Source organism: Brachybacterium sp. GCM10030252 (genome assembly GCF_042666535.1).
In the GTDB taxonomy this organism is placed as follows: domain Bacteria; phylum Actinomycetota; class Actinomycetes; order Actinomycetales; family Dermabacteraceae; genus Brachybacterium.
Genome location: NZ_JBHTDM010000004.1, coordinates 450,740 through 508,410, shown reverse-complemented (window position 1 = coordinate 508,410; position 57,671 = coordinate 450,740). Strand labels below are relative to the sequence as shown.

Here is a 57,671-nt window from a genome sequence, read left to right as displayed (position 1 = left end):
CGCGGTGTTCTTCTCCAACGGCCCGGGCGACCCCGCCGCCGCCGAGGACCAGGTCGAGCTGCTGCGCGGCGTCCTGGACGCCGATCTCCCGTTCTTCGGGATCTGCTTCGGCAACCAGCTGCTGGGCCGGGCGCTGGGCTTCGACACCTACAAGCTGAAGTTCGGCCACCGCGGCATCAACCAGCCCGTGCTGGATCGCGAGACCGGCAAGGTCGAGATCACCGCCCACAACCACGGCTTCGCCGTGGACGTCCCCCTGGAGGGCGAGCACGTCGCCCCGTACGGAGGCGGCCGCTACGGCCGCGTCGTGGTCTCCCACGTCGGCCTCAACGACGACGTCGTCGAGGGGCTGCGCTGCCTCGACCGTCCAGTCTCCTCCGTCCAGTACCACCCCGAGGCGGCGGGCGGCCCGCACGACGCCTCCTACCTCTTCGATCGCCTCGCCGAGGTGGTCGCCCAGCACCGGGACGGCCGCCCCGTCCAGCCGGTCCGGTCCGCTGAGGCCGCCGACAACGCACACAAGGAGTCCTGATGCCCCGTCGCTCCGACATCTCCTCCGTCCTCGTGATCGGCTCCGGGCCGATCGTGATCGGGCAGGCCGCCGAGTTCGACTACTCCGGCACCCAGGCGTGCCGGGTGCTGCGCGAGGAGGGCCTGCGAGTCATCCTCGTCAACTCCAACCCGGCGACGATCATGACCGACCCCGGCATCGCCGACGCCACCTACGTCGAGCCCATCGATCCGGACATCATCCGCTCCATCATCGCCGCTGAGCGACCCGACGCGATCCTGCCCACCCTCGGCGGGCAGACCGCGCTGAACGCCGCCATGTCCCTCGCCCAGAACGGTGTCCTCGAGGAGTTCGGCGTCGAGATGATCGGCGCGAGCCTGGACGCGATCAACAAGGCCGAGGACCGCAGCCAGTTCAAGGAGGTCGTCGAGCGGGTCGGCGGCGAATCCGCGCGGTCGCGGATCTGCCACACGATGGACGAGTGCGTGGCCGCCGCCGAGGAGCTCGGGTACCCGATGGTGGTGCGTCCCAGCTTCACCATGGGCGGCCTCGGCTCCGGCATGGCCTACGACGAGCAGGACCTGCGGCGCATGGCCGGTGACGGCCTGCACTACTCGCCGACCACCGAGGTGCTCCTGGAGGAGTCGATCCTGGGCTGGAAGGAGTTCGAGCTCGAACTCATGCGCGACCACCACGACAACTGCGTGGTCGTCTGCTCCATCGAGAACGTCGACCCGGTCGGCGTGCACACGGGCGACTCCGTGACCGTGGCCCCCGCGCTGACCCTCACCGACGTGGAGCTGCAGAAGCTGCGCGACCTCGGCATCGGCATCATCCGCGAGGTCGGCGTCGACACCGGCGGCTGCAACGTGCAGTTCGCGACCCATCCCGAGACCGGCCGCATCGTCGTGATCGAGATGAACCCGCGCGTCTCGCGCTCCTCGGCCCTCGCCTCCAAGGCCACCGGGTTCCCGATCGCGAAGATCGCCGCGCGCCTGGCCATCGGCTACACCCTGGACGAGATCCGCAACGACATCACCGGCACCACCCCGGCGAGCTTCGAGCCCGCCCTGGACTACGTGGTCGTCAAGGTCCCGCGGTTCGCGTTCGAGAAGTTCCCCGCCGCCGACCCGACGCTGACCACCACCATGAAGAGCGTCGGTGAAGCCATGGCGCTGGGGCGCAACTTCACCGAGGCCCTGGGCAAGGCGCAGCGATCCCTCGACGTCAAGGGCGCCTCACCGAGCTACGCGGGAGAGCCGCCGTCGATCTCTGAGGTGGCCGAGCTGATCGAGACCACGCGCACCCCGACCGACACCCGCCTGGTGGCGATCTCGCGGATCCTGTGGGCCGCCGCCGAGGGGGTGGTGGACCCGGTCGAGACCGTGGATGCCCTGGTCGAGGCCACCTCCATCGACCGGTGGTTCCTGGACCAGATGCTGCTGGTCGCCGAGATCGCGGCCGAGCTGCGCGGCTCCCCGGTGCTGGACGCCGAGCTGCTGCGCCTGGCCAAGCGCCACGGGCTCTCCGACGACCAGATCGGCCGGCTGCGCGGTCAGCACGGAGACGTGGTCAAGGGCGTGCGCGAAGCCCTCGGGATCAACCCCGTGTTCAAGACGGTCGACACCTGCGCCGCGGAGTTCGCCTCGCGCACCCCGTACCACTACTCGAGCTACGACCAGGAGACGGAGGTCGAACCCCGCGAACGGCCCGCCGTGCTCATCCTCGGCTCCGGGCCCAACCGCATCGGCCAGGGCATCGAGTTCGACTACTCCTGCGTGCACGCCGCGATCGCCCTCGGGGACCGGGACCTGCCCGGCGGCGGGTACGAGACGGTGATGATCAACTGCAATCCCGAGACCGTCTCGACGGACTACGACATCGCCGACCGTCTCTACTTCGAGCCGCTCACCTTCGAGGACGTCGTCGAGGTGTACGAGGCGGAGAAGGCCGCCGGCCCCGTCGCCGGCGTCATCGTCCAGCTCGGCGGGCAGACCCCGCTGTCCCTGGCCCGCCGTCTCGAGGAGGCCGGGCTGCCCATCATCGGCACCAGCCCCTCGGCGATCGACCTCGCCGAGGACCGCGGCCACTTCGGCGCCGTCCTCTCCGACGCCGGCCTGCCCGCCCCGCCGTACGGCACGGCCTGGGCTCTCAGCGATGCCAGCGAGGTCGCCGCGGCCATCGGGTATCCCGTCCTCGTCCGCCCGAGCTACGTGCTCGGCGGGCGCGGCATGGAGATCGTCTACGACCAGCAGGGCCTGGTCGACTACGTCAGCCGGAACCTGCCCGACGGCGGCCGCGCCGAGGCCCCGATCCTCATCGACAGCTTCCTGGACACCGCCATCGAGATCGACGTCGACGCCCTGTACGACGGGGAGGAGCTCTACGTCGGCGGCATCATGGAGCACATCGAGGAGGCCGGCATCCACTCCGGCGACTCCGCGTGCACCCTGCCGCCGATCACCCTCGGCGACGAGATGCTCGAGCGCATCCGCGAGTCCACCCGCGGGATCGCGGCGGGCGTGGGCGTGCGCGGGCTGCTCAACGTCCAGTACGCCCTCTCCCAGGGCATCCTGTACGTCCTGGAGGCCAACCCGCGCGCCTCCCGGACCGTGCCCTTCGTCGCCAAGGCCACCGGGGTGCCACTGGCCCAGGCCGCGGCCCTGGTCATGGCCGGGACCTCCATCGCGGACCTGCGCCGCGGCGGAGTGCTGCCCGCCCAGGGCGACGGCACCGAGCTGCCCGACGACGCCCCGATCGCGGTCAAGGAGGCGGTGCTGCCGTTCAAGCGCTTCCGCACCCGCGAGGGCCACGCCGTGGACTCGGTGCTCGGCCCCGAGATGCGCTCCACGGGCGAGGTGATGGGCCTGGACGCGACCTTCCCGCTCGCGTTCGCCAAGGCGCAGCTGGCGATCTCGGGCCAGGGCCTGCCGACGGCCGGCTCTGTGTTCGTCTCGGTCGCCGACCGCGACAAGCGCTCCCTGGCCCTGCCGGTGGCGCGCCTGGCCGCGCTCGGCTTCGACATCCTCACCACGGCCGGCACCGGCCGCGTCCTGCGCCGGTCCGGGATCCCCTGCACGGTGCTGCGCAAGGCCTCGGAGGCCGGGAACGAGGCCAGCGTCATCGAGCTCATCGAGGCCGGCGACGTCGCCCTGGTGCTGAACACCCCCTCGGGATCCAACGCGCGGGTGGACGGTTACGCGATCCGTGCGGCCGCGACCAGCATGGACGTGCCGATGATCACCACCTTGCAGGAGTTCCAGGCCGCGGTGCAGGCCATCGAGGCCCGCCCGGTCGAGCCCTTCGAGGTCGGCAGCCTGCAGGCGCACACCCAGCACCTGCTCGACGGCCGCGCCGCGCGGGCGCTGGCATGAGGGCCTCTCCGCCGACGTTCGGTGCGCGCCTCCAGCAGGCCGTCGCCGAGCGCGGACGGATCGTCGCGGGCATCGACCCCCATGCGGGCCTGCTCGAGGCCTGGGGCCTGCCGGATTCCCCTGTCGGCCTGGCGGAGTTCTCCAGGACGGTGCTGGAGGCCGTCGACGGCCGGGTCGCGGCGGTCAAGCCGCAGTCCGCCTTCTTCGAGCGGCACGGATCCGCCGGCGTCGCGGTGCTCGAGGATCTGCTGGCCGACGCCCGCAGCAGGGGCCTGCTGAGCATCCTCGACGTCAAGCGGGGCGACATCGGGTCGACCATGACGGCCTACGCCCAGGCGCACCTGCTGCCCGGGGCTCCCCTGGAGGCCGATGCGATCACGGTGAGCCCCTACCTCGGGACGGGATCCCTGGACCCCGCCGCGGACCTGGCCGCCGAGCACGGCAAGGGACTGTTCCTGCTCGCCCTGACCTCGAATCCGGACGGGCCGCAGGTCCAGCACGCGATCACCGAGGCGGACACGCCGGTCGCGGCGGTCATCGCGCGACACGCCGAGGCGATCGGCGGCGGCACGACGGGGGAGTGGGGCAGTGCCGGCCTGGTCGTCGGCGCGACCGTCGCCGACGCGTACCGGCGACTGGGACTGGACCGCCTCGCCCCGTCGGCGCCTCTGCTCGCTCCGGGGTTCGGCGCTCAGGGCGCCGGACCTGCACAGATGTCCGAGGTGTTCGGAGAAAACGCAGGTCACGTGCTGGTCTCGCTCTCCCGCGGCCTGCTCGCGGCGGGGCCCGCGAGGGATGATCTCCGCCGGCGCGCGGACGATCTGAGCGCCCAGTTCGCCTGAGTCGTACCGGGTCGCCCAGGACCGTGCGGCGAGGCCTCGGGACCGCCGCCGGGACCGTTCCGAATCGTGTCGCGGAGGGCCCGATCTGCACCGGACCTGGGATTGTGCGTGTCAGAAGTGCGCTCCGCCACGATTTTGGGGTTACGCTCTTCCCACACGCGAGGTCCTCCCGGATCCCGCCCGTCACCAGCAAGAGAACAAGAGGTAAGAACAGTGGCTCTCCCTCCCCTCACCCCTGAGCAGCGGGCCGATGCCCTGAAGAAGGCCGCCGAGGCTCGTCGTGAGCGCGCGGCCATCAAGGCGCGGCTCAAGGACAGCGCCGGCCGCCGCGGCGAGGAGATCAAGAAGGTCCTCTCCGAGTCCGAGAGCAACGAGGTCGTCGGGCGCCTGCGTGTCGCCGCTCTGCTCGAGGCCCTTCCCGGCGTGGGCAAGGTCAAGGCGCAGCAGATCATGGAGGAGATCGGCATCTCCCCGTCCCGCAAGATCCGCGGCCTCGGCTCCCATCAGGCGGAGAAGCTCGTCGCGCACTTCTCCGAGTGACGCAGTCCGACGGGGCCGGCACCGGCTCGGTGCCGGCCCCCGTGACTGTCCTGGCCGGCCCCACCGCCGTGGGCAAGGGCACGGTCTCCGCGGCGATCCGCGAGCGGTACCCGCAGATCTGGCTTTCCGTCTCGGCCACCACGCGCCCGCCGCGCCCCGGTGAGATCGACGGCGTCCACTACCACTTCGTGGACGAGGACGAGTTCACGCGGCTGGTCGAGGCCGGCCAGATGCTCGAGTGGGCCCGCGTCCACGGTCGTCACCGCTACGGCACCCCGCGAGGCCCGGTCGACGCCGCCGTGGCGGCCGGGCACCCCGTGCTGCTGGAGATCGACCTCGCCGGTGCCCGGCAGATCCGCCGCACCGTGCCCGAGGCACGCTTCGTGTTCCTGGCGCCACCGGACTGGGACAGCCTCGTCCAGCGGCTCGTGGGCCGCGGCACCGAGAGCGCCGAGGAGCGCGAGCGTCGCCTGGAGACCGCCAGGGACGAACTCGCCGCCGAGAGCGAGTTCGACGTCACGATCATCAACGACGACGTCTCCCGCGCCACCGCGGAGCTCGCCGCCCTGCTGGGCGTGCACGAGCCCGACTGACCGCCGGGGTGCGCGAGGTCACCCGGCCCGCGCGCCGGACCCCTCGCCCGCACCGGGGTCCAGGGCGTATCCTGGACCGTCGCACGCCGAAACTCACGAAGGGACATCCGTGGCCGGAACAGTCGCTCAGCCCGAAGGCATCACGAACCCGCCGATCGATCGTCTCCTCGAGACCGTCGACTCCAAGTACGCCCTGGTCCTGTACTCCTCGCAGCGCGCCCGCCAGATCAACGCCTACTACTCGCAGCTCTCCGAGGGTCTGCTCGAGTTCGTCGGCCCGCTGGTCGACGTCGACAACCAGGAGAAGCCGCTGTCGATCGCGCTGCGCGAGATCGACGAGGGTCTGCTGACGGTCCGCGAGGTCGACGAGGAGGAGTACGCCGCCGCCAACGAGCCCGATCCGAATGCCCCGGCTCCGCTCAAGCTCGGCGACGACGCCCCCGAGATCCCGCCGACCGACCTCACCTTCTGAGACCGCCCCACCGCCGGGAGATCCGATGAGCAGCGTGGTGCGCACCCTCGAGGGTGCTCGCGTGCTCGTGGGCGTCGGCGGCGGGATCGCCGCGTACAAGACCGCGCACCTGGTGCGCGGTCTTGTTGCTGCCGGGGCCGACGTCCGCGTGCTGCCCACCGCCTCCTCGCTCGAGTTCGTCGGAGCCGCCACCTGGGAGGCCCTGAGCCACCACCCGGTGCGCACCTCCGTCTTCGAGGACGTCGACGAGGTCGCCCACGTCCGCGTCGGCCAGGACGCTGATCTGGTGGTGATCGCTCCCGCCACCGCCGACCTCCTGGCACGGCTGCGGATCGGTCGCGCCGATGACCTCCTGACCGCATCACTGCTGGTCACTCGTGCCCCGGTGCTGGTCGCTCCCGCAATGCACACCGAGATGTGGGAGCACCCCTCGACCCGCGAGAACGTGCGGGTGCTCCGTGAGCGGGGAGTCAGTGTGCTCGAGCCCGCGGTGGGCCGTCTCACGGGACCGGATTCCGGTCCCGGCCGCCTTCCCGAACCCGACGCACTGCTGGAGGCCGCCCACGCGGCGATCGCCGCTCCGCGGGATGCGCACGGGGCTGTGCGCCGCGACCTCGCCGGTCGCCAGCTCCTGATCAGTGCCGGCGGCACCCGTGAGCCGCTGGACCCGGTGCGTTTCCTCGCCAACCACTCCTCGGGCCGGCAGGGGTGGGCACTGGCCCACGCCGCCCTGGTCCGCGGCGCGACCGTGCGCCTGGCCGCCGCCAACGTCGAGCTCGAGACGCCCCCCGGGGCACGGCGCCTCGACGCCGGCAGCGCCGCGGAGCTCGCCGCAGTGATCGCCGAGCACAGCAGCGAGGTCGATGCGCTGATCATGGCGGCCGCCGTCGCCGACTTCACCGCCGCCGACCGCTCCGAGTCGAAGATCAAGAAGGACGACGGCGACGAGGACTCCGTGCCCGCCCTCGCCCTCCGCCGCACCGAGGACATCCTGCGCACCAGCGTGCAGCGACGCGGGCAGGAAGCCCGCCCCGTCATCATCGGCTTCGCCGCGGAGACCGGGGGAGAGGGGCGCAGCTCCCTCGAGCTCGCCCGCGAGAAAGCGCGCCGCAAGGGAGCCGACCTGCTCGTGTTCAACGACGTCAGCGGTGACGTCTTCGGCGGCGCGGACAACGCGGTACGGATCCTCGACGGCCGGGGCGAGGAGATCGCGGAGAGCGCGGGCAGCAAGATCGCCGTCGCCCACGCGGTCCTCGACGAGCTGGCCGGTCGGTTCGCCGACGTATCCTGGACCCCATGACCTCCAGCGAGCTGCGCACCTTCACCTCCGAATCGGTCACCGAAGGTCATCCCGACAAGATCTGCGACCAGATCTCCGACGCCATCCTCGATGATCTGCTGTCCCAGGACGCGAGCGCCCGCGTCGCCGTCGAGACGATGGTGACCACCGGCCTCGTCCACGTCGCCGGAGAGGTCCGCACCACCGGCTACAGCGACGTCGCCACCATCGTGCGCAACGTGATCCGGGACATCGGCTACGACTCCTCCATCAAGGGGTTCGACGCGGACTCGTGCGGCATCGAGGTCTCCATCGGCGCGCAGTCCCCGGATATCGCCGCCGGCGTCGACAACTCCGTCGAGAGCCGGGACGGCGCAGGGACCGGCGGCGCCTTCGCACGGCTCGGCGCCGGTGACCAGGGCCTCATGTTCGGCTACGCCTGCAACGACACCCCCGAGCTGATGCCGCTGCCGATCCACGCCGCCCACCGCCTGGTGCGCCATCTCTCCGTCGCCCGCCGCGATGAGGTCCTGCCCTACCTCCGTCCCGACGGCAAGACCCAGGTCTCCATCGGGTACGACGAGCAGGGCGTGGCCCGCAGCGTCGAGGCGATCGTGGTCTCGACCCAGCACAGCGAGGAGGTCGACCTGGAGGGCCAGCTGGCCCCGGCGATCTCGCGCGTGGTGATCGCGCCCGTGCTGGAGGATCTCGCGGGACTGGGGCTGGACGTCTCCGACGTCGCCGTCCACATCAATCCCTCCGGGCGCTTCGTCCTGGGCGGGCCCAAGGGCGATGCCGGGCTGACCGGTCGCAAGATCATCGTGGACACCTACGGCGGCATGGCCCGCCACGGTGGTGGCGCCTTCTCCGGGAAGGACCCCTCGAAGGTGGACCGCTCCGGTGCCTACGCGATGCGCTGGGTGGCCAAGAACATCGTCGCCGCCGGGCTCGCCGATCGCTGCGAGGTCCAGGTGGCCTACGCCATCGGCGTCGCCGAACCCGTCGGCCTGTACGTCGAGACCTTCGGCACCGGCCACGCCCCTGCCCACCAGATCGCGGCGGCGGTCCGCAAGGTCTTCGACCTGCGGCCGGCCGCCCTCATCGACGCCCTCGACCTGCTGCGCCCGATCTACGCACTGACCTCGGTCCACGGCCATTTCGGCCGCGAGCTGCCGGAGTTCACCTGGGAACGCACCGATCGAGCCGAGGAGCTGGAGAACGCCCTGTGACCACGCCTGACCCGACCTCTGCCGCGGGCCTCGACCCGGAGCTCGCCGCCCGCCTCAAGCACGACGAGCGCGGACTGCTCACCGCCGTGGTCCAGGACGCCGCCGACCAGCGCGTACTGATGGTCGGCTGGATGGACGACGAGGCCCTGCACCGCACCCTGACCAGCGGGCGGGCCACCTACTGGTCGCGCTCCCGCGGGGAGTACTGGCGCAAGGGTGACACCAGCGGGCACGTGCAATGGGTCCGCGCCGTGGCACTGGACTGCGACGGCGACACGCTGCTGGTCCAGGTCGACCAGGTCGGCGCGGCCTGCCACCGCGGCACCGAGACCTGCTTCGACGGCGGGGACCTGGGCGCCCTCTCCCTCTCGCCCGCGGAGCGGCACGCATGAACCCGGAGCACCCGACCGCGCCGGATGCCGCTGCCGCCGACCCCTCCGAGGCGTACCCGGAGCTGGTCGCGGGGCGCGAGGGCGACGCCCTCGGCGTGATCCACCCCGACCGCGAGACCTTCCGCGCCCTGGCCGCCCGCCAGCGGGTGGTCCCCGTGAGCATGCGGCTGCTGGCCGACGAGGACACCCCGGTCTCGCTGTACCGCCGTCTGACGGCGGACGGCGACGGCCGCGGCACCTTCCTCCTGGAGTCCGCGGGGGAGGGCGAGGCCTCACGCTGGTCGATCATCGGCACCCGCGCCCGCGCCGTGCTGACCGAGCGCGAGGGCAGCGCCCGCTGGATCGGCGACGTCCCGGCCGGTGTGCCCACCACCGGCAGCCCCGTGGAGGCGCTGCGCGCCGTCACCAGCGCCTTCCGCGCCGCCCGCCAGCCGCACCTGCCTCCCTTCTCCGGCGGCATGGTCGGCTATCTCGCCTACGACGCGGTGCGTCACTGGGAGAAGCTCGAGGTCTCCCCGCCCGACGAGGTGGGCCTGCCGGATCTCTCGATGCTCCTCGCCCAGGACGTGGTCGTCCACGACGACCACGACTCCACGGTGGTGCTGGTCGCCAACGCGCTGAACCTCGACGCCACGGCCGACGGAGTCGATGCCGCCTACGATGACGCGCTCGCGCGCCTGGAGGCGATGCGGGAGCGCCTGCGCACCCCGGTGAGCACCGGTGCGATGGTCTACGAGACCGTTCGCGACCTCGAGCCGAAGGCGCGCACCGCGCAGCTCGAGTACGAGCGGGCCGTGCAGGACGCCGTCCGCGACATCATCGACGGCGAGATCTTCCAGGTGGTGCCCTCGCAGCGCTTCTCCCTGCCGGTGGCGGCGGACCCGCTGGACGTGTACCGGGTGCTGCGGCGGATGAACCCCAGCCCCTACATGTATCTCCTGCGCACCGTCGATGCGAGCGGCGAGCCCATCGACGTGGTGGGCGCGAGTCCCGAGTCGCTGGTCACCGTGCGCGGCAGGACCGCCACCACGCACCCCATCGCCGGCTCCCGCCCGCGCGGCGCGGGCCCGGAGGAGGACGAGCGCCTCGCCCAGGAGCTGCTGGCCGATGCCAAGGAGCGCTCCGAGCACCTCATGCTCGTCGACCTCGCCCGCAACGATCTCCAGAAGTTCTGCGATCCCGGCACCGTGGTGGTGCGCGACTTCATGCACATCCAGCGCTTCTCCCACATCCAGCACATCGTCTCCACCGTCACCGGGCGCATCCGTGACGACGCCCTGGCCTACGACGCGCTGCGGGCCACGTTCCCGGCCGGGACCCTCTCCGGGGCCCCGAAGCCGGCGGCCATGCGGATCATCGACCGGCTCGAGCCGGTCCGGCGCGGCGTGTACGGCGGCACCGTCGGGTACATCGACTTCGCCGGGGACATGGACATGGCCATCGCCATCCGCACCGCCGTGCTCAAGGACGGCACCGCGCACGTCCAGGCCGGCGGGGGAGTGGTCGCCGACTCCGACCCCACCATGGAGCACCGCGAGACCCAGTCGAAGGCGGCCGCGGCCCTGCGCGCCGTCGCCTCGGCCGATACGCTGCGGTCCGCATGAGCACCTCCCGCCCCGCGGACCCTCCGGAAGAGCCGACGTCCGACCTGGCCCCGGCCGGGCCCGCGCGATCGCGGCGCACCCCGAGCCGGCGGATGACCGTGCTGGCCGGCCTGTTCGCCTCGGCCCTGCTGGCCGGTGCCACCCGGATGACCTGGGTGCAGGCCTCGGCGCCGGACCTCGCCGGCACCACGCAGGACGTGGCCGTCAAGGGCACCGACGCCGCTCCCGCCGTGCTCGCCGTGGCGATCGTCGCGGTCGCCGCGGCGCTGGCGACCACGCTGTCCTCGACCTGGGTGCGCTTCGTGACCGGCCCCGTGCTGCTCGCCGCGGGACTGGCCGGCGGATATTCGGCGGTCATGGTGAGCGCAGACCCGATCTCGGCCTCCGGCTCCGCGGTCGCCGGCGCCACGGGCGTCCTCGGCTCCCAGGTGCAGGCCCAGGCCACCGCCTGGCCCCTGCTCACGCTCCTGCCCGCCCTGGCCGTGGCCGCGACCGGTCTGATCGTCCTCGTGGCGGGCCGGACCTGGCCCGTCGGCACGCGGTACCGCAGCGCCGCCGTCACCGTCACGGCGGACCCGGCGGAGGACCCTGCCGCGGCCTGGGACGCCCTGACCCGGGGCGAGGATCCCAGTGCGGACGTCGACGCCCGTGCCGAGCCGGGCCCCGAGAGCGAACCGGGCGACGGCGCGCAGCGCCGCGCCTCCGGGCAGCAGCTCGGTGACCGTGATCACCCGGCCTCCGACACCTGAGCGACAGCGCCGGACGCCGCCCCGTCCGTGGCGCCATGACGTGGCACAATAGCCTCGACAGGGCCCCCTACCGGAGAAGGACCATGACCAAGACCTACGCCGTGCCGCCGCACCCGCCCCACAACGAGGGCAAGACCGCGGCCGCCTGGACGCTGACCATGGGCGTGGTCTTCGGCTCGGCCATCGTGGCCGCGGGAATGATCCTGGCCATGATGCTTCTGGTGTGGATCGGCATCGGCGTGATGGCGCTCGCGATCATCGCGGGCATCGTCATGTCGCTCGCCGGTCTCGGCCAGCCCAAGCCGGAACTCGTCCAGAACGACTCGAGATGACCTGGGCGGCGCGGGACCAGCACGGCCACGCCGTGCCGGACGCCCCCGCCGGCGGACTCCGCAGGACCCTGCTGCCCCTGGGGATCGTGGCCAGCGGGCTCCTCGTCGCTCTCACGGTCCAGGCCACCTTCGACCCCTTCCGCACGAACGTGCCCCTGTGCATCGTCCACACCCTGACCGGGCTGGACTGCCCCGGGTGCGGGGCGATCCGTGCCGTCCACGCGCTGCTGGAGGGGAACCTGCTGCTCGCTCTGCGCAGCAATGCGCTGATCATCCTCGCCCTGCCGGCCGTGGCCGCGGGGCTCGCCCTGTGGACCGTACGACGGGCACGGGGCAGGCCGATCGGCATGCTGCCCTCGAACCGCGTGATGATCCTGCTGGGCGCCCTGGTGGCCCTGTTCACCGTGCTGCGGAACATCCCCGCCTTCTGGTTCCTCGCCCCGATCTCCTTCGTCGGCGCCTGAGCACCGACCCCCGTCCCGATCGCACCACCGGCGATCCCGCCCCAGACCGCTGCAGGAGGCACCCGTGACCCCCACCGGCACCGTGCTCGACGACATCATCGCCGGGGTGCGAGAGGACCTCGAGCCCCGACGCGCGGCGACGCCCGCCACCGAGCTCGAGCAGCTCGCCCGTGACGCCGCCCCGGCCCGCGACGCCCGCGCCGCCCTGCGCGGGGACGGCACCACGATGGGCCTCATCGCCGAGGTCAAGCGTGCCAGCCCCTCCAAGGGCGCACTCGCAGAGATCCCCGCTCCTGCCGACCTCGCGGCGATCTACGCCGACAGCGGTGCGAGCGCGATCAGCGTCCTGACCGAGCCCCGCCGCTTCCGCGGCTCCCTGGAGGACCTCGACGCCGTGCGTGCGCGCGTCGACGTTCCCGTACTGCGCAAGGACTTCATCGTCGATCCGTACCAGGTGCTGGAAGCGCGCGCCCATGGCGCCGACCTGATCCTGCTGATCGTGGCGGCGCTGGAGGATTCACTACTGCGCGACCTCGCCGAGCTCACGGCCGAGCTGGGGATGCATGCCCTGATCGAGGCCCACACCGCCGACGAGCTCGACCGTGCCCTCGCCCTGGATGCCGACCTCCTCGGCGTCAACGCCCGCGACCTCAAGACCCTCGACGTGCACCCCGACCGTGCCGGTGACCTGCTGCGCAGGATCCCGGCCGGACCGCTGGCCATCGGGGAATCGGCCGTGGCCTCCGTCCAGGACGTCGAGGCCTATGCCGCGGCCGGAGCAGACGCCGTGCTGGTCGGCGAGGCACTGGTCACCGCCGGTGATCCTGCCGCCGCCGTCACCGCGTTCCGCCAGGTCGCACGTCGCGGTCGCACCGCCCCGGAAGGAGCCCGCGCATGAGCGCCCCGCATCCCCAGCCCGTCCCGCCCGATGGCCAGGTCCGCACCGATATGCAGCGTCCCGCCGGGCAGCTGCGCTCCGAGTCCGGCCCCTACTTCGGGGACTTCGGCGGTCGATTCCTGCCCGAAGCCCTGGTCCCGGCCCTCGACGAGCTCACCGAGACCTACGAGAAGGCCGTCGTGGACCCGGAGTTCGCGGTCGAGCTGCAGCGCCTGGCAGCGGAGTACACCGGCCGGCCCTCGCTGCTGTCCGAGGTGCCGCGCTTCTCCCAGCTCGCCGGCGGCGCCCGGATCCTGCTCAAGCGCGAGGACCTCAACCACACCGGCAGCCACAAGATCAACAACGTCCTCGGCCAGGCACTGCTGACCAAGCGCATGGGCAAGTCCCGGGTCATCGCGGAGACCGGCGCCGGCCAGCACGGCGTCGCCACCGCCACCGCAGCGGCCCTGTTCGGCCTGGACTGCACGATCTACATGGGCGAGGAGGACACCGAGCGGCAGGCGCTGAACGTCGCCAGGATGCGCCTGCTCGGGGCCGACGTGGTCCCGGTCAGCCAAGGCTCCCGCACCCTCAAGGACGCCATCAACGAAGCGTTCCGCGACTGGGTCGCCAACGTCGAGAGCACCCACTACCTCCTGGGCACCGTCGCCGGACCGCACCCCTTCCCGGTGATGGTCCGCGACTTCCATCGCATCATCGGCGAGGAGGCGCGCTCCCAGACCCTCGAGCGGGTGGGCCGCCTGCCCGACGCGGTGGTCGCCTGCGTCGGCGGCGGCTCGAACGCGATGGGCATCTTCCACGCGTTCCTCGACGACGTGGACCCCGTCGTCCGGCTGATCGGCTGCGAGGCCGGAGGAGACGGCATCGACTCGGGTCGGCACTCCTCGACCATCTCCGGAGGGTCCGCCGGGGTGCTCCACGGGGCCCGCAGCTTCGTGATGCAGGACCAGGACGGCCAGACCATCCCCTCGCACTCGGTCTCCGCCGGGCTGGACTACCCCAGCGTGGGCCCCGAGCACGCCTGGCTCGCGGACATCGGCCGTGCCGAGTACCGGGCCATCGACGACGGCCCCGCCATGGACGCCTTCGCCCTGCTGTCCATGACCGAGGGCATCATGCCCGCGATCGAATCCGCCCACGCACTGGCCGGAGCCCTCGAACTGGGCCGGGAGCTGGGGGAGGAGGCCGTCATCCTGGTCAGCCTCTCCGGTCGGGGGGACAAGGACGTCGACACCGCCTCCCGCTGGTTCGGCCTGGTGGGCGAGGACCCCGCCCGCGCCGACCTCGAGAGCCTCCGCGCCCGCGCCCGCACCACCGCCGGAGACGCCACCGGCCCTGCCGGTGCCGAGGGAGGGGTGTCCCGATGAGCGCCACCGAGACCGCCCGCGTGCGCGCGGGCGACGCCCTGGACATCGCCCGCAGCGAGAACCGCTCTGCACTCATCGGCTACCTGCCCGTCGGGTATCCCGACGTCGAGCAGTCCATCGACGCCGCCCGGGTGCTCATCGATCACGGAGCCGACATGATCGAGCTGGGCCTTCCGTACTCGGACCCGGTCATGGACGGACCGGTGATCCAGCAGGCGGCCTCGGCCGCCCTGGCCGGTGGAGTGCGCACCCGTCACGTGCTCGAGGCCGTCGAGGCGCTCTCGGGCCGCGGAGCCGCCATCCTCGTCATGTCCTACTGGAACCCGGTCCTCGCCTACGGGCCCGCCGCCTTCGCGCGCGACCTCGCCGCGGCCGGCGGGGCCGGAGTCATCACCCCCGACCTGATCCCCGATGAGGGCGCCGACTGGATCGCCGCGAGCGAGGAGCACGGCGTGGACCGCGTGTTCCTGGTCGCACCCAGCTCGCCGCCGGACCGCCTCGCCCATGTGGTCTCCCACACAACGGGCTTCGTCTACGCGGCGAGCACGATGGGCGTCACCGGGACCCGCGCGAGCGTGTCGGCGGCCACCGAGGACCTGGTGGCGCGCACCCGCGCGGCCGGCGCCCGCAACGTCTGCGTCGGTCTCGGCGTCTCGAACGGTGAGCAGGCCGCGCAGGTCGGCGCGTACGCTGATGGAGTGATCGTCGGCTCCGCCTTCGTGCGCACGCTGCTGGACAACGCGGGCGACGCCCCTGCGACCCGCACCGCCCTCGCAGCCGTGGCCGACGATCTGCGCGCCGGAGTGGAGCGCGCTCGCACCGCCTCGTAGTACCGGCCCGAAGGACCCGCACGGCACCACCCCGTCGGCGCAGCATCCACAGGGGCCGCCCGGTCCGCTCTCGGGCCGGCCCCAGCGGGGCGGGCCCGATCGCCCGGCGAGTCCGCCGCCCCGTCGTCCCGCACCGCCCAGCCGTCCCGCACCACAGTGAGGAGAGCCCGGACATGATCCCCAGTTCGCCCATCTCCTCGCTCTCCCTCGGCCCGCTCACGGTGCACTTCTACGCGATCTGCATCCTGCTCGGGATGGGGGTGGCCCTGTGGTGGGCCACCAAGCGCTGGGTCGCGCGCGGCGGCGACGGCGACGACCTCTTCGACATCGTGTTCGTCGCGATCATCGCCGGGATCATCGGCGCCCGCATCTGGCACGTGCTGACCTCCCCGGCCCCGTTCTTCGGGGAGGGCGGGAACCCCATCGCCGTGCTCTACATCTGGCAGGGCGGCCTGGCGATCTACGGCGGCGTGGCCGGCGGCGCGATCGCGGCATACTTCATGGCCCGGATGAAGCAGGTCTCGTTCACGGCCCTGGCCGACACCATCGCCCCCACCCTGATGGTCGCGCAGGCCATCGGCCGGTTCGGCAACTGGTTCAACCAGGAGCTCTACGGCCCGCCCCTGGACACCTGGTGGGCGTGGGACGTCACGTGCGTCACCAACGGCACCACGATCCCCGGCTGTGAGCCCGGCACGTACCACCCGACCTTCCTGTACGAGCAGCTGTGGAACCTCGTCGGTGTCGTGGTGCTGCTGGCCCTGGCGCGCCGCTTCGAGCTGGGCGGCGGCCGCGTGTTCTGGGCCTACGCCGGGATCTACTCGACCGGCCGCGCCTGGATCGACGCCATCCGCAGCGAGCCCGTCCTGATGATCGGGCCGCTGCGCATCCACACCCTGGTCGCTATCATCATGGTTCTGGTCGCCCTACTCGCCTTCGTGATCCTCACCGTGCGACAACGCCGGCGCGGCGGCGAGGTCGTCGCGGCCGACGGATCGTTCGTCGTACCCGCCCCCGCCGAGGACGAGGACCCCGACGACGAGGACGAGCCCGACAGATCCGGGACTCCTCCCGCCGCCGACGAAGAATCCTCCCCCCGGGACCCGGAGGGCCCCACGGACACCGGACGCCACAGACGCGCCTGAGGACCGTGGCCCGGACCGGGCACCCGTCGACCACCGGCGAGCCGTCACCGGCCGCCCACCTGGAAGGGCTCGTATGCACCCCCTCGATACCCGCTTCTCCCGCTTCCCCGCCTCGCAGGGCCTCTACCGCCCCGAGAGCGAGGGCGACTCGTGCGGCGTGGCGATGATCGCCACCCTCCGCGGCCGCCCCGGCCACGACATCGTCGAGCACGCCCTGACGGCGCTGCGCAACCTCGAGCACCGCGGAGCCGTCGGTGCCGAGGAGGCCACCGGTGACGGCGCCGGAATCATGGTCCAGCTGCCGGATTCGTTTCTGCGCGAGGTCAGCGGCCTCGAGCTGCCGCCGCTGGGCTCCTACGCCGCCGGCATCGCCTTCGTCCCCCGCGACGAGGAGGGCCGCCGCGAGGCGTTCGAGGCCCTCGAGTCGATCTGCGCCGAGGAGGGCCTGCGAGTCCTCGGCCAGCGCGAGGTGCCCACCACCGACGGCCTCGTCGGGCCCTCCGCCGAGGCCGTCCGCCCCGACTTCGTGCAGGTCTTCGTCGCCGACGCGGCCGGTCAGCGCACCGGTATCGAGCTCGAGCGCGCCGCCTTCGCGGTGCGCCGCCGGGTCGAGCACACCACCCGCGCCTACTTCCCCTCGCTGTCCACGCGCGTGATGGTCTACAAGGGCATGCTCACCCCGGCCCAGCTCGAGCAGTTCTACCCGGACCTGCACGACCCGCGGTTCGAGGCCGAGCTGGCGATCGTCCACTCCCGGTTCTCGACCAACACGTTCCCGGCCTGGCCGCTGGCCCATCCCTTCCGGACCCTGGCCCACAACGGCGAGATCAACACGGTGATCGGCAACCGCAACCGGCTGCGCGCCGCCGAGGGCAGCATGCGCACCGACGTGTTCGGCGAGGACTTCGCGCGGCTGCTGCCGGTCAGCACGCCCGGGGCGTCGGACTCGGCGAGCCTGGACGAGACCCTCGAGCTGCTGAACCTCTCGGGCCGCTCGCTCCCGCACGCGCTGATGATGCTGATCCCCGAGCCGTGGGAGAACGACGACTCGATGGACCCGGACCTGCGGGCCTTCTACGAGTTCCACGCCGCCCTGCAGGAGCCGTGGGACGGCCCGGCCTCGGTCGTCTTCACCGATGGCACGCAGGTCGGTGCGCGCCTGGACCGCAACGGGCTGCGCCCCTTGCGGTACTGGGTCACCGACGACGACCTGGTGATCCTGGGCTCGGAGACCGGGCTGCTGGACGTCCCGCGCTCCTCCCTGGTGCGCACCGGGCGCGTCGCGCCGGGCGAGATCTTCCTGGTGGACGTCGCCGAGGGCGAGATCGTGCCCAGCCAGGAGCTCAAGCACCGCATCGCCACCGAGCACCCGTACGGGACCTGGGTGCGCGAGCAGAAGGTGAATCTGTCCGAGCTGCCCTCCCGCGAGCACATCACCCACACCCGCTCCTCCGTGGTCCGGCGTCAGCAGACGTTCGGGTACACCGAGGAGGAGCTGAGGATCCTGCTCGCCCCGATGGCCGCCAAGGGCGCGGAGCCGCTCGGTGCGATGGGCACCGACACCCCGATCGCGGTGCTCTCGGATCGCCCGAGGCTGCTGTTCGACTACTTCACCCAGATGTTCGCCCAGGTCACCAACCCTCCGCTGGACTCCCTGCGCGAGGAGATCGTGACCTCGCTGGGCGTGGCCATCGGCCAGGCGCGGAACCTGCTCGACGCCACCCCGCAGCACGCTCGCCAGCTGGCGCTGGACTTCCCCATCATCGACAACGACGAGCTCGCCAAGATCGTGGCGGTCGACGCCAACCCGGCGACCGCGGACTTCCGCACCGTGCGCCTGCGCGGCCTGTACCCGGTCGCGGGCGGCACCGAGGCGCTCGAGAAGCGTCTGCAGGAGATCTGTGACGAAGCGGTCGCCGCGATCGACGACGGCGCCACCTTCCTGGTGCTCTCGGACCGTGATGCGAACCAGGTGCTCGCGCCGATCCCCTCGCTGCTGCTGACCAGCGCCGTCCAGCACCATCTGGTGCGCACGGGCCGCCGTACCGCCGCGGCCCTGCTGGTCGAGGCCGGCGACGTCCGCGAGGTCCACCACGCCGCCCTGCTGATCGGCTACGGCGCCAGCGCCATCAACCCCTACCTCGCGATGGAGAGCGTCGAGGAGCTCGTCGAGCGCGGCGTGGTCAGCGACGTCGCCCCCGAGCAGGCGGTGCGCAACCTCATCGTCGCCCTCGGCAAGGGCGTCCTGAAGATCATGTCGAAGATGGGCATCGCCACGGTGGCCTCGTACCGCGGCGCGCAGATCTTCGAGGCCGTCGGCCTCTCCCAGGACCTGGTGGACACCTACTTCCCGGGCACCATCTCCCGCATCGGCGGCATCGACCTCGACGTCATCGCCCAGGAGAACGCGGCCCGCCACGCCCTGGCCTACCCGGTCGACGGCGTCCACCAGGCTCACCGGAGCCTGCCCGTCGGCGGCGAGTACCAGTGGCGCCGCGAGGGCGAGCCGCACCTGTTCACGCCCGAGGCCGTCTTCCGCCTGCAGCACTCGGCGCGCACCCGTCAGTACGACGAGTTCCGTCGCTACACGGACGAGGTCGACGACCAGCACGAACGTCTGATGACCATCCGCGGGCTGCTGAAGCTGCGCACGGAGGACCAGTCGCCGGTGCCGATCGAGGAGGTCGAGCCGGTCGAGTCGATCACCCGCCGCTTCATGACCGGCGCGATGAGCTACGGGTCCATCTCGCAGGAGGCCCACGAGACGCTGGCCATCGCGATGAACCGCCTGGGCGGCATGTCCAACAGCGGTGAGGGCGGCGAGGACACGGAGCGTCTGCACGATCCTGAGCGGCGCAGCGCGATCAAGCAGATCGCCTCCGGCCGCTTCGGCGTGACCAGCCAGTACCTGACGTTCGCGCGGGACATCCAGATCAAGATCGCCCAGGGTGCGAAGCCCGGCGAGGGCGGCCAGCTGCCCCCGGAGAAGGTCTACCCGTGGATCGCACGGACCCGCCACTCCACCCCCGGCATCGGCCTGATCTCCCCGCCGCCGCACCACGACATCTACTCGATCGAGGATCTCGCCCAGCTGATCCACGACGCCAAGTCGGCGAACCCCGCCGCCCGCGTCCACGTCAAGCTGGTCTCCCGCTTCGGGGTCGGCACGGTCGCGACCGGCGTGTCCAAGGCGCACGCCGACGTGGTGCTGATCTCCGGCCACGACGGCGGCACGGGGGCCAGCCCGCTGAACTCGCTCAAGCACGCCGGCACCCCCTGGGAGCTGGGCCTGGCCGAGACGCAGCAGACCCTGCTGCTGAACGGCCTGCGCGACCGCATCACGGTGCAGGTCGACGGGCAGATGAAGACCGGACGCGACGTGATCATCGCCGCCCTGCTGGGCGCCGAGGAGTACGGCTTCGCGTCCGCTCCGCTGGTCGTCTCCGGCTGCGTGATGATGCGCGTGTGCCACCTGGACACCTGCCCGGTGGGCGTGGCCACCCAGAACCCCGAGCTGCGTGCGCGCTACACCGGCCAGGCCGAGCACGTGGTGACGTTCTTCCAGTTCGTCGCCGAGCAGGTCCGCGAGCACCTCGCCGCACTGGGTCTGCGCTCTCTGGACGAGGCGATCGGTCGCACCGACCTGCTGGGTCTGCGCGACGACACGATGAGCCGCTCGGTGCTGGGTGCGGCCAAGCGCGAGGGTCTCGATCTCGAGGCGATCCTCGCCGCCCCCGTCATCCACGAGGGCGACTTCCCCCGGCGCCGGCGCGACCAGGACCACCAGCTGGAACGGGCGGCGGACCACCCCTGGATCGAACAGGCCGCCGAGGTCATCGAGGGACGGCTGGCCTCGGTGCACATCACCGACACCATCAGCAACGTCCAGCGCAGCACGGGCACGCTCCTGGGCCACGAAGTCACCCGGCGCACCGGGGGCGAGGGTCTGGCCGAGGACTCCGTCGTGCTCGATCTCGAGGGCACCGGCGGGCAGTCCTTCGGCGCCTTCCTCCCGGCCGGCATCTCCCTCCAGCTGCGGGGCGACGCCAACGACTACGTCGGCAAGGGGCTCTCCGGCGGTGTGATCGCCATCGGCCACGGCGCCGGCTCCGCCCCCTCACTGACCTCCGCCCCGATCGCGGGCAACACCTGCGCCTACGGGGCCACCAGCGGCAGACTGCTGCTGGCCGGCTCCGCAGGGGAGCGGTTCGGCGTGCGCAATTCCGGGGCCACCCTGGTCGTCGAGGGCATCGGCGACCACGGCGCGGAGTACATGACCGGTGGCGCCGTGGTGATCCTGGGCCCGACGGGACGCAACCTGGGCGCCGGCATGAGCGGGGGCACGCTGTTCGTCCTCGATCTCGATACGGCCTCCCTGAACCCCAAGGACGCCGCCACCTTCGAGATCACGCCCGTGCGCGAGGAGCACCGGGCCTTCGTCCTGGAGGCGGTCTCCGAGCACGCCCGGCGCACCGGCTCCGACCGTGCGGCCGCCCTGCTGGCCGACGAGGACGAGCTGATGAGCCGGCTCACCGAGGTCGCCCCCCGCGCCTTCCTGCGCATCACCTCGATCCGCGAGGACGCGCTGGCCCAAGGGGTCGACCCCGATTCGAACGACGTCTGGAACGAGATCATGGAGAGCACTCATGGCTGATCCCCGAGGATTCCTGCGGTATCGCGACCGCGAGCTGCCCGCCCCTCGGCCGGTCCCGGTGCGGCTCATGGACTGGCGCGAGGTGTACGAGGCCCGCGAGAAGGGCACGCTGAACGTCGTCTCCCGACAGGCCGGGCGCTGCATGAACTGCGGCATCCCCTTCTGCCACCAGGGCTGCCCGCTGGGCAACCTGATCCCGGAGTGGAACGACCTGGTCTACCGCGACGACTGGCACGAGGCGATCGAGCGCCTGCACGCGACCAACAACTTCCCGGAGTTCACCGGCCGCGCCTGCCCGGCGCCGTGCGAGTCCAGCTGTGTGCTGGGCATCAACCAGCCGCCGGTGACCATCAAGAACGTCGAGGTCTCGATCATCGACCGCGCCTTCGAGGAGGGCTGGGTCGAGCCCGTCGAGCCGTCCCGTCAGACCGGCCGCGCCGTGGCCGTCGTCGGATCCGGTCCGGCCGGCCTCGCCGCCGCGCAGCAGCTGACCCGTGCCGGCCACTCGGTGGTCGTCTTCGAGCGCGATGACCGCATCGGCGGCCTGCTGCGCTACGGCATCCCCGAGTTCAAGCTGGAGAAGCGCCACATCGACCGCCGGCTCGAGCAGATGCGCGCTGAGGGCACGCGGTTCCGCACCGGTGTCGACGTCGGCGGCGAGGGCCCCGGCGCCCTCTCCGTCGAGAAGCTGCGCTCCCGGTTCGACGCCGTGGTGCTGGCCACCGGTGCGAGCACGCCGCGGCAGCTGGACGTTCCCGGACGTGACGCCGCGGGCATCCATCCGGCCATGGAGTACCTGACCCAGGCCAACCGCCGGGTGGCCGGCGACGAGCTGGAGGGCCAGATCACCGCCGAGGGCAAGGACGTGGTGATCATCGGCGGCGGCGACACCGGCGCGGACTGCCTCGGCACCGCCCTGCGCCAGGGCGCGAAGTCGGTGACCACCCTCGCCATCGGCACTCAGCCCCCCAGCGAGCGCGACGAGAACCAGCCCTGGCCGACGCACCCGGTGCTGTACGAGGTCTCCACCGCCCACGAGGAGGGCGGTGAGCGTTCGTACCTCGCCTCGACCACCGGCTTCGAGACCGACGAGAACGGGGCTGTCACCGGGCTCCGGGTGGCGCGCACCCAATTCCGCGACGGGAAGCGTCTGCCCACCCCCGGGACCGAGACCGTGCTGCCCGCGACGCTGGTGCTGGTGGCCATGGGCTTCACCGGGCCGCGCACGGACGGGCTGCTGTCCTCGCTCGGCGTGGAGCTCACCTCGCGCGGCAACGTCGCGCACGACGGGCAGTGGGCGACGGACGTCCCCGGCGTGTTCACCGCCGGCGACTGCGCCCGCGGTCAGAGCCTCATCGTGTGGGCGATCGCGGAGGGGCGCTCCTGCGCCGCCGCCGTCGACAGCCACCTGATGGGGGACACCTCTCTCCATGCGCCCGTCGCGCCGGGAGAGAAGCCCGTCACAGTGTGAAAGACTGGGCCCACACGCGATGCTGCGGCCCCTTCGGCGAGCGTCCGTGACGTTCGCCGGCGGGCCGCGGCCCTTATCAGAACTACAGATGGGTTGACATGCGCAAAGCGAAGATCGTCTGCACACTCGGTCCGGCGACCAATACCTACGAGCAGATCCGGACCCTGATCGAGGCGGGGATGAACGTGGCGAGGATGAACCTCAGCCACGGCACCCACGAAGATCACGAGCAGGTCTACGCGAACATCCGCAAGGCGGCCGAGGATCTGGGCCGCAACGTCGCCATCCTGGTCGATCTGCAGGGCCCCAAGATCCGTCTCGGCAAGTTCGAGGACGGCCCGCACCAGCTCGAGGTCGGTGACGAGTTCGTCATCACCACCGAGGACATCGTGGGGACCAAGCAGCGGGTCTCGACCACCTTCAAGGGCCTGCCGGGCGACTGCCGCCCGGGGGATGTCCTCCTGATCGACGACGGCAAGGTCTCCGTCCGTGTCACCGACGTCTCCGAGACCGAGGTCAGCACGGTCGTCGAGGTCCCCGGCCCGGTCTCCGACAGCAAGGGCATCAACCTGCCCGGCGTGGCCGTCTCCGTCCCGGCGATGAGCGAGAAGGACGTCGCGGATCTGCGCTGGGGCCTGGCCCTGGGCGCCGACGTGATCGCCCTGTCCTTCGTGCGCGACGCGCACGACATGGACGAGGTGCTGCGGATCATGCAGGAAGAGGGTCGCCGCGTCCCCGTCGTCGCGAAGATCGAGAAGCCGCAGGCCGTGCGCGCGCTGCGCTCCATCGTCGGTGCCTTCGACGGCATCATGGTCGCCCGCGGCGATCTCGGCGTCGAGCTGCCGCTGGAGCAGGTCCCGCTGGTCCAGAAGCGCGCCATCGAGCTCGCCCGCCGCAACGCCAAGCCGGTGATCGTCGCCACCCAGGTGCTGGAGTCGATGATCACGAGCCCGCGCCCCACCCGCGCCGAGGCCTCCGACTGCGCCAACGCCATCCTCGACGGCGCAGACGCGGTGATGCTCTCGGGCGAGACCAGCGTCGGCGCCTATCCCTTCGAGGCGGTCCGCACGATGGCCCGCATCGTCACCAACACCGAGGAGAACGGCGCAGACCGCATCCTCCCGCTGGGCACCATCCCGCATACCCGCGGCGGAGCGATCACCCGCGCGGCCGCCGAGATCGGTGACCAGCTCTCGGCGCAGTACCTGGTGACCTTCACCGAGTCCGGCGACACCGCGCGGCGCCTGTCCCGCCTGCGTCCCACGATCCCTCTGCTGGCGATGACCCCGTACCCCGAGGTCGCCCGCCAGCTGTCCCTGACCTGGGGCATCGAGGCGCACCTGGTGCCGATGCAGAAGGATTCCGACGCGATGGTCAGCGTCGTCGACGAGCTGCTGCGCGAGCACAAGGGCCTGCAGAAGAACGATCTGGTCATCATCGCGGCCGGGTCGCCTCCCGGGGTCCACGGCTCCACCAACACCCTCCGGGTCCACCGCATCGGCGACCTCGACGGCACCGAGTCCGCTCGTATCGAGGCCGACCGCATCGCCGCCGGGCCGCAGACCTGATCCGGACCCGCTCCGACGAGACGGCGCCCGCCGGCCTGCATGGCCGGCGGGCGCCGTCTCCCGGTGCGGCACGCACGTGAGATGTGCGACGCCGGTACTGCGTGCCGGGTGCGGGACTCGAACCCGCACGCCCTCGCGGACAGCGCATTTTGAGTGCGCCGCGTCTACCATTCCGCCAACCCGGCTCGCCCCCCGTGGAGTAGGGCTGGACTAGGATACCGCTGATGACCACCGGCCTTGGCCGCCCGGGTGCCGACCCGCGGCCGGGCCCTCCCGACACATAGGGCGACATGAACGACGACACCGCTTCCCTTCCCGACGACACCCAGGACCTCCCCGAGCAGGAGGAGGGCCGCTCCCAGCGCACAGCCATCGTGGCCGAGGACGAGAGCCTCATCCGCATGGACATCGTCGAGACCCTCACCGAGGCCGGTTTCGAGGTGGTCGCTGCGGTCGGCGATGGCGAGAGCGCCGTGACCAAGGCTCGTGAGCTGCGGCCCGACGTCGTCATCATGGATGTGAAGATGCCGCAGACCGACGGCGTCAGCGCCGCTGAGCGCATCGGTGAGGACAACCTCGCTCCCGTCGTGATGCTCACGGCGTTCTCGCAGGCCGAGCTCGTCGAGCGCGCCCGCGATGCCGGCGCCATGGCCTACGTCGTCAAGCCCTTCACCCCGGCCGACCTGCTGCCGGCGATCGAGATCGCGATCTCCCGCTTCACTCAGATCACGCAGCTGGAGGCCGAGATCCAGGATCTCGGCGAACGGTTCGAGACCCGCAAGCGCGTGGACCGCGCCAAGGGCCTGCTGCAGACCAACATGGGTCTGTCGGAGCCGGAGGCCTTCCGCTGGATCCAGAAGACCTCGATGGACCGTCGCCTGACCATGCGCGAGGTCGCCGACGCCGTCATCGATCAGCTGGGCGGTCCCGGCAAGGAGTGACATCGATCCGGGGCCGTCGGGCCCGGAGCGGGAGGGGACGCACGGGGGCATGGTGATCTCACGACGCAGGCTGGTGCGACGACTCGGGGCGGGAGTCCTCGGCACCGGCGCACTGGCAGCCTGCACCAACGGTCGCAGAGGCCGGGGCCGCGGCCGTGCCACCACCACCGCCCCCACCGGCGCCGCGCAGGAGGAGCCCGACGTTCCGCTGGTGCTGGGCTCGATCGGCGCCTCCTACGGGCGCGCCGGCGCCTTCGAGAAGACCATCGCCATCGCCGTCCACGAGGCCATGATCGACGTCAACGCGCGATGGAAGGGCCTGTTCGGCCATGAGGTCGAGATGACCGAGCGCCACGTGATGGAGGAGGCCGGTGAGGACCTCACCGACGTGATCACCTCGATGGCCGACTCCGGGGTGACCGCCGTGATCACCTCCATCGACGAGGACGCACTGATCGCGGCGATCCCTGCCTTCGTGGAGGCCGGCATCGCGGTGATCGACGTCTTCACCTCGGGGATGAGCGTGCGCGCGGCCGAGGTGCAGAGCTCCGGCATGCTGGTGCGGCTGGCCCCCAACGACCGCGCGATCGCGGCCCTCTACGCGGAGGAAGCGTGGGCGGGCTCCTCCGACAAGGGCGGGGACCCGGGCACCGTCGCCTACGTCTCCGAGGACACCGCCCAGGGCCAGAGCCTGCTGCACGAGCTGGAGCAGGTCCTCAACCCCGAGGGCGGCAAGATCGTCTCGAAGCACTTCTACCCCTTCGGCAAGATCGGCACGATCGGAAAGATCGTCGAGAAGGTGCTGGAGTCGCCGCCGGCGCTGCTGGTGGTCAACGGCGGACCGGAGGCGGGTCGCCTGCTCTCCGAGCTGTACAAGGCGACGCTGGACGAGGGTCAGCGCCCCACCGTCGAGTTCCCCACGCGACTGTCCCCGGCCGCGACGGTGGACTACGCCGACGAGCAGCTCGCCCCGGAATGCCTGACCAGGGCGACGGGTTTCGAACCCGGCGGCGAGCTCACCGTCGAGCACGTCAACATGATGCTCAACGTGGACCCTGGCCTCCTGGACACCGGGTACGCGTACTCACAGCAGGCCTACGACGCCGTGATCCTCGCCGGACTCGCCGCGCAGAACGCCCTGTCCGTCCAGGGGACCGACATCGCCAGCTCGATCCGGCAGGTGCTCACCGGCACCGAGGAATGCACGGACTACGGCGACTGTCGCAGCACCCTTCGCGTCGCACTGGAGGCCGGGGACCGTGCCACGATCTCGTTCGTCGGCAGGATGGGGGCGCTGGAGCTGGGGGACGGTCCCGATCCGCGCACCGGCGACCTGCGGACCTACTCGTGGACCGAGGCGAACGAGATCGAGACCGGAGAAGCGACCAGCTTCGAGGTCGACGCCTGACCACGGACCCGTCCCGCCCCGGCACCCGGTCAGCGTGACGGCAGCAGCATGGTGGAGACGGTGACGGTGCTCAGCAGTGTGCCGCGCTCGTCGTGCACGTCGACCAGGTAGCTCGCCACCTGCCGACCGGCGTGGCGGATCGTGCAGGTCGCCGTGACGATCCCCTCGCGCGCCGAGCGATGATGCAGCGCCGAGACGGAGGTGCCGACGGCCTGGGCACCGTCGCCGTGGACCTCGCGGGCACGGAGGATCCCTGCGAACGAGGCAACCGACTCCGCGAGGGCGATGGTGGCACCGCCGTGCAGCAGCCCCGCCGGCTGCGTGTTCCCGGCCACGGGCATGGTCATGGTTCCGCCGCGAGCATCGAGGCTGAGCAGCTCCATGCCGCAGCGTTCGATGAGCGTGCCGCGGATCATGGGCTCGACGATCCTGCGCAGGTCCTCGCCGGACAGCGGGGCGGAGACGCCGGCCCGGTCCTGACCGTCGGCCGGACCGTCGCAGCCGGCAGGGTGGTTCTCTGGCGTGTCGGTCATGGACCGAGCCTGCCACAGCGGGACCCGCGCGCGCGTCGGGCCGACGTGGGAGACTGCTCCCCATGAGTGCGAACGACCTCGAAGGCCAGCGTACGAGCGACCTGAGCGACCAGCGCCCGAGCGATCTGAGCGGTCAGCGGCTGCTGCTGATCGATGGACATGCCATGGCGTTCCGGGCGTTCTTCGCGTTGCCCGCCGACGGATTCACCGACGGCCGCGGGCAGGCGACCAACGCCGTGTACGGGTTCGCCCGCATGCTCATCAACGTCGTCGCCTCCGAGCGTCCCAGCCACGTGGTCGTCGCCTTCGACCTGCCCGGCGCGACGTTCCGCGATCGCATGTACGAGCAGTACAAGGCGGGCCGCGACGAGACCCCGCCCGACTTCGCCGGGCAGATCCCGCTGATCATGCAGCTCCTCGATGCCCTCGGGGTGCGCTGGCTGACGGTCGAGGACTACGAGGCCGACGACATCATCGCCACGCTCGCCACCCGCACCGCCGCCGAGGGCGGCGAGGCGCTGATCGTCTCCAGCGACCGTGACGCCCTGCAGCTGGTCGGGGAGAACGTGACCCTGCTGCAGCCGGTCAAGGGCGTCACGGAGCTGCGCCGGATGACGCCCGAGGCGGTCGAGGAGAAGTACGGGATCCCTCCGGCGCGGTACCCGGACCTCGCGGCGCTGGTGGGGGAGGTCGCCGACAATCTGCCGGGTGTGCCCGGCGTGGGCCCCAAGACGGCGGCGAAGTGGATCCTCCAGTACGGCGACCTGCCCGGCATCATCGCCCATGCCGACGAGATCAAGGGCAAGGCCGGGCAGGCGCTGCGCGACCACCTCGAGGACGTCGAGCGCAACCGGCTGATGAACGCCGCTGTCACCGACCTCGACGTGCCTGCGGATCCGGAGCACTACGGGCTCGGACGCGGTGACGCCACGGCGCTGAACGCCGTGTTCGACGAGCTCGCCTTCGGCCCGGGGATCCGCCGTGACGTCCCCGCCGACTTCCTGTCCTCGGCCGAGGAGGTCCCGCAGGAGCCCGAGCGCGAGCTGCCCGAGCTGCAGCGGCCGAGCTCGAGCGAACTGATCTCCCTGCTGGACGGGGCCTTCGCGGATGCTGCGGCGATCGCGACCGACGGGAGCTGGGTGCTGGGCCAGGGTGAGGTGCGCCAGCTCGCCCTCGCCACCGCCAGCACGCTGGCGGTCGTCGATCTCGCAGAGCTCGACGACACCGCCGAGGGGGCGCTCGGCCGGTGGCTGGCCGATCCTGCGGTCGCCAAGACCGCCCACGACACCAAGCTGGTCTCCCACCAGCTGCGCGGCCACGGCCTCGCCGTCGCCGGATGGCGCACGGATCTCGCGATCGCCGAGTTCCTCTGCCGGCCCGATCAGCGGCCGACCGATCTCGCGGGACTGACGATGCGGCACCTGCAGGAGGACCTGCAGGTCGAGTCCGCCGTCGCCCAGCAGGAGCTGGACCTGGGCGCCGAGGAGTCCGGCGGGGACCAGCTGGGGCGTGCGGCCGACGCCGTGCTGCGCCTGGAGCACCTGCTGCGCGCCGAGCTCGACGAACGCGGAGCCGCCTCCCTGCACGATGACCTCGAGCTCCCGCTGGCCGGGGTCATCGGAGAGGTCGAGGCCACCGGCATCGCCGTCTCCGATGACGTCCTGGCAGGCCTCGACGAGGAGCATGAGGCCAAGCAGGTCGCCGTCGCCGAGTCGGCGTACTCGCACATCGGCGGCGACCACATCAACCTGGGTTCGCCCAAGCAGCTGCAGGAGGTCCTCTACGAGCGGCTGGGCCTGCCCAAGGGGCGGCGCACCAAGACCGGGTACAGCACCAACGCGGAGACGCTGCTGGAACTGTTCGAGAAGACCCAGCACCCCTTCCTCGCCGATCTGCTCGCGCATCGGGACGTGACCAAGATGCGCCAGATCATCGACACGCTGCGACGGTTCATCTCCCCGGCCGGGCGCATCCACACCACCTTCCACCAGAACATCGCCGCCACCGGCCGGCTCTCCTCGAACAACCCCAACCTGCAGAACATCCCCACCCGTACCGAGGAGGGCCGCCGGATCCGTTCCGCCTTCCGCGCCTCCGAGGGGTACGCCGCGCTGATGACCGCGGACTACTCGCAGATCGAGATGCGCATCATGGCCCACCTCTCCGAGGACGCCGGCCTGATCGAGGCCTTCCGCTCGGGCGAGGACCTGCACAGCTTCGTCGCCTCCCGTGTGTTCGACGTGGCTCCCGAGGACGTCGACCCGGCGATGCGCTCGAAGACCAAGGCGATCAGCTACGGCCTCGCCTACGGGCTCAGCGCTTTCGGGCTGGCCCGGCAGCTGCGCATCTCCCAGTCCGAGGCGACCGCGCTGCGCGACGGCTACTTCGAGCGGTTCGGCGGGGTCCGGGACTTCCTGCGCCAGAGCGTCGAGACGGCGCGCTCGACCGGGTACACCGAGACCATCCTGGGCCGGCGCCGGTACCTGCCGGACCTCACCTCCGACAACCGTCAGCGCCGCGAGAACGCCGAGCGGGTCGCGCTGAACTCGCCCATCCAGGGCAGCGCCGCGGACATCATCAAGCTCGCCATGCTCCGTGTGGACCAGCTGCTGCGCGAGCGGGAGCTGAGCTCACGGGTCCTGCTCCAGGTGCACGACGAGCTGGTCCTGGACGTCGCCCACGGCGAGGAGGTGGCGCTGCGCGAGCTGGTCGCCGAGGGGATGGGCTCCGCCTTCGAGCTGTCCGTCCCGCTCGAGGTGGGCATCGGCATCGGCGCGAACTGGCTCGAGGCCGCGCACTGACGCTCGGGACCGCCGCTCGGGACGCGGGACAACTCACACCGTCACCGGCGGCGGGGACGCTTCGCGCCCTCGCACAAGGGTGGCGCGGCTGGTAGCCTGTCGAGGGTCTGTGCGTGGACTGTGCCCTTCGAGGCAGGGTCCGTCGCCCTCGCGTGAGGGCGGTGCGCGCGCGGATGCGCCCCGATCGCAGGGGCGCGGCACGTCCATCATCCCTACTCATACCTGTTCCGACGGAGTTCCTACCTACATGACCGAAACCACGACCCCCCAGATCGCCATCAACGACATCGGCGGCGCCGACGATCTCATGGCTGCCATCGATGCCACCATCAAGTACTTCAACGATGGCGACATCGTCGAGGGCACCGTGGTGAAGGTCGATCACGACGAGGTCCTCCTGGACATCGGCTACAAGACCGAGGGCGTCATCCCCTCGCGCGAGCTGTCCATCAAGCACGACGTCGACCCCGGTGAGGTGGTCGAGGTCGGAGACGGCATCGAAGCCCTCGTCCTCCAGAAGGAGGACAAGGAAGGCCGTCTGATCCTGTCGAAGAAGCGCGCCCAGTACGAGCGCGCCTGGGGCACGATCGAACAGATCAAGGAAGACGAGGGCGTGGTCACCGGCCGCGTCATCGAGGTCGTCAAGGGCGGCCTCATCGTGGACATCGGCCTGCGCGGCTTCCTCCCTGCCTCTCTCGTGGAGATGCGCCGCGTGCGCGACCTGCAGCCCTACGTGGGCCAGGAGATCGAGGCGAAGATCATCGAGCTCGACAAGAACCGCAACAACGTGGTCCTCTCCCGTCGCGCCTACCTGGAGGAGACCCAGTCCGCGGTCCGCTCCGACTTCCTGCAGACCCTGGCCAAGGGCCAGGTCCGCGAGGGCGCTGTCTCCTCCATCGTCAACTTCGGCGCCTTCGTCGATCTCGGCGGTGTCGACGGCCTGGTGCACGTCTCCGAGCTGTCCTGGAAGCACATCGACCACCCGTCCGAGGTCGTCGAGGTCGGTCAGAAGGTCAGCGTCGAGGTTCTCGACGTGGACATGGACCGCGAGCGCGTCTCCCTGTCGCTGAAGGCGACCCAGGAGGACCCGTGGCAGCTGTTCGCCCGCACCCACGCCATCGGCGAGGTCGTCCCGGGCAAGGTCACCAAGCTGGTTCCCTTCGGTGCGTTCGTGCGCGTCGAGGACGGCATCGAGGGCCTGGTGCACATCTCCGAGCTGGCCCAGCGCCACGTGGATCTGCCCGAGCAGGTCGTCACCGTCGACCAGGACGTCTTCGTCAAGGTCATCGACATCGACCTGGAGCGCCGCCGCATCTCGCTGTCGCTGAAGCAGGCCAACGAGGGGGTCGACCCCGAGGGCGACGACACCACCTTCGACCCGGCTCTGTACGGCATGGCCGCGGAGTACGACGAGAACGGCGAGTACAAGTACCCCGAGGGCTTCGACCCGGAGACCAACGAGTGGCTCGAGGGCTACGAGGCGCAGCGCGAGGAGTGGGAGGCCCAGTACGCGGCCGCTTACGAGCGCTGGACCGCTCACAAGGCACAGGTCGCCGAGGCGATCAAGGCCGACGAGGAGTCCGAGAACGCTCCGGCGGAGCAGGCCTCCACCTCCAGCCCGTCGCCGGCTCCGGCCGCTCAGCAGCAGCCGTCGTCCTACCAGTCGGCGACCACCGATGAGGGCACGCTCGCCTCGGACGAGGCGCTGGCCGCTCTGCGCGCCAAGCTGACCGGCGGCTGATCCTCCGGGAAGTCCTCACCGCGGCCCGGTCCCCGTCTCGGGGGCCGGGCCGCAGTGCGTCCGGCAGCATCGTCGGAATCAGCGCGTTCGAGCTGAGATGCAGATCCTCGCGCCGGGGTGGGAGACTGCGCTCATGAACACCGCGCTCGAAGATCACCCGATCCACTCCTGGCTGACCGACATGGACGGCGTCCTCGTCCATGAGCAGGCCGCCCTGCCCGGCGCCGCCGACTTCATCGCCGAACTGCAGCGGCTCGCCCGCCCGTTCCTGGTGCTCACGAACAACTCGATCTTCACGCCGCGCGACCTGCGCGCCCGCCTCTCGCGCAGCGGGATCGACATCCCGGAGGAATCGATCTGGACCAGCGCCCTGGCGACCGCGCGCTTCCTCGCCGAGCAGGCTCCCGGCTCCTCCGCCTACGTGATCGGTGAGGCCGGCCTGACCAGCGCGATGCACGAGGAGGGCTTCATCCTCGCCGACGCCGACGTGGAGTTCGTGGTGCTGGGGGAGACCCGGACCTACTCCTTCGAGTCGATCGCACGGGCGATCCGACTGATCAAGCGCGGGGCGAAGTTCATCGCCACCAACCCGGACGTGACCGGGCCCAGTGCCGAGGGTCCGCTGCCGGCCACCGGCGCCGTCGCCGCGATGGTCACCGCCGCCACCCGCATCTCCCCGTACTACATCGGCAAGCCGAACCCGCTGATGATGCGGACGGCCCTGAACCGGCTCGGAGCCCACTCGGAGACCTCGGTGATGATCGGGGACCGGATGGACACCGACGTGAAGTCCGGTCTCGAGGCAGGGATGCGGTCCGTGCTGGTGCTGTCCGGGTCCACCCGCGAGGACGAGATCACGAAGTACCCGTTCCGGCCCACCAGCGTCCTCAGCGGCATCGCGGACGTCGTCCCGCTGGTCGAACGCCTCACGCCGCTGTCGTCCCAGGAGCTGGACGAGGACTGATCCTCGGCCGAGGTCCTGCGCACAGCGCGGACGACCGCTCGTGCGCGCACGGCCACATGAGAGAATCGGGGCCATGTTGCGCTGGCTCACGGCCGGGGAATCCCACGGCCCGTCCCTCATCTCCCTGCTCGACGGCGTCCCTGCCGGCATCGAGCTGACCAGTGACGATCTGCAGGCCGCCCTGGCGCGCCGCCGTCTCGGCCACGGTCGCGGCAGCCGTCAGAAGTTCGAACAGGACGTGCTGACCATCCACGGCGGGCTCCGGCACGGCCGCACGCTCGGCTCTCCCGTGGCGATCGAGATCGCCAACTCCGAATGGCCGAAATGGGAGAAGGTCATGAGCGCCGACCCGGTCCCGCGCGAGGATCTCCTGGTCGACGCCGGCACCGGTGATGAGCGCGAGATCGCCCGGAACCGCCCGCTGAGCCGCCCCCGGCCCGGCCATGCCGACCTCTCCGGCATGCTCAAGTACGGCTTCGACGACGCCCGCCCGGTGCTCGAGCGCGCCAGCGCTCGCGAGACCGCTGCCCGCGTGGTCGCCGGCCGCGTGGCCGCGGCGCTGCTCGAGCAGGCCGCCGGCATCCGGCTGGTCTCCCACACCCTTGCGGTGGGCTCCGTGCGCGTGCCCGAGGACGCCCCGCTGCCGGGCCCGGACGACGCCGGCGCCCTGGACGGCGATCCGCTGCGCTGCTTCCACCCCGAGACCTCCGAGGCCATGGTCGCCGAGGTCGACGCCGCCAAGTCCGACGGTGACACCCTCGGCGGCGTCGTCGAGGTGCTCGCCTACGGTCTTCCCGTCGGCCTCGGCTCCCACACCCAATGGGATCGCAAGCTCGACGGCCGCCTCGCCCAGGCGGTCATGTCGATCCAGGCGATGAAGGGCGTGGAGATCGGGGACGGCTTCGCGACCGCCGCCCGCCGCGGCTCCGTCGCCCATGACGAGATCCTCGCCGACCCGGCCACAGGGGGGAACCCGTCGGCCGTCCCGCGCGCCAGCAACCGCGCCGGAGGGCTCGAGGGCGGCATGACCAACGGCCAGGTGCTGCGTGTGCGCGGCGGCCTGAAGCCCATCTCGACGGTGCCGCGCGCGCTGCGGACCATCGACGTCGCCACCGGTGAGCAGACCAGTGCGAATCATCAGCGCTCCGACGTGTGCGCGGTCGCTCCCGCCGCCGTCATCGCCGAGGCCGTCGTCGCCGTCACGCTTGCCGACGCGCTGCTGGAGAAGACCGGCGGCGACAGCGTCGAGGAGATCCGGGCGCACCTCGCCGGTACCGGGGACCTCCAGTCCCGCATTCTCGGCCACGGCCCGGAAACGGCCTCGTGAGCGGTCCCGCGGTCATCCTGCTGGGCCCCATGGGGGCCGGCAAGACCAGCGTGGGCCGGGAGCTCGCGGCCCGCCTCGACATGCAGTTCGCCGATCTGGACGCCCTGATCGTCGAGGAGGCCGGGCGCTCCATCCCGGAGATCTTCGCCGCCGACGGCGAGGCCGGTTTCCGCGAGCTCGAAGCCGGCGTCCTCGCCCGCGCTCTGGAGACCCACGGCGGAGTGCTGGCTCTGGGCGGCGGAGCGGTCATGACCCCCGCGTCCCGCGACCGTCTGCGCGGCGGCCCGGTGGTGCTGCTCGAGGTCGACGAGGAGACCGTCGCCCGACGCCTGGGCCGCGGGGCCGGCCGGCCCATGCTCACCGGGCAGGATCCGCTGCAGCGCTGGCGGGAGCTCTCGCTCGAGCGCGATCCGGTCTATCGCGAGCTCGCACGATGGAGGGTCGACGCCCGCCGGGGCAGTTCCGCGACCGTCGCGCGCACCATCACCGACATGCTGGGGGAGGACCTGCTGGCCCGCCCCGAGAAGGAGAGACCATGAGCACCACCGTGATCCCCGTGACCACGCCGAGCGGCGGGTACGACGTCCGCGTCGGCCGGGGCATCCTGCCCGAGATCCCCGCGATGATCCCAGATCGGGTGCGGCGCGTGGTCATCGTCCACCAGCCGAGCCTGCGCGAGGTCGCCGAGGAGATCCGGGCATCGATCGCCGAGGCCGGACGCGACGCCTTCGCCGCCGAGGTCCCCGACGGGGAGGAGGCGAAGACGGCGCAGGTGGCCGGCTTCCTGTGGGGTGTGTGCGGGCAGGCGGAGATCGGCCGCGGCGACCTCGTGATCGGCCTGGGCGGGGGAGCGGCCACCGACCTGGCCGGCTTCGTCGCCGCCTCGTGGCTGCGCGGCGTCGACGTGCTGCAGGTCCCGACCACGGTCGCCGCCATGGTCGACGCCGCCGTGGGCGGGAAGACCGGTATCAACACCGCCGAGGGCAAGAACCTCGTCGGCGCCTTCCATCCCCCGATCGCCGTTCTCGCTGACCTCGATGTGCTCGCGGGGCTCGGCCATCACGACACCGCCGCCGGTCTCGCCGAGGTGGTCAAGGCCGGTTTCATCGAGGACGAGCGGATCCTGGAACTCGTCGAGGAGGATCCCGAGGCCGTCCTGGACATCTCCTCGGCAGCGTTCCGCGAGGTCGTCGAGCGCGCCATCAGGGTCAAGGCCCGAGTGGTCTCCGCGGACCTCCGCGAGGCGGGCGAGCGCGAGATCCTCAACTACGGGCACACCCTCGGCCACGCCATCGAGCGCAACGAGCGGTACCAATGGCGTCACGGTGCCGCCGTCTCCGTCGGCATGATGTTCGCCGCCGAGCTGTCCCACCTCGCCGGCAAGCTCTCCGAGGCCGACGTCGATCGTCACCGTAGCGTCCTCACATCACTCGGGCTGCCGGTCACCTACCGCGACCGGCAGTGGCCGAAGCTCGAGGACGCCATGAAGCGCGACAAGAAGACCCGGGCCGGTCTGCTGCGCTTCGTGGTGCTCGATCGGATCGGGCACGTCTCACGGCTCGAGGGACCCGACCCGGCCCTGCTGCTGTCCGCCTACGCGGCGATCACCGCGGACTGAGGCGATCCCGTGACACGTTCAGGCGACTCCGGCTCCCCGGCGGCCGACGGCCCCGCGGCCGGTGGTCCCGCCGCCGATGCCGGTGTCGTGAGGGTGCGCGGGATCGAGCTCGGCCGGGGGCGGCCGGAGATCATCGTCCCGGTCACGGGCGCGGACCAGGGTGCCGTCCTGGACCAGGCGCGCGCTGCCACCGACTCGCCCGGCCGGGTCCTCGAGTGGCGCCTGGACCGATTCCGCCCGGACCTGGATGTCGCCGCGCACCGGGACGCCGCCGTCGCGGCGCTCCCGGCCCTGCGCGAGATCATGGGGCAGGATCGTGCCCTGCTGGTCACGCTGCGCACCTCTGCCGAGGGCGGGAGTCGGGAGATCTCCGACGACGAGCTCGCAGCAACTCTCGAGGCGGTGATGGCGGGCGGCTTCGCCGATCTCGTGGACGTGGAGACTTCCCGATCGCCCGAGACCGGGGCCTCGGTCATCGCCTCGGCGCACGCGCTGGGGCTCGCGGTGGTGGGATCGTTCCACGACTTCGAGCGCACCCCGCCGGAGGACGAGATGGCCGAGATCCTGCGTACCCAGCGCCGGCTCGGTGCCGACCTCCCGAAGATCGCCGTGACCCCCCGCGATGCTCGGGACGTGCTGGCCCTGCTCGCGGCAAGCGTCCAGGTCGCCGACGACGGGCTCGGCCCGCACATCGCGATCAGCATGGGCTCGCTCGGCGCGGTCAGCCGGGTCGCTGCGGAGACGTTCGCCGGCGCCGCCACCTTCGCGGCCGTCGGTGAGGGGTCCGCGCCCGGCCAGCTCGAGGCCGGGGAGGTCGCGCGCATGCTCACGCTGCTGCGTCCCTGAGCGCCTCACCCCACACGGGCGTATGCGCGGACGGGGAAGGACGGGGCGCCGGACACAGGAAGCGGAACCGCGGAGAACAACGCTCCGTCACTGGGCAGAGCATTCAACCGCGTCAGGTTCTCGACGATGAGTACGCCGTGGCCGAGCAGTGTCGAGTGCACCGCGCGCTCGGCCCCCGTGGTGGCGTCGATATTGACCGAATCTATTCCCACGAGTACCGCGCCCGATCGCACCACCTGGTCGGCCGCGGCCGCGGTGAGGTGCGGATGCTCGCTGCGTCCATATTCCTCGGTGCCCCAGTGTCGATCCCAGTCGGTGCGGATCAGCACGGCGTGCCCCGGAGCGTGCTGGGGCAGGAGATCGGCGCCGACTGCCGAGACACCGGTGGCGTCGACCACGAGGGCCGGCACATCTGCCACGCGATCGATGCCGAGATCTGCGATGTCCGTCCCGTTCGGGAACCGGTGCTGCGGAGCGTCGAGGTAGGTGCCCGTGCTAGTCGCCAGTTCGACGGACGCGATGCGGAACTCGGTTCCCGGGGCGTAGTGCGACCGGGAGTCCTCGAACGTGAGGACATCGTGGATCCGGGGCGCAGGAACGCCGGGGTGCATGGTCATACCGGGGGCTATCGGATGCGTCAGGTCGATGAGGGCCATGGAGGATCTCCCGGGTTGTCGGAACGGTCGGTGCGGAGCGTCGTCGAGTCATCGTCCTCGCCGGCCTCAGGAGCCACGGCGTCGTCGAGCTCATCGGCCTCGTCGTCGAAGGCGCGCTCCGCGTACGACGAAGCGTCGGCGTCGTTCGACGTCACGTCCTCGGCGAGATCATCGACGGAGTCATCGACCACTGGGATCGTGCCGGTCTCCATCGCCACCCGGGTGCGTTCGCTGCGCCGGGTGCGTCGCACCAGGGCCTTCAGCTGCGAGGCGGACATGGTCACCTGCCATTCGCTGTGCGCGGGCAGCGTCCACTGCCGCCAGGCCGCGAGCCCGGCGAGCACAGCCCCGATGCCGACGGCACCGAGCACCCATGGGGCCGGCATGCCCAGCGCGAACACCGCCCAGGTCAGCAGGGCCGTGAGGAACGCGCCGGTCGCGTACAGCGGGCCGCCGCCGAAGATCGCCGGGATCCGCCCCACCAGCACATCACGGATCACGCCCCCGCCGACCGCGCTGGCCACGCCCAGCAGGATCGCCGGCAGCACGTCGAGCCCGTACCCGAGCGATTTGGCCGTCCCGGTTGCCGCCCACAGTCCCATCGCCATGATGTCCAGCCCCGTGACCAGGCGCCGCCACAGGGTCCCCTCGGCCGAGATCACGAAGGAGAACAGCGAGCCGCCGAGCGCGCAGGCCAGGTACCAGGGCCCGTCGAAGGCGGCCGGGGTGCCGTAATCCAGGATCAGGTCACGCACGATGCCGCCGCCCAGACCGGCGGCGATGCCGATGATCGCGAACCCCACCGCATCGAAGTTCAGCCGGGAAGCCAGCGCCCCGGCGGCCACGCCCATGACGAAGACCCCCAGCAGGTCCAGGACGCGCAGGAGGTCGTTGGTCACGAGCAGTTCGAGGGGATCCACCCTTGAACCGTAAACCGCGATCCGGCCTGCGGGAACGCTGCCGTGACGGCTCTGACTCCGGCGGCTGCCGGGCGCGCCGCAGGGCAGGCTCCGGGCACGCCGTAGGATCGGGCCATGACCGCTGAGAGCCCGCTGCTGCGCATCGGCCTGACCGGCGGCATCGGCTCCGGGAAGTCGACCGTCGCGGCGATCTGGCGGAACGCCGGGCTCCGAGTGATCGATCTGGACGCCCATTCCAGGGCTGTGCTCGACGTTCCCGGACCGGGAGTCGAGGAAGCCGTCGCCCGCTTCGGCGAGGAGTTCCGCAACGCGGCGGGGACCATGGACCGGGCCGCGCTCGCCAACCTGGTCTTCGCGGACTCCACAGCCCGGGCCGATCTCGAAGCGATCGTGCTCTCTCGCGTCGACGAGGAGGTCGCGCGGGAGGAGGCCGAGGCCGCCGCGGCGGGGGAGGCGCTCGTGATCCACGACAGCCCGCTGCTGCTGGAGAAGCACAGGGACGCTGAGTACGGAGCCGTCGTGGTGGTCCTCGCGCGTCGCGAGGATCGGATCGCCCGCGTGGTCCGCGACCGCGGGCGGGACCGCGCCTACGTCGAGTCGGTGATAGCGGCGCAGGTCACCGACCTCGAGAGGATCCGTCGGGCCGATCGCCTGGTGCTGAACACCGCCGGCCGTGAGGTCCTGGACCGCAGAGCCACGAGAGCACTCTCACGCATCCTCGACGAGCACGTCCCGTCGTCCGTCGGGCCCGCGTCGTAGGCTCGGAGACATGCGTCCTGTCACCGATCTGGTCCGCGCCGAGCATCCCTTCGAGGTCGTCTCCGAGTACAGCCCCTCGGGCGACCAGCCGACGGCGATCGCCGACCTCGCCCGCCGCATCAACGACGGCGAGCAGGATGTCGTGCTGCTGGGCGCGACCGGCACCGGCAAATCGGCCACCACGGCGTGGCTGATCGAGCAGGTCCAGCGACCCACACTGATCATGGCGCACAACAAGACCCTGGCCGCGCAGCTGGCCAGCGAGTTCCGCGAGCTGCTGCCGCACAACGCCGTGGAGTACTTCGTCTCGTACTACGACTACTACCAGCCCGAGGCGTACGTCCCGCAGTCCGACACCTACATCGAGAAGGACTCCTCGATCAACGCCGAGGTCGAGCGGCTGCGCCACAGCGCGACCAACTCCCTGCTGACCCGCCGCGACGTCGTGGTGGTCTCCTCGGTCTCCTGCATCTACGGCCTGGGCACCCCTCAGGAGTACGTCGATCGCATGGTTCAGCTGGCTCGCGGTGACCAGCTCGATCGCGATCAGCTGCTCCAGCGCTTCGTGGACATGCAGTACGACCGCAACGACGTCGCCTTCGAGCGGGGCACCTTCCGGGTGCGCGGTGACACCGTGGAGATCATCCCGATGTACGAGGAGCTCGCGATCCGCATCGAGTTCTTCGGCGACGAGATCGACGCCCTGTACACGCTGCACCCGATGACGGGTGAGGTCATCCGCGAGGAGGACCACATCCACATCTTCCCCGCCTCCCACTACGTCGCCGGTCCCGAGCGGCTCTCTCGCGCCATCGAGTCGATCGAGGTCGAGCTCGCCGAGCAGCTGGAGCACCTCGAGAGCCAGGACAAGCTGCTCGAGGCCCAGCGGCTGCGGATGCGCACCACCCACGATCTCGAGATGCTGCGCCAGATGGGATCGACCAACGGCGTGGAGAACTACTCCCGTCATCTGGATGGTCGCGCGCCGGGCACCGCGCCGAACACGCTGATGGACTACTTCCCCGAGGACTTCCTGCTGGTCATCGACGAGTCCCACGTGACCGTCCCGCAGATCGGGGCGATGTACGAGGGGGACCGCTCCCGCAAGCGCACCCTGGTCGACTTCGGCTTCCGCCTGCCCAGCGCGCTGGACAACCGGCCGCTGACGTTCTCCGAGTTCACCGAGCGCACCGGCCAGACGGTCTACCTCTCCGCGACGCCGGCGGACTACGAGCTCGGCAAGTCGCGCGGGGTGGTCGAGCAGATCATCCGCCCGACGGGTCTGATCGACCCCGAGGTCGTGGTCAAGCCCGTCAAGGGCCAGATCGACGATCTGCGCGAGGAGATCGAGAAGCGCGTCCAGCGTGACGAACGAGTGCTGGTGACCACGCTGACCAAGCGCATGGCCGAGGACCTCACGGACTTCCTGCTGGAGAACGGGGTGCGCGTGCAGTACCTCCACTCCGACGTCGACACCCTGCGCCGGGTCGAACTGCTGCGTTCGCTGCGCGCCGGGGAGTACGACGTGCTGGTCGGCATCAACCTGCTGCGTGAGGGCCTGGACCTGCCGGAGGTCTCCCTGGTCGCGATCCTGGACGCGGACAAGGAAGGCTTCCTGCGCTCCCAGACCTCGCTGATCCAGACCATCGGTCGCGCCGCCCGCAACGTCTCCGGCCAGGTCCACATGTACGCCGATACGGTGACCGACTCGATGAAGGCGGCGATCGACGAGACCAACCGGCGCCGCGAGAAGCAGATCGCCTACAACACCGAGCACGGCATCGACCCGACCCCGCTGCGCAAGCGCATCGCCGATGTCACCGACATGCTGGCCCGCGAGGACATCGACACCGAGACCCTCATGGCCACCGACTATCGCTCGGGCAAGGAGCGGGTCCAGCGTGACAAGGCCCGTTCGAACGCGGTCGATGCCGTCAGCAACCGGACCGTCGACCTCGGGGACGACCCGGTCGGGTCGCTGACCGGCATGATCGACGAGATGACCGCGCAGATGCACCAGGCCGCGGAGAACCTCAACTTCGAGGTCGCCGCCCGACTGCGCGATGAGGTCCAGGAGCTCAAGAAGGAGCTGCGTCAGGTCCAGCGCTCGAGCTGAGCCACGCCGTCAGCGGGGTCTGGGCACGCTGCCGTGGCGGGCCATCACGCGGCCGGTTCCACCACGCTGTGGCAGAGGACCTCGACGCAGTCCGCGAGACTGAACCCGGCGCCCCCTGTGGTCGCAGCGATTCGATCCGGGTCTGCATCGTTCGCAGTGCTCGAAAGGGGGTGGGGCACCTCGCGCACGCTCATCCGATCATGCAGGGCGGGCCAGCGCGCCTGCACGGGGTGACCGGCGTCGTCGAGCACCTGGAACCGCGGCTGGTGCGCAGTGGTCCGGGCAGGGTCGGGGGCGAGCTGCAGACCGCCTTCGTGGACCATCACGTGGTGGCGCCGGCACAGCAGCGCCAGGTCCTCGATGTCCGTGGCGCCGCCCCGCGACCAGGCAGTGGTGTGGTGGGCGTCGAGATGCCGGCTCTGGTGGCAGCCGGGGAACGTGCAGACGGTGTCGCGCAGGCGGAGCGCGCGGCGCTGAGCACGGGAGGCGAGGCGCTGGGACCTGCCCAGATGGAGCACCTCGCCACCGGCGTCGGTGACCATCAGTGCGACCTTCCCGGTGCAGGCCAGCCGCTCCGCGGTACGAGATTCCAGGGGACCCTGGCCCACCACACCGCAGCGCTGGAGCGTTCCCGCGGGAACGCCGGGAGTGGCGGGCAGGGGTGCGGGCGCAGTGTCCCGCCCCGTGTCAACGGCATCCTGGTCGGCGGTCGGCGCGGACTCGCGAGATGGCGTTCCCGCGGGAACGGATCCGGTCAGCGCCTCGGCGCTGACCTGGACGACCACCAGGTGACGGTCCTCCCCGGAACGGTCGTCGGGCTCGGAGTCGAGAAAGCTCCGCGCCACGCTGTGCAGGGCGTCGGCCTTGCGCTGCTCCAGGGTCGGCGTGGTCGTGACCACGGCTATTGCGGCGTCGTCGCTCGGAGGCTCGTCGGATCCGGGATCGAGCGAGGAGGGATCGTGGCCGTCCCGGTCCAGGGCCAGATCCAGGGCGGTGACCACCTCAGCACCCGTCTCGGCGGGCAGCACCGCCCGGATCTCGACCATGCCGTCGTCCCGAGTCTGCCAGCGACCGTGGCGCACGGCATCCTGGCCGAGCCGGCTGCCGTCGACAGCGCGGAACGAGGAGATGGTCCGTGCCAGCTGGGAGGCGGTCATCGCCCGGGCCATGTCCACCAGCACGGCTTCGTCGACACGGTCGGTGACGCGGGTGATCTCGCGGACTTTGGAGAAGGACAGGCGGCCGGCGCGGAACTCCGCGACCGTCAGCGGCGCCTCCGGCAGAGCCCGTGCTACTCGGACGTGCTCGCGGGCGGTGCCCGGGGTCATGGAGCAGGCCCATGCCAGCCAGTGCGCCGTCGACTTCAGCCCCACGTACCAGCTCACCCCGTCCCGGGCATCGAAATCGGCCAGCGACAGCAACATGTCGCAGGTGGCCTCGGCGATGAACGCGGCCTGCTGCTGGATCTGCTCGCCCAGCGCCTCGGCTTCCTGCCGAGCGATGCGGGAGCGGCGCCGGTGCTCGGACGATCTCGACGGCAGCGGGGTGATGGTCATGGCGGTCTCCAACCGGCAGTTGATCTGGCTTCCGAGCCCAGTCCATCAGATGGGTGTGACCGACGACGCAGCAGCCGACGCGGTGTGGACCGCGGAGCGCTGGGGAGGAAGGAGCAGGGGGCGGAGCCTGGAGCGGGGACGGCGGGGCGGGGACGAGGAGCGGAGACGACGGAATCGACGTGACGTCACTTCGTCGGCGAGCGCTCCGTGATGGTCAGATCCAGGGGGAAGTCGATGGGACTGCGGGGGAACAGCAACCGACCGGCGGCATCGGCGGCGCTGCGGATGGCGTCGGCGACCGCGTCGGCCTGGGCGGCCGGAGCGTGCACGATCACCTCGTCGTGGAGGAAGAAGGCCAGGTGCGCGCGCCGCGCGAACACGGGCCCCGACGGCGTCGCCGCGTCGGCCGCGGCCACCGGCTCGAACCGGGCCAGCGCCAGGCGCAGCGCAGCCATCCACGACAGTGCCCATTCGGCGGCGGTTCCCTGGACCACGAAGTTGCGGGTGAAGCGTCCCCGGTCGCGGGCGGAGCGGCGTGCTCGTTCCTGCTCGCCGGGTTCGGCGTCGGGCAGGTAGGCCTGGTTCTGCGCCTGGTTCCATTCGGGCTCGGGGGCGGGGGAGGAGCGACCGAGCCACGTGGAGACCGTGCCGCCGCGCTCGCCCACCTGCGCGGCACCGTCCACGAGTGCCATGGCGCGGGGGAAGTTCTGCCGCAGCCGGGGCACCACCCGCCCGCTGTCACCGGTCGTGCCGCCGTACAGAGCGCCGAGCACACCGATCTTCGCCTCCTGGCGGCTGTCCACGATCCCCGCCTCGACGATCCCCGAGTAGAGGTCCTTGCCGGCGCCCGCCGCGACCATCGCCGGATCGGCGGACATCGCCGCGAGCACGCGCGGCTCCAGCTGTGAGACGTCGGCGCTGACCAGGCGCCAGCCGTCGTCGGCCCGCAGCGCCGGGCGCAGCTGCCGCGGGATCTGCAGAGCCCCGCCGCCGCTGGAGGCCCAGCGGCCGGTCACGACGCCCCCGGGAACGTAGACCGGCCGGTACCGGCCGTCGTGGACCCATTCCTCGAGCCAGGTCCAGCCGTTGGCGGTGAGCAGCCGCGACATCTTCTTGTAGCGCAGCAGCGGCTCGATCGCGGGGTGGTCGAAGCGGGTCAGCTCCCACTGCGAGGTCGATTCGACGTCGATCCCGGCGCGGTGCAGTGCGCGCAGCAGCCGGGGTGGCGAGTCGAGGCTCAGCTGCGGATCACCGAGGGCCGCGCGGACCTCCGCGGCGGCCTCCACCATCCCCGCCGGGCTCTGCCCTGCTGGGGGACGCGGCCCCATGGCATCGCGCAGGATCCGGTCGTGCTCGGCCGTGTCCCACGGGATCCCGGCGGCGTGCAGCTCGGCGGCGATCAGCGCGCCGGCCGATTCCGCGGCGACCAGCAGGCGCAGCCGCGCGGGGTCGATGGACCCGTCGACGGCGCGGCGCTGGCGAGCGAATTCGGCGAGCGCGGCCTCGATCTGGTGGGGAACGCCGTCGGTCCGGGCCGAGGAGTCCAGGTCGAACAGGGTCGCGCCGGCGCCTCTCTCCTCGCCGGCGCCGGGGTGCTGTTCGATCGGGACGTCCCAGGCTGTGGCCTCCCGGATCGCCTCCGGTTCCGCGACCAGCTGCGAATGGCGCAGGATCCGGTGGACCAGGCGCAGATCATGGCAGCGCTCGACGGTGACGCCCGCTGCGAGCGCGCGCGGGTACCAGGTCGCCGCGTCGCTCCACACCCAGCGGGGGCGTCGGTGCTCGCGGTGGGCGATGTGGGCGGGAAGCTCGTCGGCTCCCAGAGCGATGCGGTCGATCTCCTGCCCGTGCTCGTCGAGATCGACGATCACCACGTCACCGCCGCCGGCACGGCCGATGACGCACCAGGCGGGATCGGCGGTGCTGGTCACCAGCCTCTCTCGCGCCACTGCGGCAGCGAGGGCCGCTCGGCGCCGAGGGTGGTGTCGTCCCCGTGCCCGGGGTAGACCCAGGTCGCGTCCGGCAGCACATCGAAGATGCGCTCCTCGACGTCGTCGAGCAGCTGGAAGAAGCGCAGCGAGTCGTTCTCCGTGTTGCCCACGCCGCCGGGGAACAGGGAGTCGCCGGTGAACAGATGGTCGCCGGCCTCACCGCCGCGCCACAGCAGCGCGACGGACCCGGGGGTGTGGCCCCGCAGGGCAATCACCTCGAGGCGCTGCCGGCCGACCTCGAGCACGTCGCCGTGGGTCAGCTGCACATCCGTCGGCACGGCGATGGCAGGAGCGTCCTCCGCGCCGGCGGCCGTGCGGGCGCCGGTCGCGGAGACCAGCTCCTCGAGGGCGCCGACGTGGTCGTGGTGACGATGCGTGGTGACGATCGTGTCGAGTCGACCGGCGGAGCCGGCACCGGTGCGGGAGCCTGAGCCCTCGGCCACCAGTGCCTGCAGACGGTCGGCGTCGGCGGCCGCGTCGATCAGCAGCTGCGCGCCGGTGTCGCGGCAGGTGAGCAGATAGGCGTTGTTGTCCATCGGCCCCACGGAGGCCTTGCGGATCTCCAGAGCGGCGAAGGAGCGCAGCGCGCTTGGGCCGTGGGGTTCGACATGTCCGGTGTACTCGTTCTCAACCATGGCCCCAGTATGTCGCGGGGATCGGCAGATGTCGCGAGGATCTCCGGCGAACAGCTGTTCGAACGTCGCAGCGCGCTCGTAGGATGGAGCGGTGACTGAATCCCTCGTCGTTCGTGGTGCGCGCGAGCACAACCTCAAGAACATCGACATCGACATCCCCCGGAACCGCCTGGTGGTCTTCTCCGGGCTGTCCGGGTCCGGCAAGAGCTCCCTGGCGTTCGACACGATCTTCGCCGAGGGCCAGCGCCGGTACGTGGAGTCGCTGTCCGCCTATGCCCGGCAGTTCCTCGGCCAGATGGACAAGCCCTCCGTCGATCTCATCGAAGGGCTCTCGCCCGCGGTCTCCATCGACCAGAAGTCGACCAACCGCAACCCGCGCTCGACCGTCGGCACCATCACGGAGATCTACGACTACCTCCGCCTGCTGTTCTCCCGCACCGGCGTCCAGCACTGCCCGATCTGCGGCGAGGAGGTCAGCTCCTCCTCGGCCGAGCAGATCGTCGACTCCCTGCTGGAGCAGCCCGAGGGGACCCGCTTCCAGCTGCTGGCCCCCGTGGTCCAGGGCCGCAAGGGGGAGCACGTCGACCTCATCAGCTCGCTGCGCTCCCAGGGTTATGCCCGCGCCCGGATCGACGGGAAGACGCGGCGCCTGGACGAGGAGATCACGCTCGACAAGAAGTTCAAGCACACCATCGACGTGGTCGTGGACCGCCTGGCCGCCAAGCCCGATTCACGGCGCCGCCTGACCGACTCCGTCGAGACCGCGCTGCGCCTGGCCGACGGGCTCGTGGTGGTCGACTTCGTCGACGTCGACGAGGACTCCGAGGAGCGCACCCGCCGCTTCTCCGAGAAGCGCGCCTGCCCCAACGACCACCCGCTGGCCATCGACGACATCGAGCCGCGCACCTTCTCGTTCAACGCCCCCTATGGCGCCTGCCCCGAATGCACGGGCCTGGGCATGCGCCTCGAGGTCGACCCCGAGCTGGTGATCCCCGACGAGGACCTCAGCCTCGCCCAGGGAGCCATCGCGCCGTGGACCATGGGCTCTGCCGACCACCATCAGGAGGTCATGGCCGGGCTCGCCGAGGAGCTCAGCTTCTCGATGGACACCCCGTGGCGGGCCCTGCCGCAGCGCGCCAAGGAGGCGCTGCTGCACGGCAACGACTTCCAGGTCCACGTGCGCTACCGCAACCGGTTCGGACGCGAGCGCACCTATTCCACCGGTTTCGAGGGGATCCTGCACTTCCTCCAGCGCCGCCACTCCGACACCGAATCGGACTGGGCCAAGGAGCGCTACGAGCAGTTCATGCGCGAAGTGCCCTGCCCCACGTGCCAGGGCGCCCGGCTGCGCCCCGAGGTGCTCGCCGTGACCGTCGGCGGCCGCTCCATCGCCGAGGTGTGCGAGATGTCGATCCGCGACGCCCTCGAGTTCCACGAGGGCCTCCGGCTCGGGGTGCGCGAGGCCGCGATCGCCGACGAGGTGCTGCGGGAGATCCGCGCCCGCCTCGGCTTCCTGCTCGACGTGGGCCTGGACTACCTCACCCTGGCCCGCGCGGCCGGGACGCTCTCCGGCGGTGAGGCACAGCGCATCCGCCTGGCCACCCAGATCGGCTCCGGCCTGGTCGGTGTGCTGTACGTGCTCGACGAGCCCTCGATCGGTCTCCACCAGCGGGACAACGAGCGTCTCATCAAGACCCTCACCCGGCTGCGGGATCTCGGCAACACCCTGATCGTCGTCGAGCACGACGAGGACACACTGAACGCGGCGGACTGGGTGGTCGACTTCGGCCCGCTGGCCGGCGAGCACGGCGGCCAGGTCGTCCACTCCGGACCGGTCGAGGAGCTGCGGACGAACCCGCGCAGCCTGACCGGGCGCTACCTCTCCGGGGAGCTCGAGATCCCGCTGCCGCTGACCCGCCGCCCCGTGGACCGCCAGCGCATGATCAAGGTCGTCGCGCCCCGCGCCAACAACCTCACGGGCCAGGACGTCAGCTTCCCGCTCGGCGTGCTCACCGCCGTCAGCGGCGTCTCCGGCTCCGGAAAGTCGTCCCTGGTCAACGACGTGCTGTACTCCGTGCTGGCCAAGGAGCTCAACCGCGCCCGGATCGTGCCGGGACGGCACAAGCGCGTCACCGGCCTCGAGCACCTCGACAAGGTCGTCCACGTCGACCAGTCGCCCATCGGCCGCACCCCGCGCTCGAACCCCGCCACCTACACCGGGGTATGGGACCGGGTGCGCACCCTGTTCGCCCAGACCAACGAGGCGAAGGTGCGCGGGTACACCGCCGGGCGCTTCTCCTTCAACGTCAAGGGCGGCCGCTGCGAGGCCTGCTCGGGCGACGGCACCTTGAAGATCGAGATGAACTTCCTGCCCGACGTGTACGTCCAGTGCGAGGTGTGCAAGGGCCAGCGTTACAACCGCGAGACCCTCGAGGTGAAGTTCAAGGACAAGAACGTCGCCGAGGTGCTCGCGATGTCCATCGCCGAGGCGCTCGAGTTCTTCGACGCCGTCCCCGCGATCCGCCGCCAGATGCAGACACTGGTGGACGTGGGCCTGGGCTACGTGAAGCTCGGCCAGTCCGCGACCACCCTCTCCGGCGGGGAGGCGCAGCGCGTCAAGCTCTCCGCCGAGCTGCACAAGCGCTCCAACGGGCGCACCATCTACGTGCTCGACGAACCGACCACCGGCCTGCACTTCGAGGACGTGCGCAAGCTGCTCGAGGTGCTCGGCGGTCTCGTCGACAAGGGCAACACCGTGATCGTCATCGAGCACAATCTCGATGTCATCAAGACTGCCGACCACGTCATCGATCTCGGCCCCGACGGCGGCGCGGGCGGCGGCCGTATCGTCGCCACCGGCACCCCCGAACAGGTCGCCGCGGTCGAGGGCTCGTACACCGGCAACTTCCTCGCGCCCTTGCTGGCCTCCGGCCGCTCGAACCGGGTCGGCGTGCCGGCCGGGGCCTGATCCGCCATGGCCGACCCCGCCACCTACCGTCCCGCGACCGGGACCATCCCCACCCGGCCGGGGGTCTACCGGTTCCGCGACGAGCATGGCCGCGTGATCTACGTCGGCAAGGCGAAGAATCTCCGCCAGCGGCTGTCGAACTACTTCCAGGACCTCGCGGCCCTGCACGAGCGCACCCGGCGCATGGTCACCACCGCCGCCGGCGTGGAGTGGACAGTGGTCGGCACCGAGGTGGAGGCCCTCACCCTCGAGTACACGTGGATCAAGGAGTTCGACCCGCGGTTCAACGTCAAGTTCCGTGACGACAAGTCCTACCCGTATCTCGTGCTGACCATGGGGGAGAAGGTGCCGCGGGTGCACATCACCCGTCGTCCCCGCGCCAAGGGCGACCGCACCTTCGGTCCCTACCCCCAGGTCGGCGCGATCCGCGAGACCCTCGACCTGATGCTCCGGGTCTTCCCCGTCCGCTCCTGCACGCCCGGCGTGTACCGACGGGCCGAGCGCTCCGGGCGGCCCTGCCTGCTCGGCTTCATCGGCAAGTGCTCCGCGCCCTGCGTCGGGGACATCTCCCAGGACGAGCACCGCAAGCTCGCCGAGCAGTTCGCGGACTTCATGGCCGGCAACACCGCGACCTACACCCGCCGCATCGAGAAGCAGATGCGCGAGGCCGCCGCGGCCATGGACTACGAGACCGCCGCCGGGCTGCGCGATGACCTCGAAGCGCTGAACAAGGTCATGGAGAAGAACTCGGTCGTCCTCTCCGACGCCACCGACGCCGATCTGATCGGCCTCGCGCAGGACGAGCTCGAGGCGTCCGTCCAGGTCTTCCATGTCCGCGGCGGCCGGATCCGCGGCCAGCGCGGCTGGACCGCGGAGATCCTCGACGCCTCCACCGCCGGCGACCTGATCGAGCGGGCCGTGACCACCCTGTACACCGAGGGCGCCGCGCCCAAGGAGGTGCTGGTCCCGGTCCAGCCCACGAACCGTGACCAGGTGCTCGAACTGATCGGCAAGCAGGTGGATCTGCGGATCCCCCAGCGGGGTGAGAAGAAGAACCTGCTGTCGACCGTCACCGAGAACGCGCAGGAGGCGCTGCGGCTGCATCGGCTCAAGCGCTCCGGCGACCTCACCGCCCGCACCAAGGCCCTCGAGGACCTCGGCGAAGCGCTCGACCTGGCCGAGCCGCCGCTGCGCATCGAATGCTTCGACATCTCCCATTCCCACGGCACCAACGTCGTCGGCTCCCAGGTCGTGTTCGAGGACGGGCTGCCCAAGAAGAGCGAGTACCGCCGCTACTCCGTCACCGGTGACGCGGCGCGGGATGACACCGCCTCGATGTACGACGTCATCTCCCGCCGCCTGAAGCACCACCTGGATCCGCCCGAGCAGACGGAGGAGGAGGCCCGCCGCTTCGCCTACCCGCCCTCGTTGATCCTCGTCGACGGCGGCCCGCCCCAGGTCGCTGCGGCCCAGCGCGCCTTCGACGACCTCGGCATCACCGACATCGCCCTGGCCGGCATCGCCAAGCGGCTGGAGGAGATCTGGCTGCCGGGCGACGATTATCCCGTGATCCTGCCGCGCACCAGCGAGGCCCTGTTCCTGGTCCAGCGCCTGCGTGACGAGGCCCACCGCTTCGCCATCACCTACCACCGCTCCAAGCGCGGGCGCGCCATGCAGGCCAGCGCCCTGGACGGCATTGCGGGGCTGGGCCCTGCCCGGCGCCGTGCTCTGCTCGACCGCTTCGTGACCGTCTCGGCGATCCGTCAGGCGTCCGAGGACGACCTCCAGCAGGTCGAGGGGATCGGTCCCGCGTTGGCCGCGCAGATCCTGGCCGCGCTACGATCCGACGAAGCGACGTCCACCGGAGCCGAGACCGGGAGCGCTTCCGCCGGTGACGCGGAGGCCGGGGAGGATGGCACGATCGACGTCGCGGTGGACATGGCGACCGGCGAGATCCTGGAGCGCTGATCCCCTCCGTCCCCAGCTCACGACCCCGGAAGGAATGCCTGGTGCACGACGAACCCCCGCTGGCCCCCCGCTCCGACACGATGGGCGACGTCGTCATCATCACCGGCCTGGCAGGTGCCGGCCGTGAGACCGCCGCCCACGCGCTCGAGGACATGGGCTGGTACGTCGTCTACAACATCGCGCCGCAGCTGATCAGCACGCTGTACGAGCTGCGCGCCTCCGCCGTGGGCCGCGAGAACCGTTTCGCCGTCGTCGTCGACCCCCGCTCCGGTCCGTTCTTCAACGAGCTCTCCGACGTGGTCGCCCAGCTGCGACGGGCCGATCTCCGCCTGCGCCTGCTGTTCCTGACCGCCGACGAGTCCACCCTCGTGCGCCGCTTCGACTCGGTGCGCCGCCCCCACCCGCTGCAGGGCGAGGAGGGCGTGCTGGAGGGGATACGCCGCGAACGGGAGATGCTCGCCCCGTACCGCCGGATGGCGGACCTGGTCATCGACACGTCTCCGCTGAACGTCCACGAGCTGACGATGAAGATGCGCAGCGTCTTCGGCACCAGTGACGAGCAGCGGCTGACCGTGACCATGCTGTCCTTCGGCTTCAAGTACGGCATCCCGCTGGAGGCGGACCACGTCAGCGACGTCCGCTTCATCCCCAACCCGTACTGGGTGCCCGAGCTGAAACCCCTGCGCGGGACGGACCAGGAGGTCGCGGACTTCGTCCTGGGGGATGCCAATGCCGCCGAGTTCGTCGACAGGTACCTCGAGATGATCATTCCCGTGCTGCGCGGCTACAGCGTCGAGAACAAGCACTTCACCACCTTGGCCATCGGGTGCACCGGCGGCAAGCATCGCTCGGTCGCCATCGCCGACCGGATCGGCGACTCGCTGCGCGGAGCCGGCCACGCCGTGCGCATCCGCCACCGCGATCTGGGGCGGGAATGAGCATCGCCGCCCGCTCCGGGCGCCGCCATCTGCGCGGCGCCGACCGTTCCGGAAGAGCCCGGCGCGGACGCATCGGAGACCCCCAGCGGCCTCTGCGCGTCGTCGCCCTCGGCGGCGGGCACGGCCTGGCCGCGAACCTGCGGGCGCTGCGCCTGCTGACCGACGACATCACGGCCGTGGTCACCGTCGCCGACAACGGCGGCTCCTCCGGCCGGATCCGCACCGAGATGCCCGTGCTGCCTCCGGGCGACCTGCGGATGGCGCTGGCCGCCCTGTGCGAGGACTCCGACTGGGGTTCGATCTGGGGTGAGGTCATCCAGCACCGGTTCGCCACCGACGGCGAGCTCGACGGCCATTCGCTGGGCAACCTGCTGATCGTGGCGCTGTGGCAGATCCTCGACGACCCGGTCGAAGGGCTCGACCAGATGGCCGAGCTGCTCGGCGCGCGGGGGCGCGTCCTGCCGATGGCGCTGGAGCCCTTGGACATCGAGGCCGACGTGCGGTCCGCGGACGGGCAGCTGCGCACCGTCGCCGGCCAATGGCAGGTCGCGACCGCCGACGGACGGGTCGAGGGCCTGCGGCTGACGCCGCCGCGGCCGCAGGTGGCGGAGGACGTGATCGAGGCGCTGGGCCGGGCCGACTGGATCATCGTCGGCCCGGGATCCTGGTACACCTCGGTGCTGCCGCACCTGATGATCCCGGAGATCGCCGAGGCCATCCGCAGCAGCCCGGCGCGACGGTGCATCACCACGAACCTGTCGGTGGGCGCACAGGAGGCCGAGGGCATGACGAGCCTGGACCTGCTGGACGTGCTGCTCGAGCACGCCGACGGGACCCGGTTCGACGCCCTGGTCGCCGACCCCACCGCCCTCGGGGACGCGCTCGCGCTGGCCCAGTCCGCCGAGTCGCGTGGGATCCGCGCGCTGCTGCGCCAGGTCAGCGTCGGCGACGGCCTCCCGCATCACGACCCGGTGCGCCTGGCCGCGGCCTACCGCGATCTGTTCGACGACGCCTACGGTGACGTCGAGCCGGCCCGGTCCGAGAACCACGGCGCGGCCGGAGCCGACGCCGAATCCAGCGAGGAGGACCTGCATGGCACTGACCGGTGATGCCAAGGAGGAGCTGAGCCGCCTCGAGGTGACCCGCCCCTCGGCACGGAAGGCCGAGGCGGCCGCGATGCTGCGCTTCGCCGGCGGACTGCACATGGTCGCCGGGCGCGTCGTGGTCGAGGCGGAGCTGGACTCCGCCTCGGTCGCGCGGCGGTTGCACGCCATCATCTCCGACATGTACGGCCACCGCGCCGAGCTCGCGGTGCTCGCCCCGTCGGGGATACGCCGCACCAGCCGCTACGTGGTGCGGGTCGACCGCGAAGGCGGCATGCTCGCCCGGCAGGCGGGTCTGCTCGACGGCCGCGGCCGTCCCGTGCGTGGGATGCCGCCGTTCGTGGTGGGAGGCGCCACCGTCGACGCCGAGGCCGCGTGGCGCGGCGCGTTCCTGGCGCGCGGCACCCTGACCGAACCGGGCCGCTCCGCCGCCCTCGAGCTCTCCTGCCCGGGCCCGGAGGTGGCGCTGGCGATGGTCGGTGCGGCCCGTCGCCTCGGCGTGGCCTCGAAGGCCCGCGAAGCCCGTGGCGCGGACCGCGTCGTCCTGCGCGACGGCGAGGCCATCTCCGCGCTGCTGAGTCACATGGGCGCCCGCCAGACCGTGCTGAGCTGGGAGGACCGCCGGACCACCCGCGAGGTCAAGGCGACCGCGCATCGGCTGGCCAACTTCGATGACGCCAATCTGCGGCGCTCGGCGCGGGCCGCCGTGGCCGCCGGTCAGCGCGTCCAGCGCGCGCTGGAGATCCTGGGGGACGAGGTGCCGGAGCACCTGCAGGCCGCCGGGCGCCTGCGCCTGGAGAACCGGCAGGCGAGTCTCGAGGAGCTCGGTCGCCTGGCCGATCCGCCGCTCACGAAGGACGCCGTGGCCGGTCGGATCCGGCGTCTGCTGGCGATGGCGGACAAGCGCGCCGAGGAGCTGGGACTGCCCGGGACGGAGGACGGAGTGGACGAGGAGCGGTTGCCCCCGTCGCCCGACCCGGGGCATTGATACGATCATCCCGGTCGTCGGTCACAGCCGGCGCCGTCCGAGCGTACGAGGGCGTGCGCGCCACTGTCCATATTTCGCAGATCCCCTGTGAATCTAGGAGGAACCGTGACCATTAAGGTCGGAATCAACGGGTTCGGTCGTATCGGGCGCAATTACCTGCGCGCCGCGCTCGAGCAGAAGGCAGACATCCAGATCGTCGGCGTCAACGACCTGACGGACAACGCCACGCTCGCCAACCTCATCAAGTACGACTCGATCGGTGGCGTCCTGCCCTACGAGGTCTCCCACGACGAGAACTCCATCACCGTCGGCGAGAACACCTTCCGCGCCTTCGCCGAGCGCGATCCCAAGAACATCCCGTGGGGAGAGATCGGCGCCGACGTCGTCATCGAATCCACGGGCATCTTCACCGACGCCGAGAAGGCCAAGGCCCACATCGAGGCCGGCGCCAAGAAGGTCATCATCTCCGCTCCGGCGAAGAACGAGGACGCGACCTTCGTCATCGGTGTGAACGAGGGTGACTACGACCCCGAGACCCAGCACATCGTCTCCAACGCGTCCTGCACCACCAACAGCCTCGCTCCCGTGGCCAAGGTGCTGAACGACGAGTTCGGGATCGTCAAGGGCCTGATGACCACGATCCACGCCTACACCTCCGACCAGGTGCTGCAGGACGGCCCCCACAAGGATCCGCGCCGTGCGCGGGCCGCCGCCCTGAACATCGTCCCGACCACCACCGGTGCGGCCAAGGCCGTGGCGCTGGTGCTCCCGGAGCTCAAGGGCAAGCTCGACGGCTACTCGCTGCGCGTGCCGGTCCCCACCGGCTCGATCACGGACCTCACCTTCGAGGCGTCCCGCGAGATCACCGCCGAGGAGGTCAACGCCGCGGTGAAGAAGGCTGCCGAGGGTCCCCTCAAGGGCGTCCTGCGCTACACCGAGGACCCGATCGTCTCCAAGGACATCGAGGGTGACCCGCACTCCTCGATCTTCGACGCGCAGCTGACCAAGGTCATCGGCAACCAGGTGAAGGTCTTCACCTGGTACGACAACGAGTGGGGCTTCTCGAACCGCCTCGTCGAGCTCTCGCAGCTCGTGGGCAAGTCCCTCTGATCCACCCGTCGTCCCCGGACGACCAAGGACCCGCCCCGGAGCCCGCCGGTCACCACCCCGAGGGGTCGGTGTCCGGCGGGCTCCGCTCGTCCCGCTCGCGCCGCCACGGCCACGAACAGAAGGAACCACCACAGTGCTGAAGACCATCGACTCGCTCGGAGAGCTGCGCGGCAAGCGCGTGCTCGTGCGAGCAGACCTCAACGTCCCGCTGGACGGCACCACCATCACCGACGACGGCCGCATCCGCGCCGCGCTGCCCACCCTGACCCGGCTCAGCGAGGCCGGCGCGCGCGTCGTGGTCATCTCCCACCTCGGCCGCCCCAAGGGCGAGCCGGAGGACAAGTACTCCCTGAAGCCCGTCGTCGGCCGCCTCGGCGAGCTGATCGGCCAGGACGTCGCCTTCGCCACCGACACCATCGGCGATTCCGCACGTGAGGTCGTCGGCGGCCTGCAGGACGGCCAGGTCGCCGTGTTGGAGAACCTGCGCTTCAACCCGGGCGAGACCGCGAAGGCCGATGGCGAGCGCCACGTCTTCGCGCAGGCCCTCGCCTCTCTCGGCGACGCGTTCGTCTCCGACGGGTTCGGCGTCGTCCACCGCAAGCAGGCCTCCGTCTACGAGCTGGCGACCCTGCTGCCCTCGGCCGCGGGCCAGCTCGTCCTCGGGGAGGTCGAATCCCTGCGCAAGGTGACCGATGATCCCGAGCGCCCCTTCGTCGTCGTGCTCGGCGGGGCGAAGGTCGCCGACAAGCTCGGCGTCATCGACACCCTGCTCGGCAAGGCCGACCGCATCCTGATCGGCGGCGGCATGGCCTACACCTTCCAGAAGGCCAAGGGTCTCGAGGTGGGCCAGTCGCTGCTGGACGAGAGCAAGCTCGACGTGGTGCGCGAGTACATGCGGCGCGCCGAGGACCAGGGCGTGGAGCTCGTCCTGCCCGTCGACACGGTGGTGGCCCCCGAGTTCTCGGCCGATGCCCCCGCGACCGTGGTGCCGGTCGACCAGATCCCCTCGGACCAGGAGGGCATGGACATCGGCCCGGAGACGGCGAAGCTGTTCGGACAGAAGATCTCCGACGCGGCGACCGTGTTCTGGAACGGCCCCATGGGTGTGTTCGAGTTCGAGGCGTTCGCGGCCGGTACCAAGGCCGTCGCCGAGCATCTCGCGACCGCCGAGGGATACACCGTGGTCGGCGGGGGAGACTCCGCCTCTGCGGTCCGCAATCTCGGATTCGACGAATCCCGTTTCTCGCACATCTCCACCGGCGGCGGCGCGAGCCTCGAACTCATCGAGGGCCAGGAACTGCCGGGAATCTCGATCCTCGAGGAGGGCACCAAGTGAGCACCCGTACCCCGCTGATGGCGGGCAACTGGAAGATGAACCTGGACTGGAAGCAGGCGCTGGCCCTGGTCGAGGACCTCGGTGATCAGCTCAAGGGCATCGACACCGACGCGGTCGAGACCGTCGTGCTGCCGCCCTTCGTCGACATCCGCACCGTCCAGACCGCGGTCGACGCCGGGAAGCTCCCCCTCGCCTACGGCGCACAGGACCTCTCCGAGCACGAGTCCGGTGCCTACACCGGCGAGGTCTCCGGGCCCATGCTGAAGGCACTGGGCTGCAGCTACGTGGCCGTCGGCCACTCCGAGCGCCGCCAGCACCACGGTGAGGACGAGAAGGTCACCAATGCCAAGGTGAAGGCCGCCTTCGCCGCCGGACTGACCCCGATCCTGTGCGTCGGCGAGCCGCTCGAGGAGCGCCAGGCCGGCAAGCACGTCGAGTACACCCTCGCCCAGGTCGAGGGCGGCATCGACGGCCTGACCGCCGACCAGGCCCGGCAGATCGTCATCGCCTACGAGCCCGTGTGGGCCATCGGCACCGGCGAGGTCGCCACCCCGGACGACGCGCAGGAGGTGTGCGCCGCGATCCGCGAGGCGCTGCGCCGCCTGCAGGGCGACGAGGTCGCCGAGGCCGTCCGCGTGCTGTACGGCGGCAGCGTCAAGTCCTCCAACGTCGTCGAGCTGATGGGCAAGGAGGACGTCGACGGCGCTCTCGTCGGCGGCGCCTCGCTCAAGGCCGAGGAGTTCGCCAAGATCGCCGGCTACAACGCCGGAGTCTGAGCGAGCGAGACTGGCACCACGCGGGCCGGGCCTTCGAGAGGCCCGGCCCGTGCCGTATGCTGGATCGGTCCTCCTGTCTCCGTGGAAGGTATCGCCCCTCGTGGATCTGCCCCTGCTGAAGCTCATCCTTCAGATCCTGCTGGCCGTCACCAGTCTGCTGGCCATCATGCTCGTCCTCCTGCACAAGGGGCGCGGCGGCGGCCTCTCCGACATGTTCGGCGGCGGTGTGTCGTCCTCGGCCAGCGCCTCCGGTGTCGCCGAGCGCAACCTGAACCGGCTCACCGTCACCGTCGCGGTGGTGTGGGGCCTGTGCTGCGTCGCCCTCGGCATCCTGGAACGCATGCTCTGAACGTGCTGCGCGCACATTCCTGAACTCTCCGAGAGGGCCGGTCACCGCTACGGTGACCGGCCCTCTTGCTCGTCGCGTGCGTCCGGCCTCGTGGAGGGGCCGTGGGTCCGAGATTGCAGAGAGGGCCGGCCACCATGGTGGTGACCGGCCCTCCGGGAGCAGGGGGCTCAGAGCTTCTCGGCGGCGGCGCTGTCCAGGAACCAGGTGGTGGATTCGAGGCCCCGCACCGCAGAGGCCGGGACGGGCCACGGATCGATCTCGCCGTGGGCCCTCGCGACCGCCTCGGCCTTGTCCCCGCCGGCGACCAGGAAGGCCACGTGACGCGAGGAGTTCAGCACGGGCCAGGGCAGGGAGATCCGCTCCGGCGGCGGCTTGGGCGAGTTCGTCACCGCGACCGCACTGGCTCCTGCCTGCCGCTGGTCAGGGTGCTCCGGGAACAGCGAGGCGACGTGACCGTCGGGCCCGACGCCCAGGAGCAGCACGTCGAAGAACGCGCGGCCTCGGGTGCGGAACGGCTCGTCGCCACCGGCCTGGTCGAGCTGCTGCCCGTACCACGCGGCGGCCTCGTCCAGCGACATGCCGTCGGCGGGGGAGGGCATAACGTGGATGTTGCGTGCCGGCAGCCCGGCCTCCTGGAGAGGCTCCAGGAACGAGGAGCGCACGGCGACCTCGTTGCGGTCGCTCGAGTCGGTGTCCACGAAGCGCTCGTCGCCCCACCAGATGTGCAGGCGGGAGACGTCCGCCCCGGCCGAGGACAGCGCCCCCGGCAGGGCCGCGGCGGTCTTCGTGCCGACCGAACCGCCGGTGACCACCAGATGCGCCGCCTGGCGCTGGGCGAGGGCGTCCGCGAGCTGTGAGGCGACGGCTTCCGCGGCCGCGGTCGCGACCGTGGAGGCGTCCTCGAGGACCCGGTCGGTGGCCTCCGGCTTTCCCCGCGCGTAGGTGCCGAAATCGTCGATCCCGCTGAAGGCGCTGGCGAGGACCTCGCCGTAGACCTCGTCGGGATTCA

Annotated in this window: 47 protein-coding genes and 1 tRNA gene (2 of these 48 running past the window's edge); 40 read left to right on the top strand and 8 right to left on the bottom strand. The window is 71.2% G+C overall.

The features are described 5' to 3' along the window. The 20 genes from carA to pyk form a co-directional block, all read left to right on the top strand. Positions 1-532, top strand: partial view of a glutamine-hydrolyzing carbamoyl-phosphate synthase small subunit gene (carA, locus tag ACFQRJ_RS03990; protein ID WP_377017288.1) — the 3' end only. Its footprint begins 650 nt before the window's first position; the window shows 532 of its 1,182 coding nt (coding positions 651-1,182); its start codon lies beyond the left edge, outside the window; the stop codon is at positions 530-532. Next, on the top strand, positions 532-3,885 hold the full coding sequence (gene carB, locus ACFQRJ_RS03985; protein ID WP_377017252.1) for a carbamoyl-phosphate synthase large subunit: 3,354 nt from the start codon (positions 532-534) through the stop codon (positions 3,883-3,885). Before carA ends, carB begins: the two co-directional genes overlap by 1 nt. After that, a complete protein-coding gene (pyrF, locus tag ACFQRJ_RS03980) occupies positions 3,882-4,727 on the top strand; it encodes an orotidine-5'-phosphate decarboxylase (protein WP_377017250.1) in 846 nt (281 codons plus the stop codon). The genes carB and pyrF overlap by 4 nt, the downstream gene beginning before the upstream one ends. Before the next feature lie 213 nt (positions 4,728-4,940). Next, positions 4,941-5,267, top strand: coding sequence for an integration host factor, actinobacterial type (mihF, locus tag ACFQRJ_RS03975; protein WP_377017248.1), 327 nt, complete (start codon positions 4,941-4,943; stop codon positions 5,265-5,267). Beyond that, entirely contained in the window at positions 5,264-5,860 is a 597-nt protein-coding gene (gene gmk / locus ACFQRJ_RS03970) for a guanylate kinase (protein WP_377017246.1), read from the top strand. Before mihF ends, gmk begins: the two co-directional genes overlap by 4 nt. 109 nt (positions 5,861-5,969) lie before the next feature. Further along, positions 5,970-6,332, top strand: coding sequence for a DNA-directed RNA polymerase subunit omega (rpoZ, locus tag ACFQRJ_RS03965; RefSeq protein ID WP_377017244.1), 363 nt, complete (start codon positions 5,970-5,972; stop codon positions 6,330-6,332). A gap of 25 nt (positions 6,333-6,357) precedes the next feature. Then, positions 6,358-7,632 carry a bifunctional phosphopantothenoylcysteine decarboxylase/phosphopantothenate--cysteine ligase CoaBC gene (coaBC, locus tag ACFQRJ_RS03960; RefSeq protein ID WP_377017242.1) on the top strand — a complete coding sequence of 425 codons (1,275 nt, stop codon included), beginning with the start codon at positions 6,358-6,360 and terminating at the stop codon, positions 7,630-7,632. Further along, entirely contained in the window at positions 7,629-8,840 is a 1,212-nt protein-coding gene (gene metK, locus ACFQRJ_RS03955) for a methionine adenosyltransferase (protein ID WP_377017240.1), read from the top strand. The genes coaBC and metK overlap by 4 nt, the downstream gene beginning before the upstream one ends. Next, on the top strand, positions 8,837-9,232 hold the full coding sequence (gene hisI, locus ACFQRJ_RS03950) for a phosphoribosyl-AMP cyclohydrolase (RefSeq protein ID WP_377017238.1): 396 nt from the start codon (positions 8,837-8,839) through the stop codon (positions 9,230-9,232). The genes metK and hisI overlap by 4 nt, the downstream gene beginning before the upstream one ends. Then, positions 9,229-10,836 carry an anthranilate synthase component I gene (locus tag ACFQRJ_RS03945; RefSeq protein WP_377017236.1) on the top strand — a complete coding sequence of 536 codons (1,608 nt, stop codon included), beginning with the start codon at positions 9,229-9,231 and terminating at the stop codon, positions 10,834-10,836. The genes hisI and ACFQRJ_RS03945 overlap by 4 nt, the downstream gene beginning before the upstream one ends. Continuing rightward, positions 10,833-11,585 carry a Trp biosynthesis-associated membrane protein gene (locus ACFQRJ_RS03940; RefSeq protein ID WP_377017234.1) on the top strand — a complete coding sequence of 251 codons (753 nt, stop codon included), beginning with the start codon at positions 10,833-10,835 and terminating at the stop codon, positions 11,583-11,585. Before ACFQRJ_RS03945 ends, ACFQRJ_RS03940 begins: the two co-directional genes overlap by 4 nt. A gap of 83 nt (positions 11,586-11,668) precedes the next feature. Continuing rightward, entirely contained in the window at positions 11,669-11,917 is a 249-nt protein-coding gene (locus ACFQRJ_RS03935) for an HGxxPAAW family protein (protein ID WP_377017232.1), read from the top strand. Further along, positions 11,914-12,381 (top strand): DUF2752 domain-containing protein, encoded by a 468-nt coding sequence (locus ACFQRJ_RS03930; RefSeq protein ID WP_377017230.1) that lies wholly within the window; start codon positions 11,914-11,916, stop codon positions 12,379-12,381. Before ACFQRJ_RS03935 ends, ACFQRJ_RS03930 begins: the two co-directional genes overlap by 4 nt. Positions 12,382-12,445: 64 nt before the next feature. Then, a complete protein-coding gene (trpC, locus tag ACFQRJ_RS03925) occupies positions 12,446-13,279 on the top strand; it encodes an indole-3-glycerol phosphate synthase TrpC (RefSeq protein WP_377017228.1) in 834 nt (277 codons plus the stop codon). A 50-nt stretch (positions 13,280-13,329) separates the two neighbouring features. Continuing rightward, positions 13,330-14,646: a tryptophan synthase subunit beta gene (gene trpB, locus ACFQRJ_RS03920; RefSeq protein ID WP_377017286.1), complete on the top strand. Its 1,317-nt coding sequence runs from the start codon at positions 13,330-13,332 to the stop codon at positions 14,644-14,646. Further along, positions 14,643-15,476, top strand: coding sequence for a tryptophan synthase subunit alpha (gene trpA, locus ACFQRJ_RS03915; protein WP_377017226.1), 834 nt, complete (start codon positions 14,643-14,645; stop codon positions 15,474-15,476). The genes trpB and trpA overlap by 4 nt, the downstream gene beginning before the upstream one ends. Before the next feature lie 173 nt (positions 15,477-15,649). Beyond that, a complete protein-coding gene (gene lgt / locus ACFQRJ_RS03910; RefSeq protein WP_377017224.1) occupies positions 15,650-16,621 on the top strand; it encodes a prolipoprotein diacylglyceryl transferase in 972 nt (323 codons plus the stop codon). A gap of 73 nt (positions 16,622-16,694) precedes the next feature. Further along, the gene (gene gltB / locus ACFQRJ_RS03905; protein WP_377017222.1) at positions 16,695-21,275 is read left to right on the top strand and encodes a glutamate synthase large subunit; all 4,581 of its coding nucleotides are present in this window, start codon (positions 16,695-16,697) and stop codon (positions 21,273-21,275) included. Then, complete coding sequence (locus tag ACFQRJ_RS03900; protein WP_377017220.1) at positions 21,268-22,746, top strand: glutamate synthase subunit beta; 1,479 nt, start codon at positions 21,268-21,270, stop codon at positions 22,744-22,746. The genes gltB and ACFQRJ_RS03900 overlap by 8 nt, the downstream gene beginning before the upstream one ends. Positions 22,747-22,844: 98 nt before the next feature. After that, positions 22,845-24,314, top strand: coding sequence for a pyruvate kinase (gene pyk / locus ACFQRJ_RS03895; protein WP_377017218.1), 1,470 nt, complete (start codon positions 22,845-22,847; stop codon positions 24,312-24,314). Between the two features lie 102 nt (positions 24,315-24,416). Here the strand turns inward: pyk and ACFQRJ_RS03890 are convergent. Next, a tRNA-Leu gene (locus tag ACFQRJ_RS03890) sits at positions 24,417-24,499 on the bottom strand. Positions 24,500-24,604: 105 nt separating this feature from the next. Between ACFQRJ_RS03890 and ACFQRJ_RS03885 the strand changes: the two genes are divergently transcribed. Beyond that, complete coding sequence (locus ACFQRJ_RS03885) at positions 24,605-25,255, top strand: ANTAR domain-containing response regulator (RefSeq protein ID WP_377017216.1); 651 nt, start codon at positions 24,605-24,607, stop codon at positions 25,253-25,255. 49 nt (positions 25,256-25,304) lie between these two features. Continuing rightward, complete coding sequence (locus tag ACFQRJ_RS03880; protein ID WP_377017214.1) at positions 25,305-26,663, top strand: ABC transporter substrate-binding protein; 1,359 nt, start codon at positions 25,305-25,307, stop codon at positions 26,661-26,663. A gap of 29 nt (positions 26,664-26,692) precedes the next feature. Here the strand turns inward: ACFQRJ_RS03880 and ACFQRJ_RS03875 are convergent, their stop codons facing one another. Continuing rightward, positions 26,693-27,196: a PaaI family thioesterase gene (locus ACFQRJ_RS03875; RefSeq protein ID WP_377017212.1), complete on the bottom strand. Its 504-nt coding sequence runs from the start codon at positions 27,194-27,196 to the stop codon at positions 26,693-26,695. 62 nt (positions 27,197-27,258) lie between these two features. Here ACFQRJ_RS03875 and polA point away from each other — a divergent pair, with 62 nt between their 5' ends. From polA to aroD, 7 genes are all read left to right on the top strand, one after another. Beyond that, the gene (polA, locus tag ACFQRJ_RS03870) at positions 27,259-29,997 is read left to right on the top strand and encodes a DNA polymerase I (protein ID WP_377017210.1); all 2,739 of its coding nucleotides are present in this window, start codon (positions 27,259-27,261) and stop codon (positions 29,995-29,997) included. A gap of 247 nt (positions 29,998-30,244) precedes the next feature. Further along, positions 30,245-31,738: a 30S ribosomal protein S1 gene (gene rpsA / locus ACFQRJ_RS03865; RefSeq protein ID WP_377017208.1), complete on the top strand. Its 1,494-nt coding sequence runs from the start codon at positions 30,245-30,247 to the stop codon at positions 31,736-31,738. Between the two features lie 133 nt (positions 31,739-31,871). Beyond that, a complete protein-coding gene (locus ACFQRJ_RS03860; RefSeq protein WP_377017206.1) occupies positions 31,872-32,702 on the top strand; it encodes an HAD-IIA family hydrolase in 831 nt (276 codons plus the stop codon). 73 nt (positions 32,703-32,775) lie between these two features. Beyond that, positions 32,776-34,029 (top strand): chorismate synthase, encoded by a 1,254-nt coding sequence (gene aroC / locus ACFQRJ_RS03855; RefSeq protein WP_377017204.1) that lies wholly within the window; start codon positions 32,776-32,778, stop codon positions 34,027-34,029. Beyond that, a complete protein-coding gene (locus ACFQRJ_RS03850) occupies positions 34,026-34,568 on the top strand; it encodes a shikimate kinase (protein ID WP_377017202.1) in 543 nt (180 codons plus the stop codon). Before aroC ends, ACFQRJ_RS03850 begins: the two co-directional genes overlap by 4 nt. Further along, entirely contained in the window at positions 34,565-35,647 is a 1,083-nt protein-coding gene (aroB, locus tag ACFQRJ_RS03845; RefSeq protein ID WP_377017200.1) for a 3-dehydroquinate synthase, read from the top strand. The genes ACFQRJ_RS03850 and aroB overlap by 4 nt, the downstream gene beginning before the upstream one ends. A 9-nt stretch (positions 35,648-35,656) precedes the next feature. Next, entirely contained in the window at positions 35,657-36,493 is an 837-nt protein-coding gene (gene aroD, locus ACFQRJ_RS03840) for a type I 3-dehydroquinate dehydratase (protein WP_377017198.1), read from the top strand. A gap of 5 nt (positions 36,494-36,498) precedes the next feature. On the opposite strand, the gene ACFQRJ_RS03835 is transcribed toward aroD, so the two are convergent. Both ACFQRJ_RS03835 and ACFQRJ_RS03830 read right to left on the bottom strand, forming a co-directional pair. Beyond that, positions 36,499-37,149, bottom strand: a complete 651-nt coding sequence (locus ACFQRJ_RS03835; protein ID WP_377017196.1) for a cyclase family protein — start codon at positions 37,147-37,149, stop codon at positions 36,499-36,501. Further along, positions 37,131-38,069: a trimeric intracellular cation channel family protein gene (locus tag ACFQRJ_RS03830; protein WP_377017194.1), complete on the bottom strand. Its 939-nt coding sequence runs from the start codon at positions 38,067-38,069 to the stop codon at positions 37,131-37,133. Before ACFQRJ_RS03830 ends, ACFQRJ_RS03835 begins: the two co-directional genes overlap by 19 nt. A gap of 114 nt (positions 38,070-38,183) precedes the next feature. On the opposite strand from ACFQRJ_RS03830, the gene coaE reads away from it, so the two are divergent. Then, entirely contained in the window at positions 38,184-38,828 is a 645-nt protein-coding gene (gene coaE, locus ACFQRJ_RS03825) for a dephospho-CoA kinase (RefSeq protein WP_377017192.1), read from the top strand. 10 nt (positions 38,829-38,838) lie between these two features. After that, the gene (uvrB, locus tag ACFQRJ_RS03820; RefSeq protein ID WP_377017190.1) at positions 38,839-40,944 is read left to right on the top strand and encodes an excinuclease ABC subunit UvrB; all 2,106 of its coding nucleotides are present in this window, start codon (positions 38,839-38,841) and stop codon (positions 40,942-40,944) included. A 44-nt stretch (positions 40,945-40,988) separates the two neighbouring features. Here uvrB and ACFQRJ_RS03815 read toward each other — a convergent pair whose 3' ends face one another. From ACFQRJ_RS03815 to ACFQRJ_RS03805, 3 genes are all read right to left on the bottom strand, one after another. Then, positions 40,989-42,500 (bottom strand): DUF222 domain-containing protein, encoded by a 1,512-nt coding sequence (locus ACFQRJ_RS03815; RefSeq protein WP_377017188.1) that lies wholly within the window; start codon positions 42,498-42,500, stop codon positions 40,989-40,991. Positions 42,501-42,685: 185 nt separating this feature from the next. Then, positions 42,686-44,431, bottom strand: a complete 1,746-nt coding sequence (locus ACFQRJ_RS03810; RefSeq protein WP_377017186.1) for a bifunctional 3'-5' exonuclease/DNA polymerase — start codon at positions 44,429-44,431, stop codon at positions 42,686-42,688. Next, positions 44,428-45,126 carry an MBL fold metallo-hydrolase gene (locus tag ACFQRJ_RS03805; RefSeq protein ID WP_377017184.1) on the bottom strand — a complete coding sequence of 233 codons (699 nt, stop codon included), beginning with the start codon at positions 45,124-45,126 and terminating at the stop codon, positions 44,428-44,430. The genes ACFQRJ_RS03810 and ACFQRJ_RS03805 overlap by 4 nt, the downstream gene beginning before the upstream one ends. 91 nt (positions 45,127-45,217) lie before the next feature. On the opposite strand from ACFQRJ_RS03805, the gene uvrA reads away from it, so the two are divergent. The 9 genes from uvrA to secG all read left to right on the top strand — a co-directional run bounded on the left by uvrA (position 45,218) and on the right by secG (position 56,662). Next, positions 45,218-48,094, top strand: coding sequence for an excinuclease ABC subunit UvrA (uvrA, locus tag ACFQRJ_RS03800; protein WP_377017182.1), 2,877 nt, complete (start codon positions 45,218-45,220; stop codon positions 48,092-48,094). A gap of 6 nt (positions 48,095-48,100) precedes the next feature. Continuing rightward, entirely contained in the window at positions 48,101-50,062 is a 1,962-nt protein-coding gene (gene uvrC / locus ACFQRJ_RS03795) for an excinuclease ABC subunit UvrC (protein ID WP_377017180.1), read from the top strand. 80 nt (positions 50,063-50,142) lie between these two features. Further along, positions 50,143-51,000, top strand: a complete 858-nt coding sequence (gene rapZ, locus ACFQRJ_RS03790) for an RNase adapter RapZ (RefSeq protein WP_377017284.1) — start codon at positions 50,143-50,145, stop codon at positions 50,998-51,000. After that, positions 50,997-52,109, top strand: a complete 1,113-nt coding sequence (gene yvcK, locus ACFQRJ_RS03785; protein WP_377017178.1) for a uridine diphosphate-N-acetylglucosamine-binding protein YvcK — start codon at positions 50,997-50,999, stop codon at positions 52,107-52,109. Before rapZ ends, yvcK begins: the two co-directional genes overlap by 4 nt. After that, positions 52,093-53,091, top strand: a complete 999-nt coding sequence (gene whiA, locus ACFQRJ_RS03780) for a DNA-binding protein WhiA (protein WP_377017176.1) — start codon at positions 52,093-52,095, stop codon at positions 53,089-53,091. The genes yvcK and whiA overlap by 17 nt, the downstream gene beginning before the upstream one ends. A gap of 105 nt (positions 53,092-53,196) precedes the next feature. Continuing rightward, positions 53,197-54,201, top strand: coding sequence for a type I glyceraldehyde-3-phosphate dehydrogenase (gap, locus tag ACFQRJ_RS03775; protein WP_377017174.1), 1,005 nt, complete (start codon positions 53,197-53,199; stop codon positions 54,199-54,201). A 133-nt stretch (positions 54,202-54,334) separates the two neighbouring features. Then, complete coding sequence (locus ACFQRJ_RS03770) at positions 54,335-55,537, top strand: phosphoglycerate kinase (protein ID WP_377017172.1); 1,203 nt, start codon at positions 54,335-54,337, stop codon at positions 55,535-55,537. After that, on the top strand, positions 55,534-56,313 hold the full coding sequence (tpiA, locus tag ACFQRJ_RS03765) for a triose-phosphate isomerase (protein ID WP_377017170.1): 780 nt from the start codon (positions 55,534-55,536) through the stop codon (positions 56,311-56,313). The genes ACFQRJ_RS03770 and tpiA overlap by 4 nt, the downstream gene beginning before the upstream one ends. Positions 56,314-56,419: 106 nt before the next feature. Beyond that, positions 56,420-56,662: a preprotein translocase subunit SecG gene (secG, locus tag ACFQRJ_RS03760; protein WP_377017282.1), complete on the top strand. Its 243-nt coding sequence runs from the start codon at positions 56,420-56,422 to the stop codon at positions 56,660-56,662. A gap of 167 nt (positions 56,663-56,829) precedes the next feature. Here secG and pgl read toward each other — a convergent pair whose 3' ends face one another. Then, a protein-coding gene (gene pgl, locus ACFQRJ_RS03755) for a 6-phosphogluconolactonase (RefSeq protein WP_377017168.1) crosses the window boundary here: on the bottom strand, positions 56,830-57,671 show its 3' portion. It continues 868 nt past the right edge of the window; 842 of the gene's 1,710 nt are visible here — the last part of the coding sequence; its start codon lies beyond the right edge, outside the window; its stop codon occupies positions 56,830-56,832.

Coding starts and splice junctions, on each gene's coding strand:
- ACFQRJ_RS03815 (WP_377017188.1), bottom strand. CDS start 42,500: ATGACCATCACCCCGCTGCCGTCGAGATCGTCCGAGCACCGGCGCCGC.
- ACFQRJ_RS03880 (WP_377017214.1), top strand. CDS start 25,305: ATGGTGATCTCACGACGCAGGCTGGTGCGACGACTCGGGGCGGGAGTC.
- uvrC (WP_377017180.1), top strand. CDS start 48,101: ATGGCCGACCCCGCCACCTACCGTCCCGCGACCGGGACCATCCCCACC.
- pyk (WP_377017218.1), top strand. CDS start 22,845: ATGCGCAAAGCGAAGATCGTCTGCACACTCGGTCCGGCGACCAATACC.
- metK (WP_377017240.1), top strand. CDS start 7,629: ATGACCTCCAGCGAGCTGCGCACCTTCACCTCCGAATCGGTCACCGAA.
- ACFQRJ_RS03935 (WP_377017232.1), top strand. CDS start 11,669: ATGACCAAGACCTACGCCGTGCCGCCGCACCCGCCCCACAACGAGGGC.
- pyrF (WP_377017250.1), top strand. CDS start 3,882: ATGAGGGCCTCTCCGCCGACGTTCGGTGCGCGCCTCCAGCAGGCCGTC.
- ACFQRJ_RS03885 (WP_377017216.1), top strand. CDS start 24,605: ATGAACGACGACACCGCTTCCCTTCCCGACGACACCCAGGACCTCCCC.
- trpB (WP_377017286.1), top strand. CDS start 13,330: ATGCAGCGTCCCGCCGGGCAGCTGCGCTCCGAGTCCGGCCCCTACTTC.
- ACFQRJ_RS03940 (WP_377017234.1), top strand. CDS start 10,833: ATGAGCACCTCCCGCCCCGCGGACCCTCCGGAAGAGCCGACGTCCGAC.
- whiA (WP_377017176.1), top strand. CDS start 52,093: ATGGCACTGACCGGTGATGCCAAGGAGGAGCTGAGCCGCCTCGAGGTG.
- polA (WP_377017210.1), top strand. CDS start 27,259: ATGAGTGCGAACGACCTCGAAGGCCAGCGTACGAGCGACCTGAGCGAC.
- aroC (WP_377017204.1), top strand. CDS start 32,776: ATGTTGCGCTGGCTCACGGCCGGGGAATCCCACGGCCCGTCCCTCATC.
- ACFQRJ_RS03835 (WP_377017196.1), bottom strand. CDS start 37,149: ATGGCCCTCATCGACCTGACGCATCCGATAGCCCCCGGTATGACCATG.
- carB (WP_377017252.1), top strand. CDS start 532: ATGCCCCGTCGCTCCGACATCTCCTCCGTCCTCGTGATCGGCTCCGGG.
- ACFQRJ_RS03875 (WP_377017212.1), bottom strand. CDS start 27,196: ATGACCGACACGCCAGAGAACCACCCTGCCGGCTGCGACGGTCCGGCC.
- rapZ (WP_377017284.1), top strand. CDS start 50,143: ATGGGCGACGTCGTCATCATCACCGGCCTGGCAGGTGCCGGCCGTGAG.
- rpsA (WP_377017208.1), top strand. CDS start 30,245: ATGACCGAAACCACGACCCCCCAGATCGCCATCAACGACATCGGCGGC.
- ACFQRJ_RS03930 (WP_377017230.1), top strand. CDS start 11,914: ATGACCTGGGCGGCGCGGGACCAGCACGGCCACGCCGTGCCGGACGCC.
- aroB (WP_377017200.1), top strand. CDS start 34,565: ATGAGCACCACCGTGATCCCCGTGACCACGCCGAGCGGCGGGTACGAC.
- gltB (WP_377017222.1), top strand. CDS start 16,695: ATGCACCCCCTCGATACCCGCTTCTCCCGCTTCCCCGCCTCGCAGGGC.
- lgt (WP_377017224.1), top strand. CDS start 15,650: ATGATCCCCAGTTCGCCCATCTCCTCGCTCTCCCTCGGCCCGCTCACG.
- ACFQRJ_RS03805 (WP_377017184.1), bottom strand. CDS start 45,126: ATGGTTGAGAACGAGTACACCGGACATGTCGAACCCCACGGCCCAAGC.
- coaBC (WP_377017242.1), top strand. CDS start 6,358: ATGAGCAGCGTGGTGCGCACCCTCGAGGGTGCTCGCGTGCTCGTGGGC.
- ACFQRJ_RS03900 (WP_377017220.1), top strand. CDS start 21,268: ATGGCTGATCCCCGAGGATTCCTGCGGTATCGCGACCGCGAGCTGCCC.
- coaE (WP_377017192.1), top strand. CDS start 38,184: ATGACCGCTGAGAGCCCGCTGCTGCGCATCGGCCTGACCGGCGGCATC.
- yvcK (WP_377017178.1), top strand. CDS start 50,997: ATGAGCATCGCCGCCCGCTCCGGGCGCCGCCATCTGCGCGGCGCCGAC.
- trpA (WP_377017226.1), top strand. CDS start 14,643: ATGAGCGCCACCGAGACCGCCCGCGTGCGCGCGGGCGACGCCCTGGAC.
- ACFQRJ_RS03860 (WP_377017206.1), top strand. CDS start 31,872: ATGAACACCGCGCTCGAAGATCACCCGATCCACTCCTGGCTGACCGAC.
- uvrB (WP_377017190.1), top strand. CDS start 38,839: ATGCGTCCTGTCACCGATCTGGTCCGCGCCGAGCATCCCTTCGAGGTC.
- ACFQRJ_RS03945 (WP_377017236.1), top strand. CDS start 9,229: ATGAACCCGGAGCACCCGACCGCGCCGGATGCCGCTGCCGCCGACCCC.